Source organism: Betaproteobacteria bacterium (assembly GCA_009377585.1).
Classification (GTDB): domain Bacteria; phylum Pseudomonadota; class Gammaproteobacteria; order Burkholderiales; family WYBJ01; genus WYBJ01.
In genome coordinates this window covers 1-57,671 of record WHTS01000004.1, presented here as the reverse complement: position 1 = coordinate 57,671, position 57,671 = coordinate 1, and the positions used below count along the sequence as shown (strand labels likewise).

Genomic DNA, 57,671 nt, shown 5'->3' with positions numbered 1-57,671 from the left:
CCTTCATCTCCGACCAGAGGCTGCGTGCCAGCACCTGACGCGAGAGCACTTCGACGGCGCGATCGGTCGCTTCGCTCATTGCCTCGCCGAGCCCTTCGGCCGGCGCCCTCTGGCCGAACTCGGACTGGAAGCCGTCCTCGAGCATGTTGGCGATCGTTTCCTGCCAGCCGCTCTTCCAGGTCACGAACAGCGGGTAGATTGCATTCGCTTCGATCTGCGGGCCCAGCAGCCGGATGCGCTGGATCGAGTCTTCTTCCGAATTGAGGCCGCCGTGCGCGTACACCAGCAGGCGCCACGGCTCGCCCTGCGGCCGCTGCCCGAACCACTCCAGCGGCTTGGTGAGCGCCACGTACTCGGTGTTCTTGTCCTCGTTGGCGACGTGCAGCAGGCGATTGACGGTGCGCCCGTCGTTGGCTGTGACCAGCGTGTGGTTGTAGGCGTAGTCGCTGCTCCACACACCTTTCTTGTCGGCGAACTTGTCGCGTGCGCCGCGGAACAGGCTCGACAGCCCGGAGCTCGCCGGCGCGTTACGGGCCGAGGGCGGAATGAAGTGACGCCGCGGCGGCGCGATCGAGCGCACGTTGCTGCGCGTCCTGGTACCGGCCGTGATCGGGGCGCCCAATCCGACCACCCAGGCATCGGTTCCCCACAGCACCCATTCCTCATAGGGAAGCACCGCGAACCCCGACGCGGCCCAGGTTTTCCCCCAGGAGTTCTGCACGATGAAGCCGACGTTGTTGTAACCGACCAGCGCGAACGCATGCCCGCCGAGACCCTTGCGGCTGGGCTTGATGGTCGGCAGCGCGTCGTGGCATATCGGCTTGGTCACGGTTTTCACGTCCCAGCCTTCGTGCACGGTGGCCGAAACGTACACCGCCCCGGTCTGCCGGATCGCTGCCTGGATATCGACCACCGACTCGCGTTCCACGCGGTAGTACACGCCGAGCGGGCGGCGCACCGCGTCGAGCTCCCATTCGTTTTGCGGGGCGACGAACGTCACTTCGCCGTCGGCGTTGCGGTAAGGCCAGAGCGATTCGCCGCACACGCCATGGCGATGCCAGCCTTTCAACGCGCCGCGGCAGCTCGAGCCTTCGTAATCCTCGCCCGGCCACTCGTCGTAGAAGCGCGCCAGGTGATAGATCATGCGCTCGCTCACCTTGTCGGCGGACGTCATCTTGTGGCTCGAACGCACCCACAAGAGGTAATTGATGACGACCGCGAGCCCGAAGCCGGTGCACGCACCTTCCTGGCCCTGGTCCAGGACCAGATCGGCTCCCTGATACGCCGGCAGCAATTCGGCCACGCCGGCATCGCTCGGATAGACGGCGGGCAGCGACTGAACCGCGGGACGAAACGGCAGGTCGCGCAGATCCAGGCGGTCGGGGCGCGCATCGAGCGTCAGCTCGCGACCGGCGATCTTCAGTTTGCGGCTGGGCATGTCGGCCTCCTCTCGAGCTCTGCGATCTGACGTCGCCGCTCGACCCCCGTCAGTCCGAGCGCAACAGCCGGCAGTATAGCTACCGCGCATGCGGGCCGCTAAGGTAGCATCGGACATTCCGATTCATCACAGCGCGCTCGCCATGACAACCGTTCCCGCCGCCGTTCCCGCCGATAGCCACTTCGTCGTTCGCGATGCCGTCCGCCTGCATCATCTCGATTGGGGCAATCCGGACCATCCCACGATCGTGCTGGTGCACGGCAGCCGCCTGCATGCGCACGTGTGGAACGACTTCTGCCGCCGCTTCAGCGATCGCTACCATATCGTCGCGGTCGACCAGCGCGGTCACGGCGACAGCAGCTGGTGCGCGAAGCAGGGCTACGCCCTGGAGGATTTCTATCAGGATCTGCGCGCGACCGTCGCCGAGCGCGGCCTCGGGCGCTTCACGCTGGTCGGCCATTCGCTCGGCGGGCGCGTTTCGATGCTCTTCACCGAGCGCCATCCCGGCCACGTCGAGCGGCTGGTGCTGGTCGATATCGCCGCCGGGCGGCCGGCCAACATCGGTCCCGACGCCGATCTGTCGCGCATTGCCGAGACGCCCCCGCCACGTGCGTTCGATTCGCAGGAAGAAGCTTGCGAATACCTCGCGCAACTCATGTTCCGCGCCCCGCGCCCCATGATCGAGGAGAGCGTGCGCCACGGCATGCGCCGGCTCGACGATGGCCGCTACACCTGGAAGTACGATCCGGCGCTCCTGCAGCGCACGCGCGGACGTGGGCCCGCCGTCGACCTGTGGGAGACGGTGCGGCGTATCGAGGCGCCGACGCTGTTGCAGTACGGCGGCGTGAGCCGCGTGGTGAACGAGGAGCTGGCGCAGCGCATGGCGTCGACCATGCCGCGCTGCCGGATCGAGCGCATCGAAGGCGCCGGCCACGCGCTCTTCACCGATCAACCCGATGCGTTCGCCGCCAGCATGGGCCGTTTTCTCGCGGACGCCTGAGCGTCGCGGAGCGCTATTGCAGAATGTGATCCGTGACTCGGGCGCGCTTGCCCGGCTCCAGTGCGACGATCGCCATGCTGCCATTCGGCCGCGTGCCGAGCTGTGCCGCCGGAACGCCGGGATAGCAGGCCACTGTGCGTCCATGGCGGATCTGCCGGTGCATATGCACGTGGCCGAGCGCCAGGTAATCGAAGCCGGACGTCTCGATCTCCTGCGCGGTGATGATCGAGGAGCGATCGCTCTCCCCATCCTCGCTGTACAGTCCGTGCGCCATGCCGATGTGCCACAGATCGCGCGTGCGCGCAGGAGCGTTCGCCATCGGCTTGTTGCTGGGCGCGTGGTCGAGCATGCAGCGTCCCCACACCGTGGCATGCAATTCGGGAAACTCCACCACGGCGCCGTCGGGCTGGTCGAGCAGGACGACATGGTGGCCGGCGCGGCGAAAGTCCATGCGTTGCAGGACCGAGCGCTCCTGCCAGCAATCGTGATTGCCGGGAATGATGACGGTGGGGCAGTCCACGCGCGCGAGCTGCTCGTAGACGAAGTCGATCACGTCGCCCTGGATGCGGGTGTGATCGAACAGGTCGCCGGCGATCAGAAAGAGATCCGAGCGGGTGTCGAGCACCGTATCGACGACGCGCTCGAATGCGGCCCGGATGGGCGCGGCATCGTCCCCGTCGTGCAGATGAACGTCCGAAGTGTGGGCTATCGTGAGCAGTTGGATCATGGCGTCGGATCGCAGGCAACCAGCCGATTGTAACGGCTGACGCCGCTGCCGGGCAGCGAGCGTTGCGCGAGGCGTGCGGGATTCTCGCTCGACGCGAAAGCCGAGGCTGCGTGCGGGTGGCGGCGTTCACGCCACCGGCGGCTCCACCAGCGCCCGCTGCAGGAACTCGGTTACCAGCGGCCACACGATCGATGCCATCTCGGGTTGATAGCCGTCGGAATCGGGCGAGGCGAAGCCGTGGCGGGCATGCGAGTAGAAATGCCACTCGAACGGCTGGCCGTTGGCGTGGAAGCTTTCCCACAGCCGCCTGCGCGTCTCGGGGGTGGCGATGTGGTCGTGCCCGCCGTAGATCAGCATCGAGGGGCACTTGATCGTTCGCGCCAGGTCGAATGCGTGTCGCGGCCGCAGCGCCGTCTCGATCTCGTCGCGCACCGAAGGATAGTAGAGTACCAGCGCGCGCAGCTCGGGCGTATCGGCGGCGAAGGGGACCGCGAGCCGGCCGCCCATGGAGTGGGCGATGATGCCGGTGCGGGTCGGATCGACATCGGCGCGCCGGGCGAGGAAGCGCCATGCGTCGCCGATCACGCGCAGGAACTCGTTGTCGTTCAGCCGCTGTTGCAGTTCCGCGCCGCGGCCGATGTGGCTGTCGCCCGCTACGCCGAGCATGTGGTACAGATTCGGGACCAGGGTCGCGTAGCCCAGTCGAGCCAGATCCGCCGCCGTGGTCTTGAGATCCGCGGTCACGCCATTGGCATGATGGAGCACCAGCACGCCGGGCCTGCGCGCCGCGGTAGCAGGGTAGGCTAAGAATCCCGACACGCCGTCCTGGTCGCGGTGCAGCACCTTGGATGCGATTCGCATCTGCTTCCTCCTTGGATTTGTCTTGCTCTGACCGGGGCGCGTCTGCGCGGCGGCGTGCGGCATGGGTACGATGATCGCGGGCGCGGTCAAGCCGCGGCTTGCGCCGTGCCCTGGTCCACCAGGGCGGGGTCGGCTTCGATCGCCGCCTTCAACTCGTTCCAGCCCGCATAGATGTGCTCGCGCGTCGCGGCCGCGGCCGCTTCCTCGTTGCGCGAGACCACCGCATCGATGATGCGGGCATGCTCGTGCGCCGCGCGGCCGACGCGGCCGCCGAGCTGGTTGATGATATCGAACGGGTATTTCGCCCACAGCACCTGGACAAAATGAAAGCTCAGCGGCTGCCCCGCAAGCCCGTAGAGAAAACGGTGGAAGCGATAGTTGGCGCCGCGGGCCGCATTGCGGTCGCCCATCTCGAAGGCGCGATCGAAGTCCTGACCCAGCCGCTGCATCTGCTCCATGTCGCCCAGCGTCATGCGGCGCATGGCGCTCACGGTGAGCCGCGTCTCCAGCAGCGCGCGCAGCTCGATCACTTCGGATGCGCTCGACACCTCGAACGGCGCGACGATCGCGCCCCGGTGGGTGGCGCCAAGGACATAACCTTCCGCGGCCAGCAGCTTCAGCGCCTCGCGCACGGGCGTGATGCTCAGTCCCAGCTCCTCGGCGAGCTCTGCCTGCTTCAAGCGCGTGCCGCGCGGGATCTCGCCCGAAAGAATGCCTTCGCGCAGGAAATCGGCGACGTATTCCTCCTTGGTATGGAATACGGCGGCAAACGCAGTTCGTCGCGAGCGTCCACGGGTCTTCATTTCATCAACTCCAAAATCCGGTGCTGCGCCAGCACCCTATTCTGCCACGCCGGGTTGACTCGATTCGGGCGCCTTGCTTTTGCTCGGTCCGGTTCGGCAATCGCGCGCGTCACGGCGCACCACGATCGCCGGGGGCAGGATGCGGCTTCACCGCTGTGCCCGTAATGCGGACGCTTGCGCTTCGATTGCGTCGTAAATTCATGGCCCAGCGAGGCAAATACAATGCATTATTACCCGGCAGCTGTCAAAGAGGCGCGTGCCGAGCGCAGCCGCGCGGCTTGCCAGAATGCTGCGCTGGCTCCGGCTTCGGCGCCGGCCGCAGCGAAGCGCTAACATCGTGCTGACCGCCGCCATCATTCGCAAATGCACCACCGCAGTCCCGCGCGAGCCGGGGCCGCCAGTCAGGAGACCTACCATCATGCCCCAGCCGCTCGAGGCGAATCCCATCCATCCGGTTGCGGCGCAGCCCAGCCTCGTCCTGTCCGAATTCCTCGCCGGGTTGCGCTTCGACGACATTCCGCAATCCGTGGTGGCGCGCACCGAAGACCTGTTCCTCGACTGGTTCGCATCCGCGCTCGCCGGCAAGGGCGCACGACCTACCGAAGTCATGCAACGGTTCGCGGCGACCATGGGACCCGCCACCGGACCCGCCGAGGTGTTCACGTCACGCGGCAAGACCTCGGCCCTGTTCGCCGCGCTCGTCAACGGCGCGGCTTCGCACTTCGTCGAGCAGGACGACTTGCACAACAGCTCCGTGCTGCATCCGGCCACGGTCGTTTTTCCCGCCGTGCTGGCGGTAGCGCAGGAAATCGGCGCCAGCGGCAAGGCGCTGATCACCGCGGCCGTCGCGGGTTACGAGTGCGGCGTTCGCGTCGGCGAATTCCTCGGCCGCTCGCACTACAAGGTGTTCCACACCACCGGCACGGCCGGCAAGCTCGCGGCGGCGGCCGCGGTGGGGCGGCTGCTCGGCCTGGATGCGCAGCGCATGAATCATTGCCTGGGCTCGGCCGGAACGATGGCAGCCGGGCTGTGGGAGTTCCTGCGCGACGCCGCCGATTCCAAGCAGCTGCATACCGCCAAAGCGGCGGCGGACGGGTTGATGGCGGCATACATCGCCCGCGACGGCTTCACCGGAGCGGCCCGCATTTTCGAGGGGCCACAGGGCATGGGCGCGGGCATGTCGACCGACGCCGATCCTTCTCGGCTGGTCGACGGCCTGGGCAGCCGCTGGGCCACCGCCGAGACCTCGTTCAAGTTCCATGCTTCGTGCCGCCATACGCACCCCGCGGCCGACGCCTTGCTGGAAGGCATGCGGCGCGAGCGGCTGCGCGCGGACGACATTGCGCGCGTCACCGCGCTGGTGCACCAGGGCGCGATCGACGTGCTCGGTCCGGTCACCGATCCGCAGACGGTGCACCAGTCCAAGTTCTCGATGGGGTTCGTCCTGGCCAACATCGCGCTGCACGGGCGCGCGGGCTTGAGCGAATTCACCGACGCTGCACTGCGCGACCCGCGCCTGCGCAGCTTCCACGACAAGGTCGGCATGAAGCTCGACAGCGAGGTCGACACGGCGTATCCGAAGCGCTGGATCGGCAAGGTCGAAATCCGCACCCACGACGGCCGAACCGTGGCGCAGCGCGTCGATACGCCCAAGGGCGATCCGGACAACACCCTGTCGCGTCCCGAGCTCGAGGACAAGGCGATGCGGCTGGCGGCATACGCGGGCGGCGCGAGCGAAGCCGAAATGCGCACAGTCATCGCACGCATCTGGCATCTGCACGACCAGGCCGACGCCCGCGCCTTTTTGGGCTGAAGCGCCCAATCCGCCCGCTATTTCACCCGTTCGAGGCGCGCCGCCGGTGATAGTTTTGCTGCTCGGACCAACAACCGTGCGCAAGGGGAGACATGGGGGCGGAGGAGCTGGCAACGCGGTTTTTCGAAGCAGGCGAGGCTCGGCCCGCGCTCAATGCGGGCGAGCTGGGCACGTTGGCAGCCTCGCGCCTGTTCCGTGGCGTGGCACGCGAACGGCTGCTGGAACGTTTGAAGCCCAACGGCGAGGTGAGCCTTCGTCCCGGCGCGGTGCTGCTCGAGCACGGACAGCGCAACGCCAACATCTACCTTCTGGTCGCGGGTCGCCTCGCCATTTTTCTCGACGATGACGCACGCATTCCGGTTGCGCACGTCGAGCCGGGCGAGTGCGTGGGCGAGATCTCCATCATCGACGACGAGGCGGCCTCCGCGTCGGTCGTTGCGCTCGAGCCTTCGCGCCTGCTGGTGACGAATGCGGCGCACCTGTGGGAGCTGATGGCCGACGAGCCCGCGGTCGCATTGAACCTGATGCACATTCTGGCCGAGCGCATCCGGCGCAACAACGTCGCGGTGCTCGAAAGCTATCGCCAGCAGGCGCAGCTGCGCACCATCTCGACCATGGACCCGGTGACGGGGTTGCACAATCGCCGCTGGCTCAACGACATGTTCATCCGCCAGATCGATCGTTGCGCGCGTGCGCGCCTGCCGTCGTGCCTGGCGATGCTCGATATCGATCGCTTCAAGTCGGTCAACGACAGCTATGGTCACCAGGCCGGGGACCGTGTGCTGGCGCAGGTCGCGCGCGTCATGCTGAAGCAATTGCGCCCGAGCGATTTGATCGCGCGCTACGGCGGCGAAGAGTTCGCGGTCCTGCTGCCCGAAACGGCATTGCCGGCAGCGGTTGCGGCGCTGGAACGCCTGCGCCTCGCGATCGGCCAATGCCAGACGGCCATTGCGCAACGCGCCACGATCAGGGTCAGCGTCTCCATCGGTATCGCGCAGTGGCGCGAGGGCTGGAGTCTGGACGAGCTGATCCAGGCTGCGGACCGCGCCTTGTACGACGCCAAGCAAGCCGGCCGCAACCGGGTCATGCTGGCGCAAGAGAGCGCCTGATCGCAGCCGACGGCTGCCGCAGTTCAGCGTGATCCTCGCCTGAGCGGCGCCAGGCATGCAACGGACGGGCGGCGAGTCCCCCCGCTCGCCCGCCGTGCCTGACGCCTTCTTCGTTATCCCGCGCTGGCCTTGCTCTTGACGCAGTCGCTGACGAAGGCCTTGCGCTGCGCGCCCTTCAAGCCTTTCTCGGCCGCGGCGCTGCCGCATTCCTTGGCCGCGGTCCGCGCGGCCGGGTTGCGCAGGCACTGGCTCATGTACTCCTTGCGCGCGTCGCCCTTGAGCCCCTTTCCCTTGGCGTCGGCGCTGCATTGGCTCATGCGTGTGGTCTGAGGCTTGTTGCCCGCGCCTTCAGCCGCGAAGGCGCTGTGGCCCGCGGCCATGAGGAGGGCGCTTGCTGCGATGACGATGCGTTTCATGTCGTGCTCCTTTCGTCGTTGATAATCGGATGGCGCAGTGCACCGGTCGATGCCGACGTTGCGCGATTCGGCTTTGGCTGCGTGCACCACGGCGCCATTGCAGCAGAGCGCTGAACGGCGCTGAATACGGCAGAAGGACTAGCTGCCGGACTAGCCCGGATGTTTCATCGGGGCTGGGACGATGGGGCGGTCGGCGGACGAGGGCGTGACAGTGCCGCGGCTTGCCAGCCGCTTTGCGGATCATCAATAATCGGCGCAATACTCTGGAGCACAGCGTGAGAATCGTTGCCATCCGCGAGGCGGCTGTACCGATCGCCTCGGCCATTCGCAACGCCTACATCGATTTCAGCCTCATGACCGCGAGCATCGTCGCGGTCGTCACCGATGTCGTGCGCGACGGCAAGCCGGTGGTCGGCTTCGGCTTCAATTCCAACGGCCGCTACGACCAAAGCTGCCTGCTGCGCACGCGCTTCATACCGCGGCTCATGAGCGCCGAGCCGGAAACGCTGATCGACTCCGAGCGCGACAACATCGATCCGCACAAGGTGTGGCAGCGGCTCATGATCAACGAGAAGCCCGGCGGCCACGGCGAGCGCTCGGTGGCGGTGGGCGTGCTCGACATGGCGCTGTGGGATGCCGTGGCCAAGATCGAAGGCAAGCCCTTGTACCGGCTGCTCGCCGAGCGCTATCGCAACGGCGAATGCGATGCGAGCGTGTTCGTCTACGCGGCGGGTGGTTACTACTATCCGGGCAAGGACGTCTCGGCGCTCCAGGACGAGATGCGCCGTTACCTCGACCTCGGCTATCGCGTGGTCAAGATGAAGATCGGCGGCGAGAGCCTGGAGGACGATCTGCGCCGCATCGACGCAGTGCTCGAGGTGGTCGGCTCGGGCGAGCGGCTGGCCGTGGATGCGAACGGCCGCTTCGATCTCGAAACCGCCTTGCGCTATGGACGGGCGCTCGCCCCGTACAAGCTGTTCTGGTACGAGGAACCGGGCGATCCGCTCGACTACCGCCTGCACGCCGAGCTCTCGCGGCACTACGAAGGACCGCTCGCTACCGGCGAGAACCTTTTTTCGATGCAGGATGCGCGCAATCTCGTCCGCTATGGCGGCATGCGCCCCGACCGCGACTGGCTGCAGTTCGATTGCGCGCTCTCCTACGGCCTGGTGGAGTATCTGCGCACGCTCGCCATGCTGAGCGAGCACGGCTGGTCGAGCCGGCGGGTCGTCCCGCACGGCGGACACCAGATGTCGCTCAACATCGCGGCCGGACTGGGGCTCGGCGGCAACGAATCGTACCCGGGCGTGTTCCAGCCCTTCGGCGGATTTGCCGACGCCGTGCCGGTCGAGGATGGGCGGGTGCGATTGCCCGACGCACCGGGCATCGGCTTCGAGGTCAAGGCCGACCTGTACCGGGTCCTGTCGCAGCTCACGGGGTGAAGCACTGCTGCGCCTGGGCAGGAGCCGTGCGGGCAGGCGGCTTCGAGCAACGTCAAGGGAAGTGCTTTCAAGCAAGTACGAGTGCGGCTCGCTTCGAGCACGATAAGTGATAAGTCTTGGCAGCCTCGGTTGCTGCCGTATAAAGTGTGGCACTACGACCGACCGACAGGAGAACAAGCATGACGCAAAGCGTCGGATTCCACGAGAACGAAGACCTGCTCGATCCGGAAACGCGCGACCGGCATCGCGCGATCGCCTCGCTCAACGAGGAGCTGGAAGCAGTCGACTGGTACGACCAGCGCGTGAAGGCGGCGCACGACGACGAGCTGCGCGCGATCCTCGCCCACAACCGCGACGAGGAGAAAGAGCACGCGTCGATGGTGCTCGAGTGGCTGCGCCGCCGCGATCCCAAACTGGACGAGCACCTTCGCAACTACCTCTTCCAGCAGAAATCGCCGATCGAGCGCGAGCACGAGCTGGAAGGCGAATCGGAGGCAGCGGGCGCAGGCGATGGCTCGCTCGGCATCGGCAGCTTGCGCGAGGAGACGGGGCGATGAACAACCTGTTGCGCGAGCTCGCCCCCATCACGCCCGAGGCCTGGGCGCAGATCGACAACGAAGCCAAACGCACGCTCAAGCTCATGCTGGCGGCGCGACGGCTGGTGGACTTCAACGGCCCGCTCGGCTCGGATGTCTCGGCGTTGAGCGACGGGCGCGTCGAAGACCTGGCGAGCCCGATCGAGAAGGGCGTCGAGGGCCGGCTGCGCAAGGCGCGCACGCTGGTGGAGCTGCGTGTGCCGTTCGAGCTCTCCCGTCAGGAGCTGGAGGCGATCGGCCGCGGTGCGCAGGATCCGAATCTCGATCCGGTGCGCCATGCCGCGCGCGCCGCCGCCATCGCGGAGGATCGCGCCATATTCCTGGGCTATCCTCAAGCGCATATCGCGGGAATCGCGGAAGCGTCGGCGTCCAGCAATCTCACGTTGAGCGAGGACTACGAGGCTTATCCTCAAGTGGTCGCCGAGGCGACCAACAAGCTGCGCGGCGCGGGCGTCGGCGGTCCCTATGCGATCGCACTCGGCCCACGCTGCTTCGCGGGTCTCACCCGTACCACCAAGGGCGGTTATCCGGTGATGGAGCACGTTCGCAGGCTGCTGGACGGACCGATCGTGTGGGCGCCCGCAGCGGACGGCGCGATCGTGATGAGCCTGCGCGGCGGCGACTTCGAGCTTGCAGTCGGTCAGGATTTCTCGATCGGCTATCTCGATCACACGGCCACCACGGTACGGCTGTACCTCCAGGAGAGCTTCACATTCCGAGTGCTGGCGCCGGAAGCGGCCGTGCCGCTGCGGTATCCGAGCGCTTCGGAAGGGCGCACCGGAGCGGCCGCATCGAATCGAGCCGCAAATAGAGAACGCCGAGGATGACGATCGAACGCATCGAAGTGAGCAAGCGGCTGTGTGAAGCAGTCGTGCACGGTGACACGGTGTACTTGTGCGGCCAGGTCGCCGACGATCTGCAAGGCGACATACGCCAGCAGACGCGCGAGGTGCTCGCGAATATCGACTCGATGCTGGCGCGTGCCGGCAGCGACAAATCGAAGCTGCTCACGGCCATCGTCTATCTCAAGTCGATGGACGACTACAAGGCGATGAACGAAGTCTGGGATGCCTGGACCGCGCCCGGTGCGGCGCCCGCCCGAACCTGTGTCGGCGGCGTCGCCCTGTTCTCGCCCGACGCGCTGGTCGAGATCACGGTCAGCGCGGCCAAATAGGGCGAGCTGGTCCGACGTGGGCCGACAGGAACGCCTCCAGGCCGCACGGTCGTTCGATGCCTCGCGTTTCGTCCCGTTCGTGGCGGACGGCCGGGTTCTCGGCCATGTCCGGCACGACCATGCCGAGTTGCTGCGCCGCTTCGACGAGATCCTGGTCGTTGGCGAAGCCGGGATCGGCTTTCGTCCCGCGCTCGCCACGCATGTCGAGCGCAGCGAAGCGATGGCTCGGATCGCGCATCGGTTTGCCATCGAGGGCCGGCTTTCGGCGTGGCGCGACGAAACCTACGATATCGCCTGCGAGGATGGCGGCTCGGCTGCATTTGTGCTCGAACGCTGCGCGGTGCGCTTTTTCGGCTTCACCGCCCGCGCGGTGCATGTGAACGGGGTGACGCAAACGGACGGGCGTGCGGCGATGTGGATCGCACGCCGCAGCCCGCACAAGGCGATCGATCCCGGCATGCTGGACAACATGGTCGGCGGCGGGCTCGCGAGCGGACTCTCGATCGAGGCGACGCTGGTGAAGGAAGCCTGGGAAGAGGCGGGCATCGGCGAGCGGCTTGCACGCGCGGCGCGTGCAGCGAATACCTTGCGCGTGCTGCGCGAAGTGCCCGAGGGATTGCATGCCGAGATCATTCATGTCTACGACCTCGATCTGCCGGGCGACTTCGCGCCGCTCAACCAGGACGGGGAGGTGGCCGAATTCCGCCGCTTGTCGTTGCAGGAGGTCGCCCGCGAGCTCGAAGGCGATGCGCCCTATACGGTCGATGCTGCCCTGGTAGCGCTCGATTGCCTCGAGCGTCACGGCCTGCGGCTTCGTTGAAGCGACTTGCGGTTCAAGGGTTCCGGACCAACGGCGCCACTGCCTGCCAGCGCAACGCAGCTCCGGTGGCGCCGCGCGAATCAGTAATCCGGATTGAATCCTCGAATGATCACGCCGCCGGACTTGTCGTCGTGCTCGAGCTCGAGCAGCTTCTTCGCGGCTGCCTCCTCCAGCAGCTTGCTGAAGCTGCGAAAGCCGTAGTACGCCTCGTTGAAGCCCGGCTTGCGGCGCTTGAGCGCTTGCTTGACCATCGAGCCCCAGATCTTTTCCTCGGCGCCGCGCTCGGCGAAGAGCGCTTCCACGGTTTCGAGCACCAGATCGAGCGCCTGCGGCTTGCGATCGGCCTCGTCGTCTTGTAGCGCCTGTTCCTTGGCTGCCGGCGCCGCTTCCTTGGCTGTTGGCGCTTTCTCGGCCTGGGCGGGCGCGGCCTTCTTTCTCGGTTTGCGTTTCTGCTGGCCGCGAACCAGGTCGTCGTAATAGATGAATTCGTCGCAATTGGCGATCAGCAGATCGGAGGCGGAGTTCTTCACGCCCACGCCGATGACGACCTTGTTGTTCTCGCGCAGCTTGCTCACCAGCGGCGAGAAGTCGGAATCGCCGCTGATGACCACGAACGTGTCCACGTGCGCCTTGGTGTAGCACAGGTCGAGCGCGTCCACGACCATGCGGATGTCGGCCGAGTTCTTGCCCGACTGGCGCACGTGCGGGATCTCGATCAGCTCGAACGAGGCCTCGTGCATGTCGGCCTTGAACTCCTTGTAGCGCTCCCAGTCGCAGTATGCCTTCTTGACGACGATGTTGCCCTTGAGCAACAGGCGCTCCAGCACCTTGTCGATGTCGAACTTGGGATAGCGCGCGTCGCGCACGCCCAGCGCGACGTTCTCGAAGTCGCAGAAAAGCGCCATGATGTTGGTGTCCTGGGAAGGCATGATGCGTTACCTCGATTGAATGCGGGCGGCGCGCGCCGCAGCGGTGCGAAATCGTGCGGCGATGATACACCGCGCTCGGCGCTGGAGCGGCGGGCGCACTTCGAGTCGGGGAAGGCGCCATGCGCTTTGTGCGAGAATGGGCTCGAAGCTTGGCACCGAGGGTATCCATGTCCCGTCGCTGCATCCTGCTGGCATTTGCTGCAGCCTTTCTGCCGCCGTCGCTTCCGGCGCAGGCGGCGGAGCCCTATCCGTCGAAGCCGATACGGATCGTGGTCCCGTTCGCCGCCGGCGGCTCGACCGACATCCTGGCGCGCAACATCGCGCAGCGCCTGAACGAGTCGATGCGCTCGCCCGTCATCGTCGACAACCGGCCCGGCGGCGCCGGGGTGGTGGGTGCGGACCATGTGGCGAAGTCCGCGGCCGACGGCTACACGCTGCTCATGGGCACCAACACCACGCATGCCGTCGCGCCCCACTTGTACAGCAAGCTGCCCTACAACCCACTGCGCGACTTCATTCCGATCTCGGAGGTCGCCTACAACCCGCAGTTCCTGGACGTCCATCCGTCCATCCCGGCGCGCAGCGTGAAGGAGCTGATCGCGCTCGCCAGGGCGCGCCCGGGGGAGCTCAACTTCGGCACCGCCGGCCAGGGCACGACCGCGCACATGGCGATGGAGCTGTTTCGCTCTATGGCCAAGATCGACATGGTTCACGTGCCGTACAAGGGAACCGGCCCGGCGATGAACGACCTGCTCGGCGGACATCTTTCGCCTATGTTCGATGTCGTGCTGACGACGCTTCCGCACATGAAGGCCGGCAGGATTCGCGTCCTGGGCGTAAGCAGCCTGCAGCGCGTCGAGGTCGCGCCCGAAGTGCCGACCATTGCCGAAAGCGGCCTGCCGGGCTACGAGGCGCTGGTCTGGTTCGGTCTGTTCGTGCCCGCGGGTACGCCGAGCGATATCGTCGCGCGTCTGAGCAGCGAGGTGGCGACCATCGTGCGCCACCCCAAGCTCACGGAGGCATTCCGTCTGCAAGGTCTGACGCCGGTGGGCAGCACCTCGGCCGATTTCGCAATAAGGGTGCGAAAGGAGCACGAGCGGTGGGGCAAGGTCATCCGCGAGGCCGGCATCAGGCTCGATTAGCGAGCTTCCGCTAAATGCCTTGCCGCTCGCTTCCCTCACCCCCCCGCCCCTCTCCCGAAGGGAGAGGGGCGGGCACTGCGGAAAGCGGCTGTCAGCCACTTTCCGGATGCTAAACGATGGTGGCGCGTTGTACCGGATAGGCATCGACGTCGGCGGAACCTTCACGGACTTCACGCTCCTGGCCGAAGCCGGCGCACGGGTGCATTTCCACAAAGTTGCCTCCACGCCCGCCGATCCATCCGCAGCGATCGCGCAGGGCATCGCGGATCTGCTGTCGGCACATGATCTCTCGCCCGCAGCGGTTCGCCATATCGGCCACGGCACCACGGTGGCCACCAACCTCGTCATCGAGCGGCGGGGAGCGCGCGCGGGCCTTCTGACGACGCGCGGATTCCGCGACGTCATGGAGATCGGGCGCCAGATTCGCCCGCACCTTTGCGATTACAGCCGCGGCAAAGCACCACCGCTCGCCGCCCGGCGCGATCGCCTGGAGCTCGATGAGCGCATCGATGCCCACGGCGCCGTGCTGCAGCCGCTCGCGCCGGGCGAGCTCGAAGCAGCGATCGGGCGGCTTCGCGAGCTCCAGGTCGAGTCCGTCGCGGTCTGCTTCCTCCACGCCTATCGCAACCCCGTGCACGAGCAGCTTGCACGCGCGGCGCTCGAGCGGTTGCTGCCCGCTGTGTACCTCAGCGTGTCGAGCGAGGTTCTGCCCGAGTTCCGGGAGTTCGAACGGTTTTCGACGACCGCGCTCAACGCGGTGGTCGGTCCGCGCATGCAGGCCTACCTGGACAACTTCCTGGAACGCGTGCGAGCGCTCGGCATCGAGGTGGAGCCGTTCACCATCCATTCCAACGGCGGTCTCATGTCGGTGCGCTCGGTGCGTGCATTCCCGGTTCGCACCTGCCTGTCGGGGCCTGCGGCCGGCGTCGTCGGCGCCGCCGCAGTGGGCAAGGCCGCCGCGTTCGGCAACCTCGTGACCTTCGATGTCGGCGGCACCAGCACCGACGTATCGCTGGTGGTGGACGGCAAGCCCTTGTTCACGTCGCTGCGCGCTATCGCCGACTACCCGGTGAAGACGCCGATGGTGGACATCCATGTGATCGGCGCGGGCGGCGGCAGCATCGCGGCGATCGACGATGGCGGGGCGCTGAAGGTCGGCCCGCGCAGCGCCGGCGCCGAACCGGGGCCCGCCGGCTATGGCCGGGGCGGTACGGCTGCGACCCTCACCGACGCGCACATCGTGCTGCACCGGTTGAATCCTTCGAACCTGCTGGGCGGACGGCTGCCGATCGATGAGGCGCGCGCCCGTGCGGCCATCACGGAGCAGGTCGCGCGCCCGCTCGGCTTGAGCCTCGAAGACGCGGCCGAGGGCATCATCCGCATCGCGAACGCGAACATGGGTCGTGCGATTCGCGCCGTGTCCACCGAGCGCGGCTACGATCTCGGACAATTCGCGCTGTTCGCCTATGGGGGCGCCGGTCCCCTGCACGCGCTCGACGTGGCGCTGGAATGCGGCATCGGAGCCGTGATCGTGCCGCAGGAACCGGGCACTTTATGCGCGCGCGGCATGCTGCTCACCGACGTGAGCTTCGATTTCGTCCGCAGCCTGATCGCCGCCGCGACCCCTCAATCGTGGCAGAGCGTACGCGATCTGTTCACCGCGATGCGCGCCGAAGCCGAGCAGTGGCTCGAGCAGGAGCGGGTGGCGGTGCAGGACCGTTCGTACCGCTGCCACATCGACGCGCGCTACCAGGGCCAGAATTTCGAAGTGGTGGTCGCGCTCGAAGAATTCGACACGGAGCTCGCGCGATTCCTGAGCGACTTCGCTCGGGCTCACCAGCGCGAGTACGGCTATAGCCTCGAGGGCCGGCCGGTCGAGATCGTCAACTGCCGCCTGCAGGCTGTGGGCGCCGTGCCCAAGGCGCCTTTGACCGAGTACACGGGGGGTGGAGCGCTCGCTCGAGCGCTCGTGGGCTCGCGCACGGTGTACTTCGGCCGTGGCCACGGCTGGCTCGATACGCCGGTCTACGCCCGCAGCCGCATCGCCGCGCGCGAGCGTGTGGCGGGGCCCGCGGTGATCGAGGAGATGAGCGCCACCCTGGTGTTTGCGCCCGGCGCGCACGCGACGGTCGATGTCCAGGGCAACATAGTGGTTCACTTGCGGGAGGGCGAATGATGGCGACGACACCGCCGCTCAGAGACCAGGATCCTCGCGAGGACGCTCGGCGCGAGGCGGAGCGGCGCAGCTTCGACCCGATCGCGATGGAGGTCTTCAGCAACCGCCTCATGTCGATCACGGAGGACATGAACAACACCTTGGTGCGCTCGTCGTTCTCGACCAACATCAAGGAGCGGCGCGACTGCTCCGTGGCGCTGTTCGACGGCCGCGGCCGGCTGGTGGCGCAGGGTACCCAGATTCCCCTGCACCTGGGCTCGCTCGACGGCGGCATCCGCGCCCTGCTCGAGCGCGTAACTCCGGCATCGATCCGCGAAGGCGACGTCTTCATCTGCAACGATCCCTATCTCGCCAATGGCACGCACCTGCCCGACATCACCCTCATCACGCCAATCTTCTGGCAAGGACGGATCGAGTTCTTCGCCGCCAACATCGGCCACCATGCCGACGTCGGTGGCGCGGTGCCGGGCTCGATCGCGGGCGGGTCGCGCTCGGTGTTCGAGGAAGGCATCCGTCTGCCGGTGACGCGCATCTGCAAGGCTGGGCGCCTGGACACGGAGCTGCTGGAGCTGATCGCCGTGAATACGCGCGATCCGGAGGAGCGCAAGCTGGACCTGCAGGTGCAGATCGCGACCAACGCGCGCGGCGCCGCCGAGACGCAGCGCCTGATCCGGCAGATGGGCATCGAGGCCGTGCGCGCGGCCATCGACGACGTGATCGACTACACGCGCCGGCGCATGCGCAACCGCATCGCGCAGCTGAAGGCCGGCGAATACCGCTACACGGAGTATCTCGACGACGACGGCATGGGCGGCGATCCGGTGCCGATCTCGGCCTGTGTGCGCGTGGCGGGCGAGCGGCTCGCGATCGATTTCGCCGGCTCGGGCGCGCAGGCGCGCGGCGCGATGAACGTGCCGATCAATGCCCTGCAGGCATGCGTCTACTATTCGCTGAAGGCCTTGCTCGACCCGGAGCTCATGCCCAATGCCGGCTTGTTCGACACGGTCGAGATCGAGGCGCCGCTCGGCAGTATCGTCAATCCGCGCGCTCCGGCGGCAGTCGGCGCGCGCTCGATCACCTGCCAGAAGGTGTGCGGCGCCATTTTCGGCGCGTTCCGCGACCTGCTGCCGCCCGCACGCGTGATGGCTTCGGGCAACGATGTCGTGCCGGCCATCGTGTTCTCGGGCGAGCTCGAGCGCCGCAGCGGATACTACGTCTATCTCGAAACGCTCGGCGGCGGCTCGGGCGCGCGCCACGACGGCGACGGCATGCACGCGGTGCACGTGCACATGACCAACACCTCGAACCTGCCGGTGGAGGCGCTGGAGAACGAGTACCCGCTGCGCGTGGACGAGTACGCGCTCGTGCCGGATTCGGGCGGGGCCGGGCGTCACTGCGGCGGCATGGGCATCGCGCGCCAGATCCGGGCGCTGGTTGCTAACACCATCTTCTCCGTGCGCTCCGATAGCCATGCCGTCGGGATTCCGACCGGCGTCTTCGGCGGCCAGGACGGCCGCCGGGCGCAGCTGATTCAGAATCACGGCACGCCCGCGGCGCAGGCGCATTACTCGAAGGTCGCTCGCATCGAGATGGCGCCGGGCGATTCGATGCGGATCGAAACGCCGGGCGGCGGCGGCTACGGCGCCCCGGGGGAGCGCGATCTGCGCGCGCTGGCTGCCGATCTGCGCGATGAACGGATATCGCGGGAGCGAGCCGAAGCGATTTACGGTAAGCAACGGGTCGAAGCGGCGCTCGCGCTCGACGTATGCTTGTCTTCCCTCTCCCTTCGGGAGAGGGATCGAGGGTGAGGGAATTATGCGTCTTGCTTACGATCTCCCTCACTTGCCGTGCGTGCATCGGCCTGCATGCCGATGCCGTTCGGCCGGCGCGAACCATGGTTCGCGAATTCCCAGCCTCACCCCCCAGCCCCTCTCCCGGAGGGAGAGGGGAGCTTCAGCGCATGGCGGTTCGTCAACCGTTGCGCGCCTTCGATAGGCTATTCGAGTTGCAGCGCGGCGAGCTCGCCCAAGGCCAGCGGCTTGATCGGCGGCCGGATGCGGTAGTAGCCGATCTCGTTCGGCGACACGTTGCGTGCGGCGGCCATCAGCTCGGTCACGGTGAGGCCGCACATGCGCCCCTGGCACGGCCCCATGCCGCAGCGGATGAACGCTTTCATCTGGTTGGGCCCGGGGCAGCCGTGGGCGACCGCGCGCCGTATGTCGCCCGCGTTCGCTTCTTCGCAGCGGCACACGATCACGTCGTCCTGCTCAGGCGCCACGTAACGATCGCCCGGGCGATAGAGGGCTTCGAGCAGCGGACGGATGCGGCGATGCCGGCGCAACTCGGCGATCGGCGCGCGTGCCTTCGCATCACGCGCCGTCGCGTCGATGCGCTCCAGGCGGTAAGCCGATTCCAGTGCCGCGAGCCGACCGGCGTGTTCGGCGGAGCGGGCGCCGACGATGCCGGCGCAATCGCCCGCGAACTGGATTTCGGCTTGAGACGCGAGGCCCCAGGAATCGACGCGCGGGATGAAGCAGCGCTGGCTTTCGTTCCACTCGTGCTCGCAGCGCAGCGCCCAGCCGAGGTTCGCGTTCGGCACCAACCCCTGATGCAGGAGCACGACATCGGCGGCCAGGCGCTCGGTTGCACCGCTACGCTTCACGACCACTTCCTCGACGCGCTCGCTCCCATTCAATTGCACGTGCTCGAAGTTGTCGAGCATCGCAATGCCGGCCTCGCGCAGCACGCGGATGTAGCGCAGTCCCTTGCCGACGTAGCCGGGCGCCATGAGTGCGGTCGGCAGATGGCGTGCGGCTCGGCGGCGCGCGCCGGGCGTGCTCGTATCGACGAGGGCCGACACGCGCACATTCGCTTGCAGCAGCTGCCAGGCGAACAGCAGCAGCAGAGGACCGCAACCGACCAGCACGACCCGTCCCTGCGGCACCGCGCCGACCGTCTTCAACAGGATCTGCGCCGCGCCAGCCGTCATGACGCCCGGCAAGGTCCATCCCGCGAGCGGCATCGGACGCTCCATCGCGCCGGTCGCGATCAGGATGCGGCGCGCGCGCAGGCGGTGCGACTCGCCGTGCGCCGAATACAGGATGCCGAGCGGCTGCTCCACCTGCCATACGGTCGAGCCGGGACGGTAGTCGACCGAGCATGCGCGAAATGCGCGCACGAGCGCGAGCCCGGCGGCGTAGTCCTCCCCGAGCATGGCGAGGCGTTGCGGATGGTCGCGTGCCACGCGCTCGATCGAACGATAGATTTGACCGCCCGGTGCCTCCTGCTCGTCGAGCACGACGGTGCGCAAGCCGAGCTCCGCGGCTGTGGTTGCGGCGGCCATTCCGGCGGGACCCGCGCCGACGATGGCAAGATCGTACGGTTCGCTCATGACCGCTCGGGTGGTGACGATCGCGGCGCGCACCGAACCCGCATGCCTTCGGCGGCCGCGATCATGCATGCTTGCCGCTCGGGAATGCCATCGATCTCAACCAGGCACTCGAAGCACACGCCCATCATGCAATAGGGCGCGCGCGGCGCGTGAGTCACGGGATTCGCCCGGCTCGGGACCGCACCCGCGAGCAGCAAAGCCGCCGCCACGCTGGCGCCCGCCGGCACCGCGACGGGCTTGCCGTCCACTATGACGGACACCTGCGGGCCGGCCGCGTCAGGAAGCGAGGCGTACATCGGAACCGAAGCGGCGACTGTGGAAGACCTGGAATTCTTCGGGCAGCGACCCTTGCGCGACGTACTTCGCATAGCGCAGCGCATGCGCGGCGGCGAGCGTGACGCCGCTGTGGCAGGTGGCGGCGAAGGCTCCTGGACAGGATTCCGATTGCTCGTATATCGGATAGCCGTCGGGGGACATGACCCGCAGCGCCGCCCAGGTGCGCACCATGCGAACGCCCGCGAGCAGCGGAAAGGTAGCCACCGCACGAGCGGCCAGTCGATGCACGACTTCGATGCCGCTCTGGTCGTCGTTGCGGCCCTCCTCGCGCGACTCGCCGATCATGACGCTGCCCTCGTCGGTCTGGCGCAGGATGAGCGTCGGCATGCGTAAGAGCGGCGCGATGCGCTCGGTCACGATGATCTGTCCGCGCACCGGAAAGACGGGGATGTGCAAGCCGACCTGCGCCGCGAGCGCGGCGCTGCCCAGTCCGGCCGCGAGCACCAGGCGCGGCGCCTGGAATCGGCCGTGCGCGGTCGCGGCGGTGAAGATGCCGGACGCCGCCGAGAGCGTCTGCACCTTGGCCTCCGGAACATAGCGCCCGCCGCGGGCTGCCAGCCCGGCGTGCAGTGCGCGCAACGTGTAGAGCGGATTGGCGTGGCCGTCATAAGGCGACCACGAGCCGCCAACGACGGCGGGCCCGATGCCGGGCAGCAGTTCCTTCAACTCGCCGCGATCGAGCATGCGATAGTCGAAGCCATCCTCGCCCATCTGCGAGCGCATGGCGTGCATCATCTGCTCGCGGGCGCCGAACTCCTCGTCGGTGAGACACACGCAAACGCCGCCCGGGCGGTGATGCCCGACGCCGATACCGGTCTCGGTGCGCAGGCGCTCGGCCAGTTCCGGCCACAGCTCGGAGGAGGTACGGCTCCAGCGCTGGTAGGGCGGGTTGCCGAGGCCCTTGCTTTGCACCCATACCAGCCCGAAGTTGCCGCGCGAGGCACGCAACGCCACATCGCCCTCGTCCAGGACGACCGGGCGCAAGCCTTCGCACGCCAGACCGTAGCCGATGGCCGAACCGACCAGCCCGCCGCCGACGACGATGGCGTCCGCATTCATCGCCATGGAAAGCAATGCGACGCTGCGACCGGGGATGGCCTCATGCCTCGAACCGCATGGAGAGGTCGATCGCCTTGATGTCCTTGGTCAGCGCGCCGATGGAAATGCGATCCACTCCGGTCTGCGCGATGGCGCGCACGCTCTCGAGCGTGACCCCGCCCGAAGCTTCGAGCTTGGCTCGCCCGGCATTGATGCGGACCGCAGCGCGCATCGCATCGAGCTCGAAGTTGTCGAGCAGGATCATGTTCGCGCCGGCAGCAAGCGCCTCTTCCAGCTGATCGAGTCGTTCGACCTCGACCTGGGTGAACGCGCCCGCGGACGCAGCCGCACGGGCCTGGGCCAGCGCTGCCGCGACGCCGCCGCAGGCCGCAATATGATTCTCCTTGATGAGGATGCCGTCGTAGAGGCCGATGCGATGGTTGGACCCGCCGCCCGCCCGGACCGCATATTTTTGCGCGAGGCGCAGGCCCGGCAGCGTCTTGCGCGTATCGACGATCGCCGCGTGGGTGCCGCGTACCGCTTCGACGTAGCCGCGCGTGACCGTGGCGACGGCGCAAAGGAGCTGCAGGAAATTGAGCGCGGTGCGCTCGCCGGTCAGAAGCGCGCGGGCGTTGCCCTCGATCTCGCACAACGCCTGGCCGGCGTGCACGGCATCGCCGTCGTGCGCGTGCCAGGCAATGCGGACGTTCTGGTCGAGTTGGCGGAAGCAGGCTTCGAACCAGGGCGCGCCGCACAGCACGGCATCGACACGGGATAGGACGCGAGCTTTCGCGCGCGCTTCCTGCGCGATCAGCAGCGCGGTCAGATCGCCGCTGCCCATATCCTCTTCGAGCGCGGAGGCTACATTGCGTTCGATCTCAAGGGTAAGATTCATGACGGCTCCTCACGTGGCTTATTCTAGCGAGCTTTGCGTGCAGCGTTCCGGCTTCGGTATGACTGTGTGCGCAAGAGCGAAATCCCGCGGCATTCGCCCGTTTTTTCGGGGCTTGCGAACGCCCGCCATCGGCTAGCCTATCGTAGCCAGGCAGTCCCGGGCGGTGCGCGCGACGGGCGCTTGCGGTAATGTCCGACCTTGCGCGTACGACAAACGCATTCGCGATCCAGCCAGAGGAGGGCACATCGCATGATGACCGTAATTACCTACGGTCTCGGCACCGCGATCGGGTTCGTCCTGATCGGCACGCTGCTCGTCTGGTTCGTCCAGGACGTCACCCAGAAGAAGCATTCGGTCCTGCGCAACTACCCGGTGATCGGACGCCTGCGCTATTTCTTCGAGCGCCAGGGCGAGTACTTCCGCCAGTACTTCTTCATGGGCGATCGCGAGGAGATGCCTTTCAATCGCGCCACCCGCGCCTGGGTCTATCGCGAGGCGAAGGACGAAGGCGGCGTGATCGGTTTCGGTTCCACCAACGATCTGCGCGAGCCCGGCTCGATCATCTTCGTCAACGCGCCCTTCCCGGTGCTCGACGCCGAGCGCTCGTGCAGCCTGCCGCTCACGATCGGCGGGGGCCATTGCAGGGAGCCGTTTCGCGCCCGCTCGATCGTCAACGTCAGCGGGATGAGCTTCGGCGCCATTTCCGAGCCCGCCGTGCGTGCGCTGTCCAGGGGCGCGGCCGAAGCCGGCTGCTGGATGGATACGGGCGAAGGTGGGCTTGCGCCGTACCATCTCGAGGGCGGCTGCGACATCATCATGCAGATCGGTACGGCCAAGTACGGTATCCGTACCGAGGACGGCGAGTTCTCGCCGCAGCGGGCCAGGGAGCTCGCCAAGGTGGTGAAGGCGTTCGAAATCAAGCTTTCGCAGGGCGCCAAGCCGGGCAAGGGCGGCGTGCTGCCGGGGGCGAAGGTGACCGAGGAGATCGCGCGCATCCGCGGCATTCCCGCCGGCGTGGACTCGATCAGTCCTAACCGCCATACGGATATTGCCGACATGGCCACACTGCTCGACCGCGTCGCGTATGTGCGCGATCTGACCGGGCGTCCGGTGGGCATCAAGACGGCGATCGGCGGCTGGGAGTTCATCAACGAATTGTGCGAGCAGGTTCTCAGTCGCGGCCTGGAGTACGCGCCCGATTTCCTGGCGATCGACGGCGGCGAAGGCGGTTCCGGCGCTGCGCCCCAGACGCTCGCCGATCACATGAGCCTGCCGATCGCAGAAGCGTTGCCGCGAGTGGTCGACGCGCTCATCGAAGCGGGTCTGAGGGAGCGCGTGCGGGTCGTTGCTTCCGGCAAGCTCGTCACCTCGGCCAGGGCGGCCTGGGCGCTGTGCGTCGGCGCCGACTTCGTCAACACCGCCCGCGGCTTCATGTTCGCGCTCGGCTGCATCCAGGCGCTTCGCTGCCACCAGAACACCTGTCCGACCGGGGTTTCCACCCACAACCGGCGCCTGCAGCGCGGGCTGGTGGTCGAAGAGAAATACCTGCGCGTAGCGAACTACTGCCGCAACATGAACAAGGAAATCGACATGATCGCTCACTCGTGCGGCTGCGGCCATGCACGCGAGTTGCGCCGCGAGCATGTCCGGATCGTGCGCAGCGCCGACAACAGCGTCGCGCTCAATATGCTCTACCCCTATCCCGAGGCGGGCAGCGCGCGCCGGCCGGCGATGCGGGCAACTTCGTAAGGCAAGTGGGGTCAGGTCTTGCTCGTTGCATCACGTGCTGCCCAAGGTGCCGAAAATTTCGGCGCGCGATGCAACGAGCAAGACCTGACCCCGCCGGCGGCCGTGCGATGCAGGAGCAAGACCCCGCCGGGACGGTCGGCTGCTTCCAGGCGCGCAATGCAGTTTCTGCGCGGGCCCGGAATTTGATCGCAGGGGCTCGGGTTTTGGATTTGCGGACCAAGCCTCAATAGGTGGACCGTGACCGAGCGGCACCGCGCGCGCCAGGTTGAAATGGTGTCGCAGTCCCCCATCTAGACCCCAACCTAGAAGCCACGGGATTGAGCCGATGCGATTCGACAAGTTCACGACCAAGTTTCAGCAGGCCTTCGCCGATGCCCAGAGCGTCGCTGTGGGGAACGACAATCCCTACATCGAGCCTCAACACCTGTTTTCCGCCCTGCTCGAACAGGACGATGGCGGCGCAGCCTCGCTGCTGGCGCGCGCCGGCGCGAACGTGCAAGGGCTCAAGGACGCCTTGAAGGAAAGCATTCGCCGTCTGCCGAAGGTCGAAGGCACAGGCGGGGAGGTGAACATCTCCCGCGACCTGTCCAATCTCCTCAACCTCACCGACAAGGAAGCGCAGAAGCGGGGCGACCAGTTCATCGCCTCGGAGTTGTTCCTGCTGGCTGCGCTGCAGGACAAGGGCGAAACCGGCCGTCTGCTCAAGCAGTACGGCGTCACTCGCCAATCGCTCGACCAGGCGATCAGCGCCGTGCGCGGCGGCGAGAACGTCTCCAGCCAGGAGGCGGAAGGCTCTCGCGAAGCGCTCAAGAAATACACCATCGATCTCACCGAGCTTGCCCGTGCCGGCAAGCTGGATCCCGTGATCGGCCGCGACGACGAAATTCGCCGCGTGATTCAGATCCTGCAGCGCCGCACCAAGAACAACCCGGTGTTGATCGGCGAGCCCGGCGTGGGCAAAACCGCGATCGTCGAAGGCCTGGCGCAGCGCATCGTTAACGAAGAGGTGCCGGAGACGCTCAAAGGCAAGCGCGTGCTGTCGCTCGACATGGCGGCTCTGCTGGCCGGTGCAAAGTATCGTGGCGAGTTCGAGGAACGCCTGAAGACCGTGCTGAAGGAGATCTCCCAGGACAGCGGGCGCACCATCGTCTTCATCGACGAGCTGCACACCATGGTCGGCGCCGGCAAAGCCGAGGGTGCGATCGACGCCGGCAACATGTTGAAGCCCGCGCTCGCCCGCGGCGAGCTGCATTGCGTCGGCGCAACCACGCTCGACGAGTACCGCAAGTACGTGGAGAAGGACGCGGCGCTGGAACGGCGCTTCCAGAAAGTTCTGGTCGACGAACCGAGCGTGGAGAGCACCATCGCGATCCTGCGCGGACTGCAGGAGAAATACGAGGTGCACCACGGCGTCGAGATCACCGACCCGGCGATCGTCGCCGCGGCGGAGCTCTCGCACCGCTACATCACCGACCGCTTCCTGCCCGACAAGGCGATCGACCTGATCGACGAGGCGGGCGCGCGCATCAAGATGGAGATCGACTCCAAGCCCGAGGAGATGGACAGGCTCGATCGGCGCCTGATCCAGCTCAAGATCGAGCGCGAGGCGGTGAAGAAGGAAACCGACGAGGCTTCGCGCAAGCGCCTGGAGCTGATCGACGGCGAGATCGAGCGCCTGTCCAAGCAGTATGCCGACCTGGAAGAGATCTGGAAGGCGGAGAAAGCGCAGGTGCAGGGCTCGCAGCACATCAAGGAAGAGCTCGACCGGCTGAAGAACGAGATGGAAGCGGCCAAGCGCAAGGGCGATTGGCAGAAGATGTCGGAGATTCAGTACGGCCAGATTCCGCAGCTCGAAGCCCAGCTGAAGGCGGCCGATACCAGCGACAAGGCGAACGCGGCGCGTCCGCGGCTGCTGCGCACGCAAGTCGGCGCGGAAGAGATCGCCGAGGTCGTCTCGCGCGCGACCGGCATCCCGGTTTCCAAGATGATGCAGGGCGAGCGCATGAAGCTCTTGCAGATGGAGTCCAAGCTGCACGAGCGGGTCGTGGGGCAGGACGAGGCGGTGCGGCTGGTGGCGGACGCGATCCGGCGCTCGCGCGCGGGCCTGTCGGACCCGAAGCGTCCCTATGGCTCGTTCCTGTTCCTGGGGCCGACTGGCGTGGGCAAGACCGAGCTCTGCAAGGCGCTGGCCGAATTCCTGTTCGATTCGGAGGAGCACCTGATCCGCATCGACATGTCGGAGTTCATGGAGAAGCATTCGGTGGCGCGCTTGATCGGCGCGCCTCCGGGCTACGTCGGCTACGAGGAAGGCGGCTATCTCACCGAAGCGGTGCGGCGCAAGCCTTACGCTGTGATCCTGCTCGACGAGGTCGAAAAGGCGCACCCGGATGTGTTCAACGTGCTGCTGCAGGTGCTCGACGACGGCCGCATGACCGACGGCCAGGGTCGCACGGTGGACTTCAAGAACACCGTGATCGTCATGACCTCGAACCTGGGGTCGCAGATGATCCAGCAGATGAGCGGCGACGATTACCAGGCGATCAAGGCTGCGGTGCTGGCGGAAGTGAAGACGCAGTTCCGGCCGGAGTTCGTCAACCGGATCGACGAGATCGTGGTGTTCCACGCGCTCGACGACAAGCACATCAAGTCGATTGCGAAGATCCAGCTCGGGTATCTCGAGAAGCGGCTCGCGGCGATGGAGATGCACTTGACCGTCACTGACGCGGCGCTGGCGAAGCTTGCGGACGCCGGTTTCGATCCGCTTTACGGCGCGCGGCCGTTGAAGCGCGCGATCCAGGCCGAGATCGAGAATCCGCTGGCGCGAGAGATCCTCGAAGGCCATTTCGGGCCGAAGGATCGGATCGTGGTCGACGTTCGTAACGGCCGCATCGCCTTCGAGCGCACAGCCGACGCCGAGAGCGTCGCGGCCTGAGGAGACCCACACCACCCCGGCGCTGCGCGCCACCCCTCCTCCTGAGAGGAGGGGAAAGCCAAGATTCCCCTCCTGCCAAGGAGGTTGTAGCTGAGCGGCTTGCGGTGGGATCGAACTGGGAAAGCCAAGATGTTCCCCTCCTGCCAAGGGGGTTGTAGCTGAGCGGCTTGGCGGTGGGATCGAACTGGGAAAGCCAAGATGTTCCCCTCCTGCCAAGGAGGGGCGGGACGCGACAAAGTTGCGGACGGGGTGGTCCTCACGCATGAGCACATCATCGGCCCTCCGCCACACGCATCGCGGCGTATCCGTGGGTACGCCGCTTTTTCTTTGCTTATCGCGTTCAGCGTGGCGCCTGAAGGGGGCTATAGCTCGAGCTTGCCGGCATACCCGGTGAGCTCCATGTAGCCGCGCCCCGCGGGCTGGCCGTGGACGAGCGCCGTCACCGCGCCTTCCCAGTAAACCGCGCCGGTGGTGATGCGCGCGTCGTTCTCCTGGTCGTCCATCATCGGCACGAGCTCGACTCGCAGATCGCCGACGCGTAGCTCCATCGCCACCGGGTAGGTTGCGCCGGTGCGTGGGCTGCGCCATGTGCGCTTGGGGCTCCAGACGACCTCGTCCGGCGCGAACGTGCGGCGCTGTTGCGCCCTTTTCAGCGTAGCCGCCGCCCAGAACGTTCTGCCGTCGCGGGTGCGCATGCGAAACGCCATCAGCGCCGAGCCGTCGTCGAGATTGATCCCGGTCCAGTCCCAGCCGACCGCTTGCGGCGCCATGTATTCACTCGACCACTCGTGGTCGAACCAAGCCGAACCGAGCACGTCGCGCGTGCGGCCTTCGATGCGCACCTGGCCGCCGACGCGCAGATGCGGCAGGCTGTAGTAATAGCTCGCCGACTCGGGCCGCGGGCCCTTGCGGCTGTAGCCGCCATCGCCCTGCAGCAGCGGCGGCTGGGTCGGATCGAGTTGGAGGTCGAGAGTGAAATCGCCCGCATCGATGCGTGTTGCATAGCCCGCAGCGTTCGTTCGCAAGTACCAATCGTCGATGTGCACGGCGGTCCGGCCCGTAGCCGCTTCCGCCAGGCCGAAACCCGCGCGCGCACCGCGTTGTACGTGCCGCAACCGGCCGTGGGCTCGCTCGGACACCGCGGCATGCAGGATAAGGATGTCGCGCGGATCGAAGCGGCTCGGATTGCCGCTCGCCGGATGCGGGCGGGCGCGAAAGAACGTCACCTGGAACCCCAGCGGCTCGCCGGCGCCATCGAGCCATCCGGTCACGTACCACCACTCGGTGCGAAATCCGGGATGACTGCCTTCGTCCTCGGGAAAGCGCAAGACGCGCCCGGGCACCACCGGGGCGAAGCCGCTTTGCGCCGCGCGGGCTGTGGCAGGCAGCGCGATCACGGCCAGCGCGCCTTTCAGGCACTCGCGTCGATTCATCACCAGTCTTCTTTCACGGCAACGACAATGTCCTCGCCCAGCGCCCGGCGCACACTCACGCCTGCAGTCAGAGCAGCGCACACGCTCAAGGCCGCCGCCAGGGCGGCGAGCGGGATCCACGGCACATGGATCTCCATGGACCAGTGGAACGATTGCCGGTTGATGACGTGAACCAGGATGATGCTCATCGCGCCGCCCACGACCAGCCCCGCAAACGCGCCGAGCGCGCCGACGACGCCGCCCTCGATCGCGAGCGAGCGGCCGATTTGCCTGCGTGACATGCCGACGTGATGCAGCATGCTCAGCTCGCGCCGGCGCGCCAAGGCCTGCGCGCTCGCGCCGACGCTGATCCCGAACAACCCGATGACGACGGCTACGACTTCGAGGAGGTAGGTGACGGCGAAGGTTCGATCGAACCGTGCGAGCGACGACTCGCGCAGCGAGCGGGGTTCGCGCAATTCGAGCTCGGGGCCCAACCCGAGCGTTGCGCGCAGCGTTTCGGCCGCACGCGACGGATCCATGCCGGGACGCAGCCAGATCCACGCTTCGTTCGCTCTCGCATCGCCCCCGGCACGGAGGTATTCGGCGCGCGGCATGAGCACGGCACCGCCTTGGCGCACGTAATCGCGCCAGATTCCGGCCACGGTTGCGGTGACCGTCTCGCCGCTCAGCGGAATTTCCACGCGCTTGCCGATGTCGAGCGCGAACAGCTCACGCGCCGCTTCGGAAACCCAGATCGGCGCCGAGCCGTCCTGCGGCAGGCGTTGCGGCGAAACCCATTGCAGCGCCTCGGGCCGCTGCGGATCCAGATCGCGCGCGATGAGCGTGACCGGCGGGCGGCGCGGGTCGAGCACGATCGAATCGAAGCGCGAAAACGCGATACGGTCCACGCCGTCCACGGCTCGCATGCGCTCCTGCGTGCCAGGGTCGATCCAGGCGCTCGCAGCCCTGCCGCCGCGCGCATACAGGTCGGCCGGCAGCACCGCGTGCAGCCAGGTATCCAGCGACTGGCGAAACGAGGCGATCATGATCAGCATCGCGACCGTGAGGCTCATCGCAGCGAGGATCGCCGCAAGGCTGATGCTGGCGTAGCGCGGTGCACCGCGCAGCTGCTGGAGCGCGAGACGGCTTGCAGGCCGTTGCGGCAGCGGCACATCGCTCAACGCCAAGCGTGCATAGGCCGGCATGAACATGAGCGCTGCGAGCAGCAGGCAGGCGAGCGAGGCATAGCCGAATAGCGGCAGGCCGTCGACGGCCGGCAAGGTGCCAAGCACGCCTGCCAGCGCGGCCAGAGCCGCGGCCGGAAGCCAGTGCGGTCGGTATACGTGAATGCGCTGCTCGGCCCCGCTGCGAAGCGCCGGTGCCGGAGCGGCCGCCGCGGCTTCCATGGCCGGCGCCAAGCCGCCCAACACGCTTGCCACGATGCCGCAGGCGGCGATCGCCGTAAGGCCAACCGGATCGATGTGCAAGCGCGCAACCACGCCGGCAAAAAAGCCTGCACCGAGGTCGCCGCCCAGGTGCGCGATCGCAATGCCGGCGGTAACGATGCCCAGCAGCAAACCGAGTATCGTTCCGATGACCCCGAGCACCCCGGTCTCGACAGCGAGCAAGGCGCCCAGCATGCGCGCGGGCAGGCCGAGCGCCCGCAACAGCGCGAAGTGCGTGCGCCGGCGCAGCATCGACAAGGCTTGGGTCGAATAGACCAGCACCGCGCCGGTGAAGAGCGAAACCAGCGCCAGCATGTTCAGATTGACCCGGTAGGCGCGCGACAAAGCGAGGCCTTGTTCGGCTGCAACGTCGGACTTGGAAGCGACGACCCCGGGCGGCAGCTCGGCATTGATTGCCGCCACGGTGCGACCGAGCTCGGCGCCCGGGCGCAAGCGGACGTCCAGCCGGGTCAGCACGCCGAGGCGATCGAACGCCCACTGCGCCGAGGCGATATCCATCAGGGCGAGCGGCTGGCGAGTTGCGTCGTTCAGGGGCAAGACCGCGATCACGCGGAGCTCGACGCTGCTCAGGCCCGACTGCGCGCGCAGGACGTCGCCCGCGGCGGCGCCGAGCGCCTGCGCCGCGGCAAGACTCAACATGACAGTGTTCGGGGCGAGCAAATCGATCAGGTGCGCCTGCGCCTCCCCCAGCAGGCCGGGCTGCAGCTCCAGCGCGCGCAACGGATCGATCCCCTGGATGCGCAGGACACCTGCAGGCTGCACCAGCTTGGCGTCGATCTCGAGGACCGGGCTCACCGCCGCGACTTCGGGGCGGCGCGCGAGACGCGGATAGAGCATCTCGTCGAAGCCGGAACGTGGCCCGCGCACGTTGAGATCTGCGGCTCCGGTGAGGCCGCGGACCGCGGCGGTAAATTCCGCAGCTGCCGAGTGGTTGATGAGATGCACCGCGCAGGCGAGCGCGACGCCGAGTGCGATGGCCAGCACCGTGAGCGCAAGCCGGCCGCGATTTCCCGACCATGCACCCCAGATGATGTGGCGCGCGAGCGCAGCGAAGGCGGCAAGCGGCATCAGCGTGCGGCGAGCTCGAGTCCCGCGGTGCTCAGGTTGTAGATCCGATCGGCGCTGCGCGCGGCAGTCGCGGAATGCGTAACCAGGATGCATGCGGCTGCGGCTGTGTCCGTCTGGCTGCGAAGCAGAGCCAGCACGTCGGCTGCGTGCTCGACATCGAGATTCCCGGTCGGCTCGTCGGCGAGCACCAGGCGCGGGCGATGGATCAGCGCGCGCGCGATGGCAACCCGCTGCATCTCGCCGCCCGAGAGCTCGTGCGGCCGGGACTGCGCGCGCTGCGCCAATCCCACCCGGGCGAGCATGGCCTCGACGCGGTCGGCGCGTTCGGAAGCCGCGATGCCGGCCAGTACCAGAGGCAGAGCGGCGTTGTCGGCGACGCTAAGGTAGGGCAGAAGGTGAAAGGCCTGGAAGACGAAGCCGAGATGGCGGCGGCGAAACGCGGCCCGATCGTCTTCGGACAATTGGCCGATGTCGGTGGCCTCGAATCGAATCGAGCCCGCATCAGCCCGGTCGAGCCCTGCGATGAGGTTGAGGAGCGTGGATTTGCCGCTTCCGGACTCGCCCATGATGGCAACGAATTCGCCGCCGGCCAGGTCGAGATCGAGGCCGTCGAACAGCATCTGCGGCGCAGTGCCGGCGAACGATTTGCGCAAGCCCCGGATCGTGAGCACAGGGCGCGCGCGGGCGCTATTTGGAGCGCGAACCGCCTAGCAGGACTGCCGTCTCGCGGCTGGGCCGCCGCCTGCGCCCCGGTTGCACCTCGGCGGCCGGCTTGCTGGCGGCGGTGGCGTCGTTGGCGGGCTCGTACGGCTTGCTGAAGTCGAATCCATCCTCGGCCACCGCCTTGGCTGCCGGCGCGGGGCGGTGGCCGCGCGCAGCCGATACGCGATTTTCGCTGCGCGGATCACGGCCATGCCGCTCGCGTGCATGCGCGCGCGGTTCACTCCGTACGCCCGGTGCGGATGCAGCGCCGCCAAATTCGAGCGCCTCGCGTGGGATGTCGCGCTTGAGCAGCCGCTCGATATCCGCGAGCAGCTTGTACTCTTCCGGCTCCACCAGGGAAATCGCTTCGCCGCTGCTGCCGGCGCGGCCGGTGCGACCGATGCGATGCAAGTAGTCCTCCGGGGAATAGGGCAGCTCGTAGTTGACGACGATCGGCAGCTCTTCGATGTCGATGCCGCGCGAGGCGACATCGGTGGCGACCAGCACGCGCACTGCCCCGGTCTTGAAATCCGCCAGCGCTTTCTCGCGCTCCGCCTGGGTGCGGTTGCTGTGAATGGCGGTGGCATCGATGCCGTCGCGCTCAAGTCCTCGCGCCAGCCGGTTCGCGCCCAGGCGCGTGCGCGTGAACACGAGCACTTGGCGCAGTTCGCGCGACTTCACCAGGTGCGCGAGCGCGCGCCGCTTGTCTTCGCCGCCCACCGCGTAGGCCTGGTGGGTCACGCTTTCCGCCGCCGTATTGCGCGGTGCAACCGCGATCAGAATCGGCCGATTGAGCAACTCGTCCGCCAGCTTGCGAATCTCGTCGGAGAATGTGGCCGAGAACAGCAGGTTCTGGCGCTGCGCCGGGATGGTGGCGAGAATGCGCTTGATGTCGGGCAGGAAGCCCATATCGAGCATCCGGTCCGCTTCGTCCAGCACCAGTATCTCGACGCGGCTCAGGTTCGCGGTGCGGCTGCGGACGTGGTCGAGCAGCCGTCCCGGCGTGGCGACCACGATCTCGACCCCGCCATGCAAGGCGCGTATCTGGGGATTCATGTCCACACCGCCGTAGACGACGGTGGTTCGCAGCGGCACGTGCTTGCCGTAGCCCCGGAAGCTCTCGAAGACCTGCACCGCAAGCTCGCGCGTCGGCGTAAGCACGAGTGCCCGCACCGGGTGCCGTGCCGGCGAAGGGCTGGTGCTGGCGTGTGGCGCCAATAATTGCAGGATGGGAAGCGCGAAACTGGCTGTCTTGCCGGTCCCGGTCTGGGCGCTGCCCATGATGTCGCGGCGGGCCAGCACGGCGGGAATCGCCTGGCGCTGGATGGGGGTGGGCTCGGTGTAACCTTGCTCGGCAACGGCGCGCAGGAGCTCGGGAAGGAGCTCGAGGGCGTCGAAGGTGGCGGCAGTGCTTTGAGGGGCGGTGGCGGTATTCGCGGTCATACTCCAGGCGACCGCAATTGCCGATGGCGCGAAGAAGAGCGGATGGATCGCAGTCGCACGTGTGTGGGATCGGACTCGGAAAAGTACATGAAAGAAGGCGATTATAGACGCTGCTGCGGGTGCGGACCAAGGGCTTGACGTTCCTGCGCGGGCAGCGCTTGTCGATCCACCGTCTTTCACCCCTGGCGATCGCGCGCCTGCTTGCCATGGTGCGGGGCGGCCGTGAAGCGCAAGAAGAGCCTACAAGCTATTGATTTCCGGTCACGTCTGCAGCGACAATGGCATCTGTGGCGAAGCCGGTAGACGCTGCAGCGTGCCGGGGTTCGCCGAGCAATCGACGCGCAAGCTGCGAAGGGCGTGATGATCCAGTCGAGTGTTCCTGTTCGCGGGACGCAGAATCCGGTCAACTTTCCGTTGATTCTGACCCTCGACATGCACGGCGTTCCACACCGCTGGATCACCTGGCAGCACGCCTGCTACTACTACGCCAAGGAACGCATCGCCTGGTCTCTCGGCGCCACGGCGTTCACGATCTACGGCGGTCTGTCGCGCATCTCGGGCGAGCGTTCGCACATCTCGGCTTCGAGCATCATCGCCATCAAGGGCAAGGCGATGGCGATTCGCTCGTTCAATAACGTTCCGCCGCTGAGCAATCGGGAACTGTTCCATCGCGACAGGCACTTGTGCGCCTATTGCGGCGGCATATTCAGCACCACGCGGCTTACGCGCGACCACATCACGCCCTTTTCGCGCGGCGGGCGCGATACCTGGATGAACGTCGTGACCGCATGCCGCTCTTGCAACGAGCGCAAGAGCGACCGGACGCCCGAGCAAGCCGGGATGGAGCTGCTGTACGCGCCGTACGTACCCAACCGCGCGGAATATTTGATACTGACCAACCGGCGCATTCTGCTCGATCAGATGGAATTCCTCTCGCAACACGTGCCGGCCCAAAGCCGCCTGCGCGCGACGGCGTAAGCCGGTCTCCGGCACGCTCTCGGCGCTGTCAGCGCCCGTGCCGGCGCCGCTACCTACACCCGGAACTCCGCGCCCGCCCCCGGAGGGGCCTGCAGGCGGGAAGATGCGCTCTGCTATGATGAATATTCGATTCCTGGCGGATTGACTTGTCTTCCATCGCCATTCATCCCGCCGATCCGCAAGCCCGATTGATCCGCCGCGCCGCGGACTGCGTGCGCTCGGGCGGCGTGATCGCATATCCGACCGACACCACCTACGCGCTGGGCTGCCGCATCGGCGACAAGGATGCGTCGGACCGGATGCGCGCCATTCGGGCGCTCGCCCCGGAGCACCACCTGACGCTCGTCTGCTCCGGCATCGGGCAGGCGGCTCTGTACGCCCGGATGGACGATATGCGTTTCCGCACGATCAAGCGGGCCGGTTCGGGCGAATACGTGTTCATATTGCCCGCAACCCGGGAGGTTCCGAGGCGCCTGCAGCATCCGCAAAAAAAAGCGATCGGCGTGCGCCTGACCGTTCACCCGGTCGCGGCGGCGCTGATCGCCGAGCTTGCGGAGCCCTTGCTCAGCACGACCCTGCAGCTTCCCGGCGACGACTATCCCATGAACGATGCGGACGAGATCCGCGCCCGCATGGCCGGACGTATCGACTTGATCCTCGATGCGGGGCCGTGCGGCATGGAGCCGAGCACCGTGGTCGACCTCACCGGCGTCGCGCCGGTTGTCATCCGCAAGGGAAAGGGGCCGATCGACCGGCTCGGATTGCCCGCGACCGACTAGGAAGGGGGCGCGTATGGGAAATTTCTGTCATTGACGAGGTCCGATTCGCATGATGTTCGCTGACCGAGTGCTCTCCGGCATGCGCCCGACCGGAAACCTGCACCTCGGGCATTATCACGGGGTGCTGAAGAACTGGGTCAGGCTGCAGCACGAATACCAATGCCTGTTCTTCGTTGCCGATTGGCACGCGCTGACGACGCACTACGATGCGCCGAGCAGCATCGAGCACAACACCCGGGAAATGCTGATCGACTGGATCGCCGCCGGGGTCGATCCTTCACAGGCGGTGCTGTTCGTGCAGTCGCAAGTGCCGGAGCATGCCGAGTTGCACCTGCTCCTGTCGATGATCACGCCGCTGGGCTGGCTCGAGCGTGTGCCGACGTACAAGGAGCAGCAGGAGAAACTGTCGGAAAAGGATCTCTCGACCTATGGCTTTCTGGGCTATCCGCTGCTGCAGAGCGCCGACATCCTGATCTATCGGGCCAACATGGTCCCGGTGGGCGAGGATCAGGTCCCGCACGTGGAGTTCACGCGCGAGATCGCGCGGCGCTTCAACCATTTGTTCGGCAAGCCGCCCGGTTTCGAAGACAAGGCGGAGGAAGCGGTCAAGAAGCTCGGCAGCCGCCGCGCGCGCGTGTACCGGGATTTGCGCACCCGCTATCTCGAGCAGGGCGATACCGAGGCGCTTTCGTCGGCACGCGCCTTGCTGGACGAAGCGCAGAATGTCAGCCTGGGAGACCGGGAACGCCTGTTCGGCTACCTCGAAGGCGGAGGACGCATCATTCTCACGGAGCCCGAGGCGCTGCTCACGGAAGCAGCGCGCATGCCGGGAATCGACGGCCAGAAAATGTCGAAATCCTATGACAATACGATCGGGCTGCGCGAAGCGCCGGATTCGGTGGTGAAGAAGATACGCACCATGCCGACCGATCCCGCGCGCGTGCGCCGCACCGACCCGGGTGAACCGGAGAAATGCCCCGTCTGGCAGTTGCACCTGGTGTATTCGGACGAGCCGCGCAAGCAATGGGTGCTGCAAGGCTGCCGCAGCGCGGGCATCGGCTGCCTGCAATGCAAGCAGCCGGTGATCGACGCCATTCTGGAAGAGCAGAAGCCGATGCGCGAGCGCGCCGAGCCCTACGTGAAGGATTCGCTGCTGCTCAACAGCATCGTCGCCGATGGCTGCGAGCGGGCCAGGAAACTCGCGCAGGAGACGATGCGGGACGTTCGAAGTGTGATGGGGTTAACGTCGGATTGATCCAAGAGGATTGCAAACCTCCTTGAGATGACGGCCTGTCAACCGTTAATGTCCGAAGAGCAAGAAACCCGTCCGTAGCTGAGGTGTCGTCGCGTCCGCTGGTTTTACGACGGACGAACGACCCGCGTGCATCTATCGACGGACGTGTCGGAAAGTGAACGGAGCGTGCGAACTTGGCAATATTCGGCAAACTGAATCGATCGGACGACGAAAAGGGGCCGAGCAGCTTGCTGCCCGATGCCTCTGTCCCGGCCGACCGACCCGGGGCTGATCCGGACATTTGCCAGGTCAGTCCGAGCAGCCTCCTCGGTGACGAGCCGCCGCGGCATACGTATTCCAAGGAGGAGCGTGTCGGCGCGCTCGTCAGCCCCGAGACCCTTTTGCCGCGCCCGCCTGTTCCACAGTCTCGAGGGTGGAACAAGTATGCATGGGGTGCCGGCTTCGTTGCGCTCGCACTGACCCTTTGGATAACGTTTCTCGCGTTAAAACCACAAAAGCCCATTCCCGAATTGATGGAAGAGGCCAAGGCGTACCAGGCGCGCGGCGACAACGTGGCGGCATCGATTCTGTTCAAGAACATCGTAGATCGGGAGCCCGAAAACTCCGAAGCGCACTTGCTGCTGGGCAAGGCGTACGTTGCCACGGGTGCGCTGTTGGATGCGGAGAATGCCTTGACGCGCGCCCGCGATCTCGGGGTGCCAGCGGCCGAGACGGTGCCGCTCGCCATGCAGATTCTGATCGACCTCGACCGGCACGAGGAGGTCTTGAAAGCGCTTGGCGATTCGAAACTGCTACTCGCAAAGGTGCCGAGCGAGACGATTGCGTTGCTGCTTGGACGGGCGTATCTCGGCGTCGGCAATACTGTCGACGCGCGGACACAGTTCAATATCGCGCGCAGCAAATTGCCGGGACCGGCGATGGCCGGTCTTGCCCGTGTGATGCTGCGAGAAGGCGACACGGATGGCGCGAGCAAGTTGCTCGACGACGTAATCGCCAAGCATCCGAGCACCGTCGAGGCGTGGCTCGCCAAAGGGGATCTGCTTCGGAGTCAGGAGAAGCCGACCGAGGCCGTTGCCGCGTACCGAGCGGCCGAGTCACTCGCGCCCAGCTCTCTGGACGCCATACTGAGCAGCGCGATCACCCTGATTGGCCAGGAAGAGCTGGTCGAGGCACGCAGGGAATTGCGCAAGGCGCGCTCCATTTCTCCTTCCAGTCATTTGCTCAGCTACGCAAACGCCGTACTGGCGCTGCGAGAGAAGCGCTACGACGAATGCCGCGAGTGGCTGCAGTCGGTGTTGAGCGTAGTGCCAAAGCATATGCCCACTGTGTACCTGGCCGGAATGCTCAATTTGACGGTCGGGAATCTGGAACAGGCGCAGGATGCCTTCAATGATTACCTCGTCAGGTTTCCCGGGAGCATTCAAGCGCGAAAAATGCTCGCTATCGTATTGCTGAAAAAGCAGCGGCCTCAGGCGGCAGTCGACATTGTCGCACCGTTGGCCGAGCTGGATATCAAGGACGCAAGTTTTCTATTGGTCGCGGGCGAGGCATATCTTCAGATTGGAAGCACTGAACGCGCACGCGCGCTGCTGACCAAAGCCGCGCGCCTCGATTCCTCGAATCCTGCAATCCTGACCAGTCTTGGCACAGCGCAACTCGCCGCGGGTGCTCAAGACAGCGCAATCAGCGAGTATGAAAAGGCAGTTGCCCTCGAGCCTGCGAATCCGTTCCCGTACCGCCGCCTGGCGATAACCTTGATGGCGAAAGGATGGATCGACGAGGCCCTGGCCGTCGCCGCAAAGCTGGAAAAGCGCATGCCCGAAAGCCCCGAGCATCATTGGCTCCGCGGGCTCGCGTATTCATTGCAGAAGGATTCGGTGAAGGCGCGCGAAAGCTATGAAACGGCGCTCAAGGCAGACCCGACGTTTTTCCCGGCGGCTGTGGCGCTCGCGGAGCAGGCGCTGTCGAACGGCGATGCCGATGGTGCTCGCGCTCGCTTCGAGGCTTTGCTGAAGGCGAACCCGGCAAATTTGGATGCCTCGTTTGCGCTGGCGAAGCTGGATGCAACCGACGGAAAGGTGGATAAGGCGCTTTCCCGCGTGCAACGCATCGTCGACGCCTATCCCGATAACGTTACGGGACAGGTCCTGCTTGCGGAATTGCAGCGCCGGTCCGGCAAGCTCGACGCCGCGCTTGGCACGGCGCGCCGTGCCAGAGAAGCCGACCCGCTGAATCCCTCCGCGGCCGAGCTGCTCGGGAAACTACAGCTCGAAGCCAAGGATATCGCCGGCGCGGTCCAGTCCTTCACGGCCTTGGTGAATATGCGGCCGCGCTTCTTGCCGGGGCGCCTGCAGCTCGCGGAAGTCCAGAATTCCTCCGGTCAACGGCGGGCCGCAATTGTAACGCTGCAGGAAGCGCTGGCACTCGGCCCCGGAAACGCCCATACATTCGCGCTTCTTGTCGAGCTCCTGCTGCAAGAAAATCAATACACCGAGGCGTTCGACGTAGCGGATAAGGCCAAGAAGCAACTGCCAAAACGTGCCATCGGATTGGCGCTCGAGGGCGAAATTCACTTGGCTCAAGGCGATGCAAAACAGGCTCTTGTTGCCTTCAAGTCAGCGATTCTGCTCGAGCCCATCGGTCGATTGCAGGTCCGCCTGCATCAGGCTGAATCCAGGCTACTGGGACGCGATGCGCCCATCGAACCGTTGCTCGACTGGGTCAAGAAGCATCCCAGCGATGGCCTGGTACAGCTCTATGCGGCAGACGCGCTGGTTCGATTTGGGCGTATCCCCGAAGCAATTCATTTGTACATGGCACTGCTCGAGCGCGATCCGAATAACTATCGCGTCCTGAACAACCTGGCCGATGCAATGGTGCGCCTGGGCGATCCAAGGGCGTTGGAATACGCTCGGCAAGCGTTCCAGACTCGCCCGAACGATCCCGTAATCGCCTCGACTTTGGGAATCGCATTTCTAAACCAAGGGAAAGTGGCTGAAGCGCTGCAGGTTCTCCGAAAAGCAGTGACACTCGATCCGGAGAATGGCGAGATCCGGTATCAATACGTTCTGGCTTTAGTCAAGATCGGGGACCGCGAACGTGCGAGGACCGAGCTTTCGGCGTTGCTGTCGACGGGCAAGCTGTTCCCTCAGCTCGCGGAGGCGCGAATGCTAGCGAACAAACTCTGACTGGTCGTCCGGATACCAGCGGCTTATTCCTTGTGCGTAAGCCGGTTTGAGTGGAGTTGTGCGTTCTTTCCTTGAATTGTAAATACATCTTTGGATTGCGTATGTCCCCGGCTGATTACTGACAGACAGCGGCCAGTCTCGGTGTGTCGAGTTTTTTTACAAACATTTATCGCGGAAGGACCGCTCTTACTCGCACGCCTTGTTGTCTTGAGACAACTTGTTCTAAAACAATATCTTGTATGATTGCGACCAATTTGGTGTGGAAGTTGCTTATTGACGTGCAGATCGGATAGTTCAGCGGGTAAGCTGGCCGCTTGCACCACATATTTTGGATGCTCAAATGAAAAACACGGCTGCGTGCGTAGTGCTTGGCCTAGGCTTGCTTTCGGCAGGCGGGATGGCGTCAGCAATTCAATACTCATGGAACCTTAACACTACAGGCACCAGTGGGCTGGGGGATTCCCTGAACTTCGGCAGCAGTCCAACTGGTAAAACGCTCAAGGTGTATGCGTTCGAGACAGACTATTCCGATGGGAGTGGTAAGCTGGAAGATGCCCGGGTCGTTGCAGATGGCTCTTGGGGTCTCGGGGTTCGGGGTAGCGGCGAGTCCGACTGGCCCGACAACTATACGCTGGACAACTCGGGTAAGGATCAAGTACTCGTTTTTGATTCGCAGATGGCTAATTTTGATTGGAGTTCGCTCGATCTTGGCTACATCTACTCCGGAGATAAATTGACATATTGGGCCGGCGATGGGGGCACAGGGTTTGATGTCGGTGATTTCAATGATTTCTGCCTGAGGTCAACGTGTTCCAGTGGCACGGTGTTGGGGGCGGCGGGCAGCGGCTTTACTTCATCGACTGTCCTGGGGTTAGCATCCTCGATGAGTCTCACAGGCAATAATTCCGGGCGCTACCTGGTTGTCTCGGGCCAATTACCGTCCAGCAATGGTTTTGAAAAATTCAAGGTCAGCTCGGCAGGCGGATACGGGCAGGCACCTGAGCCGCAATCGCTGGCTCTCATTGGGATCGGCCTGCTTGCAATGCTCGGCCTGCGGCGTCGGTCATCCATTACGAGAGGCCGTACCGAGCCGACGCCTGCTTGATCCACTCGATACTCGATGAACAAACGCCAGCCTTGCGCTGGCGTTTGTCGTTGATACGCCGCCACGCAAGGTTCAAGTATCGAGCAACGCCTGCGAACCGTGGCGGCTTGACTTCTGCTCCGCGATCAAGCTCATCGGGACTGAGCCGCTATAGCCCATGGGCTGTCGGCCGCTTGCTGCTCCGCCGGTTCAGTTCCTTGAGACGCCTACTGTACGGTTGTTCGGCACGCGGCGCTATCGCGATGCCAAGGGCATTCCGTGACGTCCTGTTGGGTGCTTGCTGTGTATGGGAAGCGCGAATTCTTCTGCTATAGGCTTCACGGTCGGTACGAGCATGACACGCAATGAAATCCGTGGCATCTGAGAGTTCGTTGCCAAAGCGCCACGCGCAAGCTGCCTGGGCCGACCCGCGTGCATGGCGTCTGCTGCCCCTCGAGACCTATCCAGCGGCGGTGGCCTTCGTCCAGACGATCCCCGGCAAGCTGACTCTGTTCGCCGTTTTCGCGGCGTTCATGAAACTGCACGCGATCGAAGGCTGGGTCGCAGGTCGAGCGACATGGCTGATTCTCACCGTGGTCGCCGCCGTGGTTTCGGTCGCGGGGCGCTACCGATACTACGTCCTGCTTGTCGGTGCGGGGATACTGCTGGCGCGCAATCCGACCTGGTTAGACTTTGATGCAGTCGAGACGGTGCTGAGGCAGGAATATCTGTACGGCATCTTCCATCTCGGTACGCTGCGAGCCGCCACGCTGATCGCCTGCGTTCCGCTCGCCATTCTGCTCATCTACCTCGCGCGCTGTTTTCGGAATCATCCGCTTGGGCGTGCTCCAGTCCTCGTGCAACACGTCGTCTACGCCTGTCTCCTCGGGCTGGCGACCTCGGGCGTGCTCGAGGATTATGTGCAGGTTGCAACGTGGAGTTTGTTGGCGACGTTTTCTGCGTACTTCTGGTATCTGGCGTACGCGCTCATCGACCAGCGACGCAGGGAGCCGGCGCCCATGGTGCTTCATCTGGCCACCTTCAATCCCTTCGCTTGGCCAACCCTCGTTCCCATGGGCAAAGGAGCTGCCAATTGGCGCAGCCTGGAGGCTACGACACCAGAAGAACTGGCAGTGACTCAGTTGAAGGCGGTCAAGCTGTTGGTGTGGGCGCTGCTGCTCAGCGGCATTCTTTCGGCTTTTCGCTGGTCGGTGTATGTAGAGCTCGGTATCCCGGAGCTCAAGGTTGCCTTCGATCACTTCCTGCAGGGGAAGTATGCGCCGACACCGTTCTCACTCGTCAGCGTGCTTGCGAGCCTGCCGGAGCGCTTGCTGCTCATTGCGATCATGGGCCACATCATCATCGCAACGGCCCGGCTTGCCGGATTCAGGCTCTTGCGCAATACCTATCGCCCGCTGTCCTCGCGTACCATCGCCGAGTTCTGGAACCGGTACGTGTATTACTTCAAAGAGATACTGGTCCACGTCTATTTTTATCCGACCTTCTTGCGGTGCTTCAAGCGCCATCCGAGGCTGCGAATCGCCTTTGCCACGTTGATGGCTGCCGGGATCGGCAACTTCCTGTTTCACTTTCTCATGCAGACACCGTCCATTGCCAAGTACGGGTTTGTCGAAGCCGTGGTCCGTATGCAGACCTACGCTTTCTATTGTCTGCTGTTGTCCGCCGGCATCATCGTCTCCCAGCTTCGTGCGCGCAGGCCTGCGCCGGACGCGGGGTGGTTGCGCTACCAGTTCTTTCCTTCGTTGGGCGTTGCTGCATTCTTCTGTTTCCTGTCGTTCTTCGATGGACCTCAGCGCCACGTGAGCTTGGCGCAACACTTCGAGTTCCTGGCGCTTTCGTTCGGGATTGCACATCTGTTCTGAGACAGTCCGAACTGAAGACGCGCCGCCTGAGAAATCCGGCCAGGTCGAGCCCTCCCGGCTTGAAACGTGTCGCGGTCCTGCGAGCTCGAACATGAAGTAAAATTTCGCGCATGACTGCGCACGCCGAGGTTGCCCCCATCGCCCGAATCCACGGCGAGCCGATCCTCGCAGTTCCCGAGGATCTCTACATCCCCCCCGACGCGCTCGAGGTCTTTCTGGAGACCTTCGAGGGACCGCTCGACCTGCTGCTCTACCTCATACGCAAGAACAATCTGGACGTGCTCGATATCCAGATGGCGAAGCTCACGGCGCAATATCTCGTCTACGTCGATATGATGCGGGCCAATCAGCTCGAGCTCGCGGCCGAGTATCTGCTCATGGCGGCCGTGCTGATCGAGATCAAGTCGCGGCTGCTGCTGCCGAAGCCGAAAGCCGCGCAGGACGAGGCGGCCGATCCGCGAGCCGAGCTGGTTCGGCGCCTGATGGAATACGAGAGAATCAAGCTCGCCGCGCAGAAGCTCAACGAGTTGCCGCAAGCCGGGCGCGATTTCCAGCTCGTGCAGGTCTGGATCGAAAACGTCTCGCCGCAGCGCCTGGCGCAGGTGAGGCCCGAGGATCTGCGCGAGGCGTGGCTCGGCATCGTTGCGCGTGCGAAAATCACCCAGCACCACAGGATCACGCGCGAACAGCTTTCGGTCAGGGAACGTATGACCCGGGTGCTGCGTGCGCTTCGCGGCGCCCAGTTCGTCGCATTCGAATCGCTGTTCGATGCAGCCGCGGGGTTGGGCGAACTGGTGGTCACCTTGCTTGCCATCCTGGAGCTTGCTCGCGAGGGGCTGGTGGACGTGACGCAACAGGAGGCCTACTCGCCGATCTACGTGCGTCTCACGGGAGACGGCAACGAGTTGGAGGCTGCTTGAATAGCTTGGATTTCATCCCAGAGCAATCACCCGCCGAGCCCCCGGACGAGACGGGGCTGGACATCGACCGGGCCAAGAACGTTCTCGAAACGGCGCTGTTGACGGCGCAAGAGCCCATATCGGTCAACGAGCTGCGCCGGCTCTTCGACCAGGATCTCGGCGCCGAGACCTTGCGCCGCCTGCTCGAAGACATCCGTCTGCAATGGGCAGGTCGGGGCGTGGAGCTGGTGAGCGTGGCAAGCGGCTGGCGCTTTCGGGCCAAGCCCGAGATGCAGGGTTTTCTCGATCGCCTGAACCCGCAGAAGCCGCCCAGGTACTCCCGGGCCGTGCTGGAAACGCTGGCGATCATCGCCTATCGGCAGCCGGTCACGCGCGGCGATATCGAGGAAGTGCGCGGGGTCGTGGTATCGACCAACATCGTCAAGGCGCTCGAGGCGCGTGGCTGGATCGAAGTGATCGGGCACCGCGAGGTGCCGGGACGTCCCGCCCTCTATGCCACGACCCGGCAGTTCCTGGACGACCTTTGCTTGCGATCGCTGGAGGAGCTGCCCGCGCTGGAGGATCTGGGGGCGCTGGTCGAAAGCGCTCCGGCTTCGGAACGGGCTCTGCGTGACGAACGTTCAGCCAGCGCCGGAGAGGGCATGATGTCGGCGGAAGCCGATTTGCCTGGCGAACATGCCGATGCGGCGGCCAAGCCGGACGCAGCAGGATCGGACACTCAGGCGGATGTCATCCCGGACACTGGAGCAACCAGCACCCAGGCGGATGCCATCCCGGACGCGCGAGCGAACCAGCCCGTGCGCGGATAGAACGGGGCAATGGGCGCGGTCTTGCTGGTTACACCGCGCAGCGATGAGGCAGCCGAGTGGGGTCGCCTGCTGCGTGAGCGTATTGCGGGCGTTGACTTTCGAATCCATCCCGAAGGGGGGAACCCCGCCGACGTCGATGTCGTCCTGGCGTGGAAACCGCCGCACGGGCTGCTGGCAACGTTCCCGCGGCTCGAGCTGATCTGTTCGCTCGGCATGGGCGTCGATCACCTGCTATCGGATCCCGATCTGCCGCGCGCCGTACCGATCGCGCGTCTGGTCGACCGCAACATGATCGAGCAGATGAGCGAATACGCGCTCTATGCGGTCCTGCATTTCCACCGCCGCTTCGATGTTTACGAGCGCTTTCAGCTCGAGCGGCGCTGGCAGGAACTGCCGCTCCCGCACACGGGGTCGCGACGGGTCGGGGTCATGGGCCTGGGTGCCAACGGCGCGGATTGCGCGCGCAAGCTGGCGGCGCTGGGCTTCAACGTGCTCGGCTGGAGCCGCACCCCAAAGCATATGGCGGGCGTCGAGTGCCTGCATGGCGCCGACGACCTGCCGCGCTTTCTCCGCGAAACCGAAATACTGGTCGTCGCCTTGCCGCAGACAGCGGCCACGGCGGGGATACTGAACGCGCGCACGCTGTCCTTGCTGCCGCGCGGCTGCTACGTCGTCAATATGGCCCGGGGCGGGCTCGTTGTCGAAGCGGATTTGCTGCAGGCGTTGGATAGCGGCCAGGTCGCGGGCGCTTTCCTCGACGTGACCGAGCAAGAGCCCTTGCCGGCCGACCATCCGCTCTGGATCCATCCCAACGTGCGCTTGACCCCGCACATCGCCGGGCTTACCAATCCGCAGACTGCGATCGAGCCCATCGCGGAAAATATCCGCCGGCTGCGAGACGGACAGCCGTTGCTCGATCTGATCGACATCGGCCGGGGGTATTGACCGAGGGTTACACGGGTCAGCGTGCCGAGTGACCCGTCAGCTTCACTTCGACCTTTTCGTCCAGTCCGGAGTAATACTCGCGCAGGACGTCCAGGACCTCGGGCCGGCTGAACTCGGCCGGGACCGGCGCGCCCTCGGAAAGCATCTTGCGAAGCTTCGTGCCGGATAGCAGCAGTCGGTCTTCGGGTGCATGCGGGCAGGTGCGGTCCGAGGCCATGCCGCCGCATTGATAGCACCAGAACGTCCAGTCGATTTTCAAGGGCTTCGTTTCCAGCGCACCCTGCGGGATTTGGTCGAAGATGCGATGCGCGTCGAACGGACCGTAGTAGCTGCCGACCCCGGCGTGGTCGCGGCCGAGAATCTGGTAGGCGCAGCCGTAGTTCTGCCGGAATAGCGCGTGCAACAGTGCTTCTCGTGGACCCGCGTAGCGCATGTCGAGCGGATAGCCCGATTGCAGCACGGTATCGGCCACGAAATACTTGTCGAGCAAAGTGCCGATCGCGCGCGTACGCACTTCGGCCGGGATGTCCCCCGGCTTGAGATTGCCCAGGAGCGAATGAACCAGCACGCCGTCGCAGATTTCGATTGCGATCTTGGCCAGATACTCATGCGAACGGTGCATCGGATTGCGTGTCTGGAAGGCGGCGACCGTCGACCAGCCCTTGCTTTCGAAGGCGGCGCGGGTCTGCGCCGGGGTCATGAAAAGCCCCGGGTAGCGTTGTGCAAAACCGCCGTCGGAAAGCACTCGCACCGGACCGGCGAGGTTCACCTCCGCCTGGTCCATGACCATACGCACGCCCGGGTGCTCGCAATCCTCGGTGCGAAAGACGCTGCGGCATTCGAACACCTTGTCGATGGGATACTTCTCGGTCACGGTCATGGTGGCCATGATTTCGTCGCTGGAGGCGTCCGCCAGCGCGATGTCAGCGCCCTCGCTGAACGCTCCAGCATGCGCACGGGAGGTGGACAGCGTGATCGGGATCGGCCAGAACAAGCCGTTTTCCAGGCACATGTCCCGGCAGACGCTGCGCCAATCGGCCGATGTCATGAAGCCCTCGAGCGGGGTGAAACCCCCGATGCCCAGCATGATGAGGTCGCCCCGCTCCCGCGAGCTCACCGGCATCCGGGGAAGCGATTGCGCACGCCGGTACTCCTCATGCAGCGTGTTGCCATGCAACAACCGCGGCAGCAAGTCGGCGCCGCCATGAGGGTGTGGTAATGCGTTCAAGGCTCTGTAAACCTCCTCTTTCAATCCACTCCGTCGCAGGGTAGCATTCTGCCGCGCTCGCAAAGATTTGGAATATTTATTGCTCCATAAGTGCTCCATAAGCCGCGCCGGCCGATGCGTACAAATCAGGGTGGGGCTGGCACCCGGCATCCCGTAACCGTAGTCGCCGACAACTGACAACCGGATCAGTGGTCGTCTTGCACCTGTCGAAAATATGCGCGAACGTCGCCGTACGCGGTCAACCGCACTTATACTGACCGCGCTGTCTTTGCTGTTGGCGCCGCTCGCCATGGCAAGCGACGATCCTTACCGCACCGAAAGTCTCACTCCCCCGGACCATCGTTCCCGCTGGATTCCCGCCAATACAGTCGATCCACCGACGCCCGTGCTCGAGGCCGTGCCCAGTAGCTCCGAAGCGCTCACCCTCGCGCAGTTGACGGACTTGGCATTGCGCAACAATCCGCGCACGAGGCAGGCATGGGCGAATGCGCGGTTCGAAGCCGCGCAGTACGGCATCGCAAAATCCGCACTGATGCCGCAGGTGGATCTGGTGCTGAATGCAAGCAGGGCGCGCGCGATATCGAACACCAGCGGGGTTGCAACGCCCGAACAGAATCGATATGGACCGAGCGTCAGCTTGTCGTATGTGCTGTACGACTTCGGCGCGCGGCAAGCGGAGGTGGAAGCACAAGCGTACCGCGTGCTCGCTGCGAACCTCACGCAGAACCGCGTTCTGCAAGAGGTCGTGTTCCAGGTCGAACAGGCGTACTTCCGACTGCTGGGCGTCGAGCAGTTGGTGCGCACCGGCAACCAGGTACTCAAGAGCATGGAAGCGACCCTGGACGCGGCGCGCCGCCGCCAGCAAGCGGGCCTCGCCACCATCGGCGACGTGTTCCGTTCCGAGACTGCGGTCGCGCAGGCGATTCTGAATCTGCGTCGAGCCGAGGGCGAAGTCGCCAAGGCCCGCGGGCAGATCGCGATTGCATGCGGTGTGCCGGTGACGACGCCGCTGCGCATTCAGCCTTTGCCCAACCAGCTCGCCGGCGCCCAGATGAAGGAAACCCTCGAGAGCATGCTGAAGAAAGCGAGCGCCAGTCGGCCGGACATGGCGGCCGCCGAGAGCCGGGTGCGGGCAGCCCGGGCGGGTGTGACCGCTGCCGCGAGCGCCGGCATGCCGAGCGTCGAACTGCGGCTGGAAGCCGCCCGCCAGTACTACACCGACGAGCGGCCGTTCGCCTACGGCAATTTGATCGGCTTCAACGTCCGGATTCCGTTGTTCGACGGCTGGCGTGACGACTATGCGGTGCGCCGTGCTAGAGCGCAGGTGAAGCAAGCCGAGGCCGCGCGCGATCTGCTCTACACCCAGACCGAGCTGGACGTCTGGCAAGCCTATTACGACCTGCAAACGGCGACCAGCGGCATCGCGGCGACCAAGGCGCTGGTGCAGGGCGCCACCCAGTCAGCGTCCGTGGCGGCTGCGCGTTATCAGCTCGGTGTCGGCAGCTTGCTCGATCTGCTTACAGCGCAAGCAGACGAGACGAATGCGCTCGTGCAGCAGATTCAATCGCATCTCGACTGGTATACCGCCCTGGCGCGACTCAATTTCGCGCTCGGTGCATCGGGCCACTTTGGGACTACTCCGTGAAACCGTTCTGGATCGTGTTCGTTGTCCTGGTCGCTGCCGCAGGCGGCGGCTATTACTGGTGGAATCACCAGGCAGCTGCCAAGTCCCAGGGCACCGAGGCCAGCGAAAAAGCGGAAGGCAAAGCCAAGGGAAGGAAGGGCCGTGGCGGGCCGGTGAGCGTGCGCACCATAACGCCCAAGCGCCAACCGATGCCGGTGCTGATCGATGCCGTCGGCACCGTCGAGTCGCAGCATAGCGTTGCTGTCCACCCGCAAGTGAGCGGCGTGCTGACCGCCGTCCGCTTCAAGGAAGGCGACTACGTGAAGAAGGGGCAGGTGCTGTTCGAGATCGACCCGCGTCCGATGCGGGCCGCGGTCGAGCAGTCGCAGGCAGCGGTGCGGCGCGACGAAGCGCAGCTTGCGCAAGCGCGAGCCCAGGAAGAACGCCTGCGCTCGCTGGTGGACAAGGATTATATTACCCGCCAGGAATACGATGTCGCAGCCACCTCCGCCAAATCCCTGGAGGCAACGGTGAACGCCAATCGAGCCGCGCTCGATCAGGCGCAGCTGCACCTGGCCTATTCGCGTATCGTCGCGCCGATTTCCGGGCGCACCGGAAGCCTGGGCGTGCGGGCCGGAAACTTGGTGAGCGCGGGCACCGGCGGCTCGCCCCTGGTCGTGATCAACAGTACCCGGCCGATCCTGGTTGCCATCCCGGTACCGCAACGCCATCTCGATGACGTACGCAAACAATGGGGCTCCCTCGATCTCAAAGTGGAGATCGCCGCGGATCGTGGCGAGCAAACCCTGGTCGAGGGAAGGCTGATATTCATCGACAATGCGGTCAACCCGGCGACCGGAACGATTCTTCTCAAGGCCGAAGTGCCGAACGAAAAAGAGCAGTTGTGGCCCGGGCAATTTCTCGCGGCGCGCATCGTGTTGCGTATCGAGCCGGATGCGATGGTATTGCCCGAGGGCGCCATACAGCCCGGCCAGGAAGGTCCGTTCGTGTTCGTGGCAGCCGATGGCCGGGCGCGAGTGAAAGACGTGGTGGTCGACCGGCAGATCGGCGAACAGGTCGTCATCGCCCAGGGCTTGGAGGGTAACGAGCGGATCATCATCGAAGTTCCGCCGACACTGGCCGCGAACTCTCCGGTCGTGCTGGCGGGCGAGAGCGGCAGAGGCAAGGGCAAAGGGAAAGGGAAAGGCAAGGTCAACGCAGAGTCCGCGCCGGCCGGGGCGCCATCGGGCGCGAGTGAACCCGCCACGCAGGAGGCTGCAAAGACGGAGGAGAGGCAATGAACGTCTCCCGCATCTTCATCGAACGGCCGGTTGCAACCAGCGTCCTTTTCGTTTGCGTGCTGTTCTTCGGCTGGCTCGGGTTCAACAGGCTGCCGGTCAACGACCTGCCGAACGTCGACTTCCCGACCATCACCGTGACAACCCGCTTGCCTGGTGCGAGCCCAGAGGTCATGGCCAATTCGGTTGCGCAACCGCTCGAGCGGGAGCTCTCGCGCATCGCCGGCGTGGACGAGATGACGTCGTCCTCGATCAGCGGCAATACCCGCATCACGCTGACCTTCTCGCTCGAGCGCGACATCGATTCCGCCGCTCAGGACGTTCAGACGGCGATCTCCCAGGCCATCCGGCGTCTGCCGGGGGACCTGCCCGAGCCGCCGGCGCTGCGCAAAGTGAATCCGTCCGACTTTTCGGTTCTGACGCTGGCGCTGTCCGCCCAGCATGTGCCGATGCAGAAGCTGGACGAGTTCGCCGACGTGCATATCGCTCAGCGCTTTTCCTCGGTCAACGGGGTCGCGCAGGTGCTCGTGTTCGGCTCGCAGAAATACGCCGTGCGCCTGTTCGTCGACCCGAATGCGCTGGCCACGCGAGGGCTCGGCCTCGACAAGGTCGTGGCAGCCGTTCAGAGCGCCAACTCCAACCTGCCATCCGGCTCCTTGCAGGGCAAGGCGCGCACCTACACGGTCAAGTCCGACGGAAAACTGCAGCGGGCCGCCGATTTCAATCCCCTCATCATCGCCTACAAGGACGGCAAGCCGGTGCGCTTCTCCGACATCGGCCGCGCAGTCGACGGGGTCGAGAACGACAAGATCCGCAGCTGGTACAACGGGGACCGGGCGCTCATCCTCGGCACCTACCGCCAGCCCGGATCGAATACCGTCGAGGTCGTGTCGAAGCTGCGCGAGATGATCCCGGAGATCGAGCGCGAATTGCCGGCGGGCGCGACGCTGCGGGTGCTTAACGATCGATCCGAGTTCATTCGCGATTCGATCCACGAGGTGAATTTCACGCTGCTGCTCTCGATGGTCCTGGTCGTGCTGGTGATTCTGGGCTTTTTGCGCAACCTGCGCGCGACCATCGTGACCGCCCTTATTCTGCCCGCATCGGTGATCGGAACGTTCGGCGTCATGCTCCTGCTCGGCTACAGCCTCAACAACCTGTCGTTGATGGCGATCACGCTGTCGGTCGGCTTCGTGGTCGACGACGCCATCGTGGTACTGGAGAACATCACCCGGCACATGGAAATGGGCAAGGACCGGATGCAGGCGGCCCTCGATGGCTCGCGCGAAATCGCTTCGACCATCGTGACCATGACCGTTTCGTTATCCGCGGTCTTTCTGCCGATCCTGTTCATGGAAGGTATGGTCGGGCGGCTGTTCCAGGAATTCGCGGTTACCGTTGGCGCGGCGGTTTTGATCTCCGGGGTCGTATCGCTGACGGTGACTCCGATGATGGCGAGCATCCTGCTGCGCCAGCAGCATAGCCACGGCAGGCTTTTCAATTGGTCCGAGCGGATGTTCGATGCGGTCCGGGACGGCTATGCATCGAGCCTGCGCTGGATGCTGGGCTACCAGGGCCTGGTTCTGCTCGCTTCGCTCGGCGTACTGGTCGCGATGGGATGGCTCTATCAGGAAGTCGCGAAGGGATTTATCCCGCGCCAGGATACCGGTGTCATCTTTGCAAATACCCGCGCTCGCGAGGGCGTCACCTTCAACGACATGATTCGCCACCAGCAGGCGGTCGCGGCAGTCATCCAGCGCAACGAGAACGTCGAGGCAGTGATGTCCACGGCGGGCCAGGGCACCGGCGGCGTCGTAGGAGAGAATGTCGGGCGCTTCATCGTTCGCCTGAAACCCCGCAGCGAGCGCAATGCCACTGCGGACGAGGTCATCCAGCAGATTCGGCGCGATGCGGCAGGTCTGCAGGGCGTGCGCGTCTTTCTTTCCAATCCGCCTGCGATTCGTCTCGGCGGCTCACTCTCGACCGGAGACTACCAGTTCGTACTTTCGGGTACCGAGCTTAAGGAGCTGTACCGGCCGGCAGAAGAGCTCGAAGCCCAGTTGCGGGCATTGCCCCTGATCACCGACGTCGCGAGCAACCTGGAGTTGCGCAATCCCGAGATACACGTGCGGATCCTTCGCGATCGCGCCTCCGCGCTCGGCATCAGCTCGCAGCAGATCGAGCTGGCGCTGTTCAATGCCTTCGGCGGCCGCCAGGTAAGTACGCTGTACGGTGCGACGGACCAGTTCGAAGTCCGCCTCGAGCTCGACCGCCGCTATCAGTCCGACATCAACGCCATGGAGACCCTGTTCGTGCAAAGCTCCACCGGTGCGATGGTACCGCTCTCCGCCGTTGCCGAGGTTCGCAGCGGCGTCGGACCGGTATCGGTCGCGCACCTGGGGCAGATGCCTTCGGTGATTCTTTCGTTCAATATTGCGGCCGGCGTTTCGGTGGGAGACGCGGTCGCGCGCGTGCAGCAGATTGCCGCCGAAACTCTACCTCCTGGAATTTCCACCACGTTCACGGGAAGCGCCAAGGCGTTCGAAGAGGCGTTCCGCACGCTACCCGTGCTGCTGCTCGTCACGGTGATTTTGATCTACATGATTCTGGCGATCCTGTACGAGCACTATGGTCACCCGTTCACCATCCTGACTGCTCTGCCGTTTGCCGGTTTCGGGGCGCTCGCAACGCTGCTGCTCTTCAATGAAGAGCTCAATATCTTCAGCTTCGTCGGCATCATCCTGCTGATCGGGCTGGTGAAGAAGAACGGCATCATGATGATCGACTTCGCGTTGCAGATTCAGCGCGAGCAAGGTGTGAAACCCGTGGATGCCATCGTCGAGGCGTGCCGCGTTCGCTTCCGTCCTATCATGATGACCACGATGGCCGCGATCCTGGGAACGCTGCCGATCGCACTCGGCTATGGGGCGGGCGCCGAAACGCGGCGACCACTCGGTATCGCGGTCGTCGGTGGGTTGGTGTTCTCGCAGTTTCTGACGCTCTATGTGACGCCGGTCTTTTACGTGGCGCTCGAGCGCATGGTGGGCTTCTTCCGCCGGCAGAAGTCCCCGCCCGTGGGCGATGTTGCCGGTTCTTAGATCCGGGACTCGGCGCGTGTGAGCGATCGGGACCGGTCGTTGCGGCGCGAGCAAAGACACCGCGATCGGGCGCATCGATCGCCGCTTCGTAGCGTCAAGGACGATAGTGTGTTCAGACGCTGCTAACGAGCCTGAACCATTGACCCGCGATGGGGCCGTTGCTAAACTTCGTGGCTCTGTGACGCGGGGTGGAGCAGTCCGGTAGCTCGTCGGGCTCATAACCCGAAGGTCGCAGGTTCAAATCCTGCCCCCGCTACCAAGCCTTGCGGCTTAAGTTCTTCGAAAAAATCCTGTGAAAGGCTTGCACAGGTCCTGATGGGCCGCTACAATCGCGGTCTTTCCTGGTTCCGGGCAACAGCAAGCGGAACCGCTCTTTAAAAACCTAACAGCCGATAGATGTGGGCGCCTGTTTTGCGGCGACCCGAGGCTCGGATTCGTCCAGGCTTCGGATTAGCTTCAAGAAATATGCGCTCGCATCGCTTCCCGCCGTGTCCTCACGGGTGCGGCGGGAGCAGTAATGTGAGCGTACTCGATTAAACTGAAGAGTTTGATCCTGGCTCAGATTGAACGCTGGCGGCATGCTTTACACATGCAAGTCGAACGGCAGCACGGGGGCAACCCTGGTGGCGAGTGGCGAACGGGTGAGTAATGCATCGGAACGTGCCCAGTAGTGGGGGATAACACATCGAAAGATGTGCTAATACCGCATACGCACTACGGTGGAAAGCGGGGGATCGTAAGACCTCGCGCTATTGGAGCGGCCGATGTCCGATTAGCTAGTTGGTAGGGTAATGGCCTACCAAGGCAACGATCGGTAGCTGGTCTGAGAGGATGATCAGCCACACTGGGACTGAGACACGGCCCAGACTCCTACGGGAGGCAGCAGTGGGGAATTTTGGACAATGGGCGCAAGCCTGATCCAGCCATGCCGCGTGAGTGAAGAAGGCCTTCGGGTTGTAAAGCTCTTTCGGCCGGAACGAAATCGTCCGGGCTAATACCCAGGACGGATGACGGTACCGGAAGAAGAAGCACCGGCTAACTACGTGCCAGCAGCCGCGGTAATACGTAGGGTGCAGGCGTTAATCGGAATTACTGGGCGTAAAGCGTGCGCAGGCGGCTTCTCAAGTCAGATGTGAAATCCCCGGGCTTAACCTGGGAACTGCGTTTGAAACTGGGAGGCTAGAGTGCGGCAGAGGGGGGTGGAATTCCACGTGTAGCAGTGAAATGCGTAGATATGTGGAGGAACACCGATGGCGAAGGCAGCCCCCTGGGCCTGCACTGACGCTCATGCACGAAAGCGTGGGGAGCAAACAGGATTAGATACCCTGGTAGTCCACGCCCTAAACTATGTCGACTAGTTGTTGGGGGAGTCTGTCCCTCAGTAACGTAGCTAACGCGTGAAGTCGACCGCCTGGGGAGTACGGTCGCAAGATTAAAACTCAAAGGAATTGACGGGGACCCGCACAAGCGGTGGATTATGTGGATTAATTCGATGCAACGCGAAGAACCTTACCTACCCTTGACATGCCAGGAATCCCGCAGAGATGTGGGGGTGCCCGAAAGGGAACCTGGACACAGGTGCTGCATGGCTGTCGTCAGCTCGTGTCGTGAGATGTTGGGTTAAGTCCCGCAACGAGCGCAACCCTTGCCATTAGTTGCTACATTCAGTTGGGCACTCTAATGGGACTGCCGGTGACAAACCGGAGGAAGGTGGGGATGACGTCAAGTCCTCATGGCCCTTATGGGTAGGGCTTCACACGTAATACAATGGCGCATACAGAGGGCTGCAACCCCGCGAGGGCGAGCCAATCCCAAAAAGTGCGTCGTAGTCCGGATTGTTCTCTGCAACTCGAGAGCATGAAGTCGGAATCGCTAGTAATCGCGGATCAGCATGTCGCGGTGAATACGTTCCCGGGTCTTGTACACACCGCCCGTCACACCATGGGAGTGGGGTTCACCAGAAGGCGTTAGCCTAACCGCAAGGAGGGCGACGACCACGGTGAGCTTCATGACTGGGGTGAAGTCGTAACAAGGTAGCCGTATCGGAAGGTGCGGCTGGATCACCTCCTTTCTAGAGCGAGCCTGCAGGGCAGGTGTCCACTTCTATCGGCTGTAGGCCAGAGCAGCCCGCTGGTGTTCTCGGGTGGCGCGCCGAGCAATCGTTGCGCCAGTCGCCGCGTTTCTTGGCTGCCACTTCGTTGCTGCACCGGGTCTGTAGCTCAGCTGGTTAGAGCACACGCTTGATAAGCGTGGGGTCGTTGGTTCAAGTCCAACCAGACCCACCACAGATTTCGGGGGTGTAGCTCAGTTGGGAGAGCGCCTGCTTTGCAAGCAGGAGGTCATCGGTTCGATCCCGTTCACCTCCACCATTATTCTGCGCCGTCGTTGCGGCATGCGAATGTGGAACCAGATGATCGGCAGCAGCTCAAAGAGCACCTCGTGTTGCTCTTCGACGTGCTGCCGGGGTTTTCTCGGCTGTTCTTTAAAAATTCGGAAGATACATGTTTGCTCGGGAGATATATCTCGGGCAGACACTGGGTTTGAGATTGCATCGAGGTCGAGCTTTAGTCGGCTCGCGCCTCGATCACCTATGGCACGTATCGATTCGATCGTCCGTCGGCAGTATGGGCGGATCGAGAGAGTCGGCAGGGCTATAGGGTCAAGCGAACAAGTGCATGTGGTGGATGCCTTGGCGATTACAGGCGATGAAGGACGTGGTAGCCTGCGAAAAGCCTCGGGGAGCTGGCAAACGAGCTTTGATCCGAGGATGTCCGAATGGGGAAACCCAACCCGCAAGGGTTACCTGAACCCGAATCCATAGGGTGAATGGGGCAAACCTCCTGAACTGAAACATCTCAGTAGGGAGAGGAACAGAAATCAACCGAGATTCCGAGAGTAGTGGCGAGCGAAATCGGAGCAGCCAGCATCTTTTAGCTGTGTGTCTAGCAGAACGGTCATGGAAAAGCCGGCCATAGTGGGTGATAGCCCCGTATGCGAAAGACGCGCAGTGGAACTAGGGATGCGACAAGTAGGGCGGGACACGTGAAATCCTGTCTGAAGATGGGGGGACCATCCTCCAAGGCTAAATACTCGTAATCGACCGATAGCGCACCAGTACCGTGAGGGAAAGGCGAAAAGAACCCCGGGAGGGGAGTGAAATAGATCCTGAAACCGCATGCATACAAACAGTGGGAGCCCCAGCTCCATGAGCCTTCGGGTTCTTTCGACGAGCGAGCTTGCGCGAAGCGCGAGCCGAGCGAGTCAAAAGAACTTCCCGATGAAATAGATCCGGGGAGTTCTTTCGACGAGCGAGCGCACACGCGAAGCGTGTGGGTGTGCGAGTCAAAAGAACTTTCGATGAAAATAGATCCTGGCCCTTATGGGGCAGGTAATCTGACCCGCGGCGGGTCAGATAGCAACGGTCGATGGGACCGAGCCGGTGACTTCGTTTCGCGTTTTGTGCGAAACGAAAGGCACCCCAGCTCGATGAGCCCATCGAGGGCTCATCGAGCTGGGGTGACTGCGTACCTTTTGTATAATGGGTCAGCGACTTACATTCATCAGCAAGCTTAACCGTCTAGGGTAGGCGCAGCGAAAGCGAGTCCGAACAGGGCGTTTAGTTGGTGGGTGTAGACCCGAAACCGGATGATCTACTCATGGCCAGGATGAAGGCAGGGTAACACCTGCTGGAGGTCCGAACCCACTACTGTTGAAAAAGTAGGGGATGAGCTGTGGGTAGGGGTGAAAGGCCAAACAAATCCGGAAATAGCTGGTTCTCTCCGAAAGCTATTTAGGTAGCGCCTCGCATATCACCTTCGGGGGTAGAGCACTGTTATGGCTAGGGGGCCGTATAGGTCTACCAAACCATTGCAAACTCCGAATACCGAAGAGTGCAAGTGCGGGAGACAGACATCGGGTGCTAACGTCCGGTGTCAAGAGGGAAACAACCCAGACCGCCGATTAAGGTCCCAAAGCACAGTTAAGTGGTAAACGAAGTGGGAAGGCTAAAACAGTCAGGAGGTTGGCTTAGAAGCAGCCATCCTTTAAAGAAAGCGTAATAGCTCACTGATCGAGTCGTCCTGCGCGGAAGATTCAACGGGGCTCAAACTGTGCACCGAAATCGCGGGTGTGAGCAATCCACCTGAAGTCGCTTCAAGCCGCCCAAGCTTGGACGAGGCTAACTTTCGCTAGCGAAAGTTAAGCAGCAGCTTGCTGCTGCGGCCGAGGCCAAAGCCACGCACTCACTGATCGAGCGCGTGGCGCCGGGCGAGACATCAAGGGAGCGACTTCAGGGGATTGCTCACGCGGTAGGAGAGCGTTCCGTAAGCCTGCGAAGGTGGCCTGTAAGGGCTGCTGGAGGTATCGGAAGTGCGAATGCTGACATGAGTAGCGATAAAGAGGGTGAAAAGCCCTCTCGCCGTAAGCCCAAGGTTTCCTGCGCAACGTTCATCGGCGCAGGGTGAGTCGGTCCCTAAGGCGAGGCCGAAAGGCGTAGTCGATGGAAAACAGGTCAATATTCCTGTACCGCAATCAGATGCGATGGGGGGACGAAGAAGGTTAAGCAATCCGGGTGTTGGACGTCCCGGTTCAAGCGTGTAGGTGGATCCGGTAGGCAAATCCGCTGGGTCAACACTGAGGCGTGACGACGAGTGGGGTTTCCCCGCGAAGTTGCCCATACCATGCTTCCAAGAAAATCCTCTAAGCTTCAGTCTGATAGCGACCGTACCGTAATCGGACACACGTGGGCGAGATGAGTATTCTCAGGCGCTTGAGAGAACTCGGGTGAAGGAACTCGGCAAATTAGCACCGTAACTTCGGGAGAAGGTGCGCCTCGATAAGGTGAAGGGCCTCGCGCCCGGAGCTGTAAGAGGCCGCAGTGAAATGGTGGCTGCGACTGTTTAATAAAAACACAGCACTCTGCAAACACGATAAGTGGACGTATAGGGTGTGACGCCTGCCCGGTGCCGGAAGGTTAAGTGATGGGGTGCAAGCTCTTGATCGAAGCCCCGGTAAACGGCGGCCGTAACTATAACGGTCCTAAGGTAGCGAAATTCCTTGTCGGGTAAGTTCCGACCTGCACGAATGGCGTAACGATGGCCACACTGTCTCCACCCGAGACTCAGCGAAGTTGAAATGTTTGCGAAGATGCAATCTCCCCGCTGCTAGACGGAAAGACCCTGTGCACCTTTACTGTAGCTTTACATTGGACTTTGACAAGGTCTGTGTAGGATAGGTGGGAGGCGTTGAGGCGCGGCCGCTAGGTCGCGCGGAGCCAACCTTGAAATACCACCCTGATGTTGTCGAGGTTCTAACCTAGCTCCCTGAACGGGAGCGGGGACCGTGTATGGCAGGCAGTTTGACTGGGGCGGTCTCCTCCTAAAGGGTAACGGAGGAGTGCGAAGGTACGCTTAGCGCGGTCGGCTATCGCGCTGAAAGTGCAATGGCAAAAGCGTGCTTGACTGCGAGACGGACATGTCGAGCAGGTGCGAAAGCAGGTCATAGTGATCCGGTGGTTCTGTATGGAAGGGCCATCGCTCAACGGATAAAAGGTACGCCGGGGATAACAGGCTGATTCCCCCCAAGAGTTCACATCGACGGGGGAGTTTGGCACCTCGATGTCGGCTCATCACATCCTGGGGCTGTAGCCGGTCCCAAGGGTATGGCTGTTCGCCATTTAAAGTGGTACGTGAGCTGGGTTTAA

The 57,671-nt window shown here is 64.4% G+C and carries 40 protein-coding genes, 3 tRNA genes and 2 rRNA genes (1 of these 45 running past the window's edge); 30 read left to right on the top strand and 15 right to left on the bottom strand.

Annotated elements, in window-relative coordinates:
- Positions 1–1,555, bottom strand: the 5' portion of a protein-coding gene (locus tag GEV05_02400; GenBank protein MPZ42251.1) for a peptidase C1. The gene continues 707 nt to the left of window position 1, outside the view; the window shows 1,555 of its 2,262 coding nt (coding positions 1–1,555); its start codon is at positions 1,553–1,555; the stop codon falls past the left edge of the window.
- Between GEV05_02400 and GEV05_02395 the strand changes: the two genes are divergently transcribed.
- Positions 1,527–2,438, top strand: coding sequence for an alpha/beta fold hydrolase (locus GEV05_02395; GenBank protein ID MPZ42250.1), 912 nt, complete (start codon positions 1,527–1,529; stop codon positions 2,436–2,438). The two genes, GEV05_02400 and GEV05_02395, sit on opposite strands and share 29 nt — an antisense overlap.
- 13 nt (positions 2,439–2,451) lie before the next feature.
- On the opposite strand, the gene GEV05_02390 is transcribed toward GEV05_02395, so the two are convergent.
- The 3 genes from GEV05_02390 to GEV05_02380 form a co-directional block, all read right to left on the bottom strand.
- Positions 2,452–3,165, bottom strand: coding sequence for a hypothetical protein (locus GEV05_02390; GenBank protein MPZ42249.1), 714 nt, complete (start codon positions 3,163–3,165; stop codon positions 2,452–2,454).
- Positions 3,166–3,291: 126 nt separating this feature from the next.
- Positions 3,292–4,116, bottom strand: a complete 825-nt coding sequence (locus tag GEV05_02385; protein ID MPZ42248.1) for a hypothetical protein — start codon at positions 4,114–4,116, stop codon at positions 3,292–3,294.
- Entirely contained in the window at positions 4,113–4,829 is a 717-nt protein-coding gene (locus GEV05_02380) for an FCD domain-containing protein (GenBank protein ID MPZ42247.1), read from the bottom strand. Before GEV05_02380 ends, GEV05_02385 begins: the two co-directional genes overlap by 4 nt.
- 418 nt (positions 4,830–5,247) lie before the next feature.
- On the opposite strand from GEV05_02380, the gene GEV05_02375 reads away from it, so the two are divergent.
- Positions 5,248–6,642: an MmgE/PrpD family protein gene (locus tag GEV05_02375; protein ID MPZ42246.1), complete on the top strand. Its 1,395-nt coding sequence runs from the start codon at positions 5,248–5,250 to the stop codon at positions 6,640–6,642.
- A gap of 92 nt (positions 6,643–6,734) precedes the next feature.
- The gene (locus GEV05_02370) at positions 6,735–7,751 is read left to right on the top strand and encodes a diguanylate cyclase (GenBank protein MPZ42245.1); all 1,017 of its coding nucleotides are present in this window, start codon (positions 6,735–6,737) and stop codon (positions 7,749–7,751) included.
- A gap of 113 nt (positions 7,752–7,864) precedes the next feature.
- On the opposite strand, the gene GEV05_02365 is transcribed toward GEV05_02370, so the two are convergent.
- On the bottom strand, positions 7,865–8,167 hold the full coding sequence (locus tag GEV05_02365) for a phosphate starvation-inducible protein PsiF (protein ID MPZ42244.1): 303 nt from the start codon (positions 8,165–8,167) through the stop codon (positions 7,865–7,867).
- Between the two features lie 275 nt (positions 8,168–8,442).
- Between GEV05_02365 and GEV05_02360 the strand changes: the two genes are divergently transcribed.
- The 5 genes from GEV05_02360 to GEV05_02340 all read left to right on the top strand — a co-directional run bounded on the left by GEV05_02360 (position 8,443) and on the right by GEV05_02340 (position 12,199).
- A complete protein-coding gene (locus tag GEV05_02360; GenBank protein MPZ42243.1) occupies positions 8,443–9,609 on the top strand; it encodes a mandelate racemase in 1,167 nt (388 codons plus the stop codon).
- Positions 9,610–9,788: 179 nt separating this feature from the next.
- Positions 9,789–10,166, top strand: coding sequence for a ferritin (locus tag GEV05_02355; GenBank protein MPZ42242.1), 378 nt, complete (start codon positions 9,789–9,791; stop codon positions 10,164–10,166).
- Positions 10,163–11,032 (top strand): bacteriocin, encoded by an 870-nt coding sequence (locus GEV05_02350; GenBank protein ID MPZ42241.1) that lies wholly within the window; start codon positions 10,163–10,165, stop codon positions 11,030–11,032. The genes GEV05_02355 and GEV05_02350 overlap by 4 nt, the downstream gene beginning before the upstream one ends.
- The gene (locus GEV05_02345) at positions 11,029–11,379 is read left to right on the top strand and encodes a RidA family protein (GenBank protein ID MPZ42240.1); all 351 of its coding nucleotides are present in this window, start codon (positions 11,029–11,031) and stop codon (positions 11,377–11,379) included. The genes GEV05_02350 and GEV05_02345 overlap by 4 nt, the downstream gene beginning before the upstream one ends.
- Complete coding sequence (locus GEV05_02340) at positions 11,273–12,199, top strand: DUF4743 domain-containing protein (GenBank protein MPZ42239.1); 927 nt, start codon at positions 11,273–11,275, stop codon at positions 12,197–12,199. The genes GEV05_02345 and GEV05_02340 overlap by 107 nt, the downstream gene beginning before the upstream one ends.
- Positions 12,200–12,279: 80 nt before the next feature.
- Here the strand turns inward: GEV05_02340 and GEV05_02335 are convergent, their stop codons facing one another.
- Positions 12,280–13,128 carry an NYN domain-containing protein gene (locus tag GEV05_02335; GenBank protein MPZ42238.1) on the bottom strand — a complete coding sequence of 283 codons (849 nt, stop codon included), beginning with the start codon at positions 13,126–13,128 and terminating at the stop codon, positions 12,280–12,282.
- Between the two features lie 119 nt (positions 13,129–13,247).
- On the opposite strand from GEV05_02335, the gene GEV05_02330 reads away from it, so the two are divergent.
- The 3 genes from GEV05_02330 (at position 13,248) to GEV05_02320 (ending at position 18,254) form a co-directional block, all read left to right on the top strand.
- Entirely contained in the window at positions 13,248–14,270 is a 1,023-nt protein-coding gene (locus GEV05_02330; GenBank protein MPZ42237.1) for a tripartite tricarboxylate transporter substrate binding protein, read from the top strand.
- 127 nt (positions 14,271–14,397) lie between these two features.
- On the top strand, positions 14,398–16,446 hold the full coding sequence (locus GEV05_02325; protein ID MPZ42236.1) for a hydantoinase/oxoprolinase family protein: 2,049 nt from the start codon (positions 14,398–14,400) through the stop codon (positions 16,444–16,446).
- Complete coding sequence (locus GEV05_02320) at positions 16,446–18,254, top strand: hydantoinase B/oxoprolinase family protein (protein ID MPZ42235.1); 1,809 nt, start codon at positions 16,446–16,448, stop codon at positions 18,252–18,254. The genes GEV05_02325 and GEV05_02320 overlap by 1 nt, the downstream gene beginning before the upstream one ends.
- A 188-nt stretch (positions 18,255–18,442) precedes the next feature.
- Here GEV05_02320 and GEV05_02315 read toward each other — a convergent pair whose 3' ends face one another.
- From GEV05_02315 to GEV05_02300, 4 genes are read right to left on the bottom strand one after another with little or no spacing between them, the layout of a single operon-like run.
- The gene (locus GEV05_02315) at positions 18,443–19,837 is read right to left on the bottom strand and encodes an FAD-binding protein (GenBank protein MPZ42234.1); all 1,395 of its coding nucleotides are present in this window, start codon (positions 19,835–19,837) and stop codon (positions 18,443–18,445) included.
- Positions 19,834–20,133 carry a (2Fe-2S)-binding protein gene (locus GEV05_02310; protein MPZ42233.1) on the bottom strand — a complete coding sequence of 100 codons (300 nt, stop codon included), beginning with the start codon at positions 20,131–20,133 and terminating at the stop codon, positions 19,834–19,836. Before GEV05_02310 ends, GEV05_02315 begins: the two co-directional genes overlap by 4 nt.
- On the bottom strand, positions 20,114–21,238 hold the full coding sequence (locus tag GEV05_02305; GenBank protein ID MPZ42232.1) for an FAD-dependent oxidoreductase: 1,125 nt from the start codon (positions 21,236–21,238) through the stop codon (positions 20,114–20,116). The genes GEV05_02310 and GEV05_02305 overlap by 20 nt, the downstream gene beginning before the upstream one ends.
- A 34-nt stretch (positions 21,239–21,272) precedes the next feature.
- Positions 21,273–22,106, bottom strand: coding sequence for a carboxylating nicotinate-nucleotide diphosphorylase (locus tag GEV05_02300; GenBank protein MPZ42231.1), 834 nt, complete (start codon positions 22,104–22,106; stop codon positions 21,273–21,275).
- Positions 22,107–22,355: 249 nt separating this feature from the next.
- On the opposite strand from GEV05_02300, the gene GEV05_02295 reads away from it, so the two are divergent.
- Both GEV05_02295 and clpB read left to right on the top strand, forming a co-directional pair.
- A complete protein-coding gene (locus GEV05_02295; GenBank protein ID MPZ42230.1) occupies positions 22,356–23,855 on the top strand; it encodes an FMN-binding glutamate synthase family protein in 1,500 nt (499 codons plus the stop codon).
- A 325-nt stretch (positions 23,856–24,180) separates the two neighbouring features.
- Entirely contained in the window at positions 24,181–26,787 is a 2,607-nt protein-coding gene (gene clpB, locus GEV05_02290; protein ID MPZ42229.1) for an ATP-dependent chaperone ClpB, read from the top strand.
- A 362-nt stretch (positions 26,788–27,149) separates the two neighbouring features.
- Here clpB and GEV05_02285 read toward each other — a convergent pair whose 3' ends face one another.
- Genes GEV05_02285 through GEV05_02270 form a run of 4 tightly spaced genes read right to left on the bottom strand, consistent with a single transcriptional unit; the run spans position 27,150 to position 32,881 of the window.
- Complete coding sequence (locus tag GEV05_02285; protein ID MPZ42228.1) at positions 27,150–28,220, bottom strand: carotenoid 1,2-hydratase; 1,071 nt, start codon at positions 28,218–28,220, stop codon at positions 27,150–27,152.
- Positions 28,220–30,829: an FtsX-like permease family protein gene (locus tag GEV05_02280; GenBank protein ID MPZ42227.1), complete on the bottom strand. Its 2,610-nt coding sequence runs from the start codon at positions 30,827–30,829 to the stop codon at positions 28,220–28,222. Before GEV05_02280 ends, GEV05_02285 begins: the two co-directional genes overlap by 1 nt.
- Entirely contained in the window at positions 30,736–31,407 is a 672-nt protein-coding gene (locus GEV05_02275) for an ATP-binding cassette domain-containing protein (protein ID MPZ42226.1), read from the bottom strand. The genes GEV05_02280 and GEV05_02275 overlap by 94 nt, the downstream gene beginning before the upstream one ends.
- A gap of 16 nt (positions 31,408–31,423) precedes the next feature.
- Positions 31,424–32,881 carry a DEAD/DEAH box helicase gene (locus GEV05_02270; GenBank protein MPZ42225.1) on the bottom strand — a complete coding sequence of 486 codons (1,458 nt, stop codon included), beginning with the start codon at positions 32,879–32,881 and terminating at the stop codon, positions 31,424–31,426.
- A gap of 360 nt (positions 32,882–33,241) precedes the next feature.
- Between GEV05_02270 and GEV05_02265 the strand changes: the two genes are divergently transcribed.
- The 9 genes from GEV05_02265 to GEV05_02225 all read left to right on the top strand — a co-directional run bounded on the left by GEV05_02265 (position 33,242) and on the right by GEV05_02225 (position 44,722).
- The gene (locus GEV05_02265; protein ID MPZ42224.1) at positions 33,242–33,859 is read left to right on the top strand and encodes an HNH endonuclease; all 618 of its coding nucleotides are present in this window, start codon (positions 33,242–33,244) and stop codon (positions 33,857–33,859) included.
- A 146-nt stretch (positions 33,860–34,005) separates the two neighbouring features.
- A complete protein-coding gene (locus GEV05_02260; protein MPZ42223.1) occupies positions 34,006–34,638 on the top strand; it encodes a threonylcarbamoyl-AMP synthase in 633 nt (210 codons plus the stop codon).
- A 52-nt stretch (positions 34,639–34,690) separates the two neighbouring features.
- Complete coding sequence (locus GEV05_02255) at positions 34,691–35,893, top strand: tryptophan--tRNA ligase (GenBank protein ID MPZ42222.1); 1,203 nt, start codon at positions 34,691–34,693, stop codon at positions 35,891–35,893.
- A 173-nt stretch (positions 35,894–36,066) separates the two neighbouring features.
- Positions 36,067–39,081, top strand: coding sequence for a PEP-CTERM system TPR-repeat protein PrsT (gene prsT, locus GEV05_02250; protein MPZ42221.1), 3,015 nt, complete (start codon positions 36,067–36,069; stop codon positions 39,079–39,081).
- 340 nt (positions 39,082–39,421) lie between these two features.
- The gene (locus GEV05_02245; protein MPZ42220.1) at positions 39,422–40,186 is read left to right on the top strand and encodes a PEP-CTERM sorting domain-containing protein; all 765 of its coding nucleotides are present in this window, start codon (positions 39,422–39,424) and stop codon (positions 40,184–40,186) included.
- 344 nt (positions 40,187–40,530) lie between these two features.
- Complete coding sequence (locus tag GEV05_02240) at positions 40,531–42,048, top strand: hypothetical protein (protein MPZ42219.1); 1,518 nt, start codon at positions 40,531–40,533, stop codon at positions 42,046–42,048.
- Between the two features lie 110 nt (positions 42,049–42,158).
- Positions 42,159–42,968: a segregation/condensation protein A gene (locus tag GEV05_02235; protein ID MPZ42218.1), complete on the top strand. Its 810-nt coding sequence runs from the start codon at positions 42,159–42,161 to the stop codon at positions 42,966–42,968.
- 56 nt (positions 42,969–43,024) lie between these two features.
- Positions 43,025–43,777, top strand: a complete 753-nt coding sequence (gene scpB / locus GEV05_02230; GenBank protein MPZ42217.1) for an SMC-Scp complex subunit ScpB — start codon at positions 43,025–43,027, stop codon at positions 43,775–43,777.
- Between the two features lie 9 nt (positions 43,778–43,786).
- Positions 43,787–44,722, top strand: a complete 936-nt coding sequence (locus GEV05_02225) for a glyoxylate/hydroxypyruvate reductase A (protein MPZ42216.1) — start codon at positions 43,787–43,789, stop codon at positions 44,720–44,722.
- 16 nt (positions 44,723–44,738) lie between these two features.
- On the opposite strand, the gene sat is transcribed toward GEV05_02225, so the two are convergent.
- Positions 44,739–45,950, bottom strand: a complete 1,212-nt coding sequence (gene sat, locus GEV05_02220; GenBank protein ID MPZ42215.1) for a sulfate adenylyltransferase — start codon at positions 45,948–45,950, stop codon at positions 44,739–44,741.
- Between the two features lie 214 nt (positions 45,951–46,164).
- Between sat and GEV05_02215 the strand changes: the two genes are divergently transcribed.
- From GEV05_02215 to GEV05_02180, 8 genes are all read left to right on the top strand, one after another.
- On the top strand, positions 46,165–47,595 hold the full coding sequence (locus tag GEV05_02215) for a hypothetical protein (protein MPZ42214.1): 1,431 nt from the start codon (positions 46,165–46,167) through the stop codon (positions 47,593–47,595).
- Complete coding sequence (locus GEV05_02210) at positions 47,592–48,875, top strand: efflux RND transporter periplasmic adaptor subunit (GenBank protein ID MPZ42213.1); 1,284 nt, start codon at positions 47,592–47,594, stop codon at positions 48,873–48,875. Before GEV05_02215 ends, GEV05_02210 begins: the two co-directional genes overlap by 4 nt.
- On the top strand, positions 48,872–51,970 hold the full coding sequence (locus GEV05_02205) for an acriflavine resistance protein B (protein MPZ42212.1): 3,099 nt from the start codon (positions 48,872–48,874) through the stop codon (positions 51,968–51,970). Before GEV05_02210 ends, GEV05_02205 begins: the two co-directional genes overlap by 4 nt.
- Positions 51,971–52,152: 182 nt before the next feature.
- Positions 52,153–52,229 (top strand) — tRNA-Met (locus GEV05_02200).
- Positions 52,230–52,501: 272 nt separating this feature from the next.
- Positions 52,502–54,045: ribosomal RNA gene (locus GEV05_02195) — 16S ribosomal RNA — on the top strand.
- A gap of 133 nt (positions 54,046–54,178) precedes the next feature.
- A tRNA-Ile gene (locus GEV05_02190) sits at positions 54,179–54,255 on the top strand.
- An 8-nt stretch (positions 54,256–54,263) separates the two neighbouring features.
- A tRNA-Ala gene (locus tag GEV05_02185) sits at positions 54,264–54,339 on the top strand.
- Positions 54,340–54,622: 283 nt separating this feature from the next.
- Positions 54,623–57,671, top strand: a 23S ribosomal RNA gene (locus GEV05_02180); the annotation flags it as partial.

What these genes read in the sequence shown, in the direction of transcription:
- GEV05_02395 (MPZ42250.1), top strand. Translation starts at nt 1,527, where the DNA reads ATGCGGGCCGCTAAGGTAGCATCGGACATTCCGATTCATCACAGCGCG.
- GEV05_02390 (MPZ42249.1), bottom strand. Translation starts at nt 3,165, where the DNA reads ATGATCCAACTGCTCACGATAGCCCACACTTCGGACGTTCATCTGCAC.
- GEV05_02380 (MPZ42247.1), bottom strand. Translation starts at nt 4,829, where the DNA reads ATGAAGACCCGTGGACGCTCGCGACGAACTGCGTTTGCCGCCGTATTC.
- GEV05_02375 (MPZ42246.1), top strand. Translation starts at nt 5,248, where the DNA reads ATGCCCCAGCCGCTCGAGGCGAATCCCATCCATCCGGTTGCGGCGCAG.
- GEV05_02370 (MPZ42245.1), top strand. Translation starts at nt 6,735, where the DNA reads ATGGGGGCGGAGGAGCTGGCAACGCGGTTTTTCGAAGCAGGCGAGGCT.
- GEV05_02365 (MPZ42244.1), bottom strand. Translation starts at nt 8,167, where the DNA reads ATGAAACGCATCGTCATCGCAGCAAGCGCCCTCCTCATGGCCGCGGGC.
- GEV05_02355 (MPZ42242.1), top strand. Translation starts at nt 9,789, where the DNA reads ATGACGCAAAGCGTCGGATTCCACGAGAACGAAGACCTGCTCGATCCG.
- GEV05_02350 (MPZ42241.1), top strand. Translation starts at nt 10,163, where the DNA reads ATGAACAACCTGTTGCGCGAGCTCGCCCCCATCACGCCCGAGGCCTGG.
- GEV05_02345 (MPZ42240.1), top strand. Translation starts at nt 11,029, where the DNA reads ATGACGATCGAACGCATCGAAGTGAGCAAGCGGCTGTGTGAAGCAGTC.
- GEV05_02340 (MPZ42239.1), top strand. Translation starts at nt 11,273, where the DNA reads ATGCCTGGACCGCGCCCGGTGCGGCGCCCGCCCGAACCTGTGTCGGCG.
- GEV05_02335 (MPZ42238.1), bottom strand. Translation starts at nt 13,128, where the DNA reads ATGCCTTCCCAGGACACCAACATCATGGCGCTTTTCTGCGACTTCGAG.
- GEV05_02330 (MPZ42237.1), top strand. Translation starts at nt 13,248, where the DNA reads ATGCGCTTTGTGCGAGAATGGGCTCGAAGCTTGGCACCGAGGGTATCC.
- GEV05_02320 (MPZ42235.1), top strand. Translation starts at nt 16,446, where the DNA reads ATGGCGACGACACCGCCGCTCAGAGACCAGGATCCTCGCGAGGACGCT.
- GEV05_02315 (MPZ42234.1), bottom strand. Translation starts at nt 19,837, where the DNA reads ATGAGCGAACCGTACGATCTTGCCATCGTCGGCGCGGGTCCCGCCGGA.
- GEV05_02310 (MPZ42233.1), bottom strand. Translation starts at nt 20,133, where the DNA reads ATGTACGCCTCGCTTCCTGACGCGGCCGGCCCGCAGGTGTCCGTCATA.
- GEV05_02305 (MPZ42232.1), bottom strand. Translation starts at nt 21,238, where the DNA reads ATGGCGATGAATGCGGACGCCATCGTCGTCGGCGGCGGGCTGGTCGGT.
- GEV05_02300 (MPZ42231.1), bottom strand. Translation starts at nt 22,106, where the DNA reads ATGAATCTTACCCTTGAGATCGAACGCAATGTAGCCTCCGCGCTCGAA.
- GEV05_02295 (MPZ42230.1), top strand. Translation starts at nt 22,356, where the DNA reads ATGATGACCGTAATTACCTACGGTCTCGGCACCGCGATCGGGTTCGTC.
- clpB (MPZ42229.1), top strand. Translation starts at nt 24,181, where the DNA reads ATGCGATTCGACAAGTTCACGACCAAGTTTCAGCAGGCCTTCGCCGAT.
- GEV05_02285 (MPZ42228.1), bottom strand. Translation starts at nt 28,220, where the DNA reads ATGAATCGACGCGAGTGCCTGAAAGGCGCGCTGGCCGTGATCGCGCTG.
- GEV05_02280 (MPZ42227.1), bottom strand. Translation starts at nt 30,829, where the DNA reads ATGCATCCTGGTTACGCATTCCGCGACTGCCGCGCGCAGCGCCGATCG.
- GEV05_02270 (MPZ42225.1), bottom strand. Translation starts at nt 32,881, where the DNA reads ATGACCGCGAATACCGCCACCGCCCCTCAAAGCACTGCCGCCACCTTC.
- GEV05_02265 (MPZ42224.1), top strand. Translation starts at nt 33,242, where the DNA reads ATGATCCAGTCGAGTGTTCCTGTTCGCGGGACGCAGAATCCGGTCAAC.
- GEV05_02255 (MPZ42222.1), top strand. Translation starts at nt 34,691, where the DNA reads ATGTTCGCTGACCGAGTGCTCTCCGGCATGCGCCCGACCGGAAACCTG.
- GEV05_02245 (MPZ42220.1), top strand. Translation starts at nt 39,422, where the DNA reads ATGAAAAACACGGCTGCGTGCGTAGTGCTTGGCCTAGGCTTGCTTTCG.
- GEV05_02240 (MPZ42219.1), top strand. Translation starts at nt 40,531, where the DNA reads ATGAAATCCGTGGCATCTGAGAGTTCGTTGCCAAAGCGCCACGCGCAA.
- GEV05_02235 (MPZ42218.1), top strand. Translation starts at nt 42,159, where the DNA reads ATGACTGCGCACGCCGAGGTTGCCCCCATCGCCCGAATCCACGGCGAG.
- GEV05_02225 (MPZ42216.1), top strand. Translation starts at nt 43,787, where the DNA reads ATGGGCGCGGTCTTGCTGGTTACACCGCGCAGCGATGAGGCAGCCGAG.
- GEV05_02215 (MPZ42214.1), top strand. Translation starts at nt 46,165, where the DNA reads ATGCGCGAACGTCGCCGTACGCGGTCAACCGCACTTATACTGACCGCG.
- GEV05_02205 (MPZ42212.1), top strand. Translation starts at nt 48,872, where the DNA reads ATGAACGTCTCCCGCATCTTCATCGAACGGCCGGTTGCAACCAGCGTC.